Annotated in this window: 56 protein-coding genes and 1 other annotated feature (2 of these 57 only partly in view); of the genes, 35 read left to right on the top strand and 21 right to left on the bottom strand. The window is 58.1% G+C overall.

What is annotated here, in order from left to right:
* The 8 genes from glmS to ABLU95_RS13160 all read left to right on the top strand — a co-directional run.
* On the top strand, nt 1-1,436 hold the 3' portion of the coding sequence (gene glmS / locus ABLU95_RS13195) for a glutamine--fructose-6-phosphate transaminase (isomerizing) (protein ID WP_023291472.1). Its footprint begins 394 nt before the window's first position; 1,436 of the gene's 1,830 nt are visible here — the last part of the coding sequence; the start codon falls outside the window, past its left edge; its stop codon occupies nt 1,434-1,436.
* Nucleotides 1,437-1,775: 339 nt separating this feature from the next.
* Nucleotides 1,776-2,816, top strand: coding sequence for a phosphate ABC transporter substrate-binding protein PstS (gene pstS, locus ABLU95_RS13190; protein WP_023291471.1), 1,041 nt, complete (start codon nt 1,776-1,778; stop codon nt 2,814-2,816).
* Nucleotides 2,817-2,943: 127 nt separating this feature from the next.
* Nucleotides 2,944-3,903 carry a phosphate ABC transporter permease PstC gene (pstC, locus tag ABLU95_RS13185; protein WP_004145004.1) on the top strand — a complete coding sequence of 320 codons (960 nt, stop codon included), beginning with the start codon at nt 2,944-2,946 and terminating at the stop codon, nt 3,901-3,903.
* A complete protein-coding gene (gene pstA / locus ABLU95_RS13180) occupies nt 3,903-4,793 on the top strand; it encodes a phosphate ABC transporter permease PstA (protein WP_243806741.1) in 891 nt (296 codons plus the stop codon). Before pstC ends, pstA begins: the two co-directional genes overlap by 1 nt.
* Before the next feature lie 46 nt (nt 4,794-4,839).
* Nucleotides 4,840-5,613, top strand: coding sequence for a phosphate ABC transporter ATP-binding protein PstB (gene pstB / locus ABLU95_RS13175; protein ID WP_004145006.1), 774 nt, complete (start codon nt 4,840-4,842; stop codon nt 5,611-5,613).
* Between the two features lie 50 nt (nt 5,614-5,663).
* Nucleotides 5,664-6,389: a phosphate signaling complex protein PhoU gene (gene phoU, locus ABLU95_RS13170; protein ID WP_004145007.1), complete on the top strand. Its 726-nt coding sequence runs from the start codon at nt 5,664-5,666 to the stop codon at nt 6,387-6,389.
* Nucleotides 6,390-6,865: 476 nt separating this feature from the next.
* Nucleotides 6,866-8,497, top strand: a complete 1,632-nt coding sequence (locus ABLU95_RS13165; RefSeq protein WP_032429026.1) for a carbohydrate porin — start codon at nt 6,866-6,868, stop codon at nt 8,495-8,497.
* A 38-nt stretch (nt 8,498-8,535) separates the two neighbouring features.
* A complete protein-coding gene (locus tag ABLU95_RS13160; protein ID WP_348879716.1) occupies nt 8,536-9,702 on the top strand; it encodes an alpha/beta hydrolase-fold protein in 1,167 nt (388 codons plus the stop codon).
* 163 nt (nt 9,703-9,865) lie between these two features.
* Here ABLU95_RS13160 and yieH read toward each other — a convergent pair whose 3' ends face one another.
* Nucleotides 9,866-10,531 (bottom strand): 6-phosphogluconate phosphatase, encoded by a 666-nt coding sequence (gene yieH, locus ABLU95_RS13155; protein ID WP_023291467.1) that lies wholly within the window; start codon nt 10,529-10,531, stop codon nt 9,866-9,868.
* Between the two features lie 169 nt (nt 10,532-10,700).
* Between yieH and ABLU95_RS13150 the strand changes: the two genes are divergently transcribed.
* Entirely contained in the window at nt 10,701-12,038 is a 1,338-nt protein-coding gene (locus ABLU95_RS13150) for an NCS2 family permease (RefSeq protein WP_023291466.1), read from the top strand.
* Between the two features lie 45 nt (nt 12,039-12,083).
* Here ABLU95_RS13150 and ABLU95_RS13145 read toward each other — a convergent pair whose 3' ends face one another.
* From ABLU95_RS13145 to rpmH, 10 genes are all read right to left on the bottom strand, one after another.
* Nucleotides 12,084-12,650 (bottom strand): NADPH-dependent FMN reductase, encoded by a 567-nt coding sequence (locus ABLU95_RS13145; RefSeq protein WP_023291465.1) that lies wholly within the window; start codon nt 12,648-12,650, stop codon nt 12,084-12,086.
* 36 nt (nt 12,651-12,686) lie between these two features.
* Nucleotides 12,687-13,262 carry a phosphopantetheinyl transferase gene (locus tag ABLU95_RS13140; protein WP_192870697.1) on the bottom strand — a complete coding sequence of 192 codons (576 nt, stop codon included), beginning with the start codon at nt 13,260-13,262 and terminating at the stop codon, nt 12,687-12,689.
* A 310-nt stretch (nt 13,263-13,572) separates the two neighbouring features.
* The gene (yidZ, locus tag ABLU95_RS13135; protein WP_004202291.1) at nt 13,573-14,532 is read right to left on the bottom strand and encodes an HTH-type transcriptional regulator YidZ; all 960 of its coding nucleotides are present in this window, start codon (nt 14,530-14,532) and stop codon (nt 13,573-13,575) included.
* Nucleotides 14,501-15,685, bottom strand: a complete 1,185-nt coding sequence (locus tag ABLU95_RS13130; RefSeq protein ID WP_044525103.1) for an MFS transporter — start codon at nt 15,683-15,685, stop codon at nt 14,501-14,503. The genes yidZ and ABLU95_RS13130 overlap by 32 nt, the downstream gene beginning before the upstream one ends.
* 99 nt (nt 15,686-15,784) lie before the next feature.
* Nucleotides 15,785-16,204 (bottom strand): GNAT family N-acetyltransferase, encoded by a 420-nt coding sequence (locus ABLU95_RS13125; RefSeq protein ID WP_086075993.1) that lies wholly within the window; start codon nt 16,202-16,204, stop codon nt 15,785-15,787.
* A gap of 118 nt (nt 16,205-16,322) precedes the next feature.
* Nucleotides 16,323-17,687: a tRNA uridine-5-carboxymethylaminomethyl(34) synthesis GTPase MnmE gene (mnmE, locus tag ABLU95_RS13120; RefSeq protein ID WP_112201145.1), complete on the bottom strand. Its 1,365-nt coding sequence runs from the start codon at nt 17,685-17,687 to the stop codon at nt 16,323-16,325.
* A 122-nt stretch (nt 17,688-17,809) separates the two neighbouring features.
* Complete coding sequence (gene yidC / locus ABLU95_RS13115) at nt 17,810-19,456, bottom strand: membrane protein insertase YidC (RefSeq protein WP_023291460.1); 1,647 nt, start codon at nt 19,454-19,456, stop codon at nt 17,810-17,812.
* Nucleotides 19,457-19,458: 2 nt separating this feature from the next.
* The gene (gene yidD / locus ABLU95_RS13110) at nt 19,459-19,716 is read right to left on the bottom strand and encodes a membrane protein insertion efficiency factor YidD (RefSeq protein WP_004151536.1); all 258 of its coding nucleotides are present in this window, start codon (nt 19,714-19,716) and stop codon (nt 19,459-19,461) included.
* Nucleotides 19,680-20,039, bottom strand: coding sequence for a ribonuclease P protein component (gene rnpA / locus ABLU95_RS13105; protein ID WP_004151535.1), 360 nt, complete (start codon nt 20,037-20,039; stop codon nt 19,680-19,682). The genes yidD and rnpA overlap by 37 nt, the downstream gene beginning before the upstream one ends.
* Nucleotides 20,040-20,054: 15 nt before the next feature.
* Nucleotides 20,055-20,195: a 50S ribosomal protein L34 gene (gene rpmH, locus ABLU95_RS13100; protein ID WP_000831330.1), complete on the bottom strand. Its 141-nt coding sequence runs from the start codon at nt 20,193-20,195 to the stop codon at nt 20,055-20,057.
* A gap of 621 nt (nt 20,196-20,816) precedes the next feature.
* Between rpmH and dnaA the strand changes: the two genes are divergently transcribed.
* The 8 genes from dnaA to ABLU95_RS13060 all read left to right on the top strand — a co-directional run bounded on the left by dnaA (nt 20,817) and on the right by ABLU95_RS13060 (nt 31,672).
* Nucleotides 20,817-22,220, top strand: coding sequence for a chromosomal replication initiator protein DnaA (gene dnaA / locus ABLU95_RS13095; protein ID WP_086075994.1), 1,404 nt, complete (start codon nt 20,817-20,819; stop codon nt 22,218-22,220).
* 4 nt (nt 22,221-22,224) lie between these two features.
* Nucleotides 22,225-23,325, top strand: a complete 1,101-nt coding sequence (gene dnaN / locus ABLU95_RS13090; RefSeq protein ID WP_004145090.1) for a DNA polymerase III subunit beta — start codon at nt 22,225-22,227, stop codon at nt 23,323-23,325.
* A gap of 144 nt (nt 23,326-23,469) precedes the next feature.
* A complete protein-coding gene (recF, locus tag ABLU95_RS13085) occupies nt 23,470-24,543 on the top strand; it encodes a DNA replication/repair protein RecF (protein WP_023291459.1) in 1,074 nt (357 codons plus the stop codon).
* A 28-nt stretch (nt 24,544-24,571) separates the two neighbouring features.
* Nucleotides 24,572-26,986, top strand: coding sequence for a DNA topoisomerase (ATP-hydrolyzing) subunit B (gene gyrB, locus ABLU95_RS13080; protein ID WP_004202281.1), 2,415 nt, complete (start codon nt 24,572-24,574; stop codon nt 26,984-26,986).
* A 200-nt stretch (nt 26,987-27,186) separates the two neighbouring features.
* On the top strand, nt 27,187-27,999 hold the full coding sequence (gene yidA / locus ABLU95_RS13075) for a sugar-phosphatase (RefSeq protein ID WP_023291455.1): 813 nt from the start codon (nt 27,187-27,189) through the stop codon (nt 27,997-27,999).
* 150 nt (nt 28,000-28,149) lie between these two features.
* Nucleotides 28,150-29,232: a hypothetical protein gene (locus ABLU95_RS13070; RefSeq protein ID WP_348879713.1), complete on the top strand. Its 1,083-nt coding sequence runs from the start codon at nt 28,150-28,152 to the stop codon at nt 29,230-29,232.
* Between the two features lie 20 nt (nt 29,233-29,252).
* Nucleotides 29,253-30,368, top strand: a complete 1,116-nt coding sequence (locus ABLU95_RS13065; RefSeq protein ID WP_172740310.1) for a BamA/TamA family outer membrane protein — start codon at nt 29,253-29,255, stop codon at nt 30,366-30,368.
* 77 nt (nt 30,369-30,445) lie between these two features.
* Nucleotides 30,446-31,672 (top strand): DUF3748 domain-containing protein, encoded by a 1,227-nt coding sequence (locus tag ABLU95_RS13060; protein ID WP_348879711.1) that lies wholly within the window; start codon nt 30,446-30,448, stop codon nt 31,670-31,672.
* A 1-nt stretch (nt 31,673) separates the two neighbouring features.
* On the opposite strand, the gene ABLU95_RS13055 is transcribed toward ABLU95_RS13060, so the two are convergent.
* Entirely contained in the window at nt 31,674-32,006 is a 333-nt protein-coding gene (locus ABLU95_RS13055) for a YceK/YidQ family lipoprotein (RefSeq protein WP_023291451.1), read from the bottom strand.
* Between the two features lie 246 nt (nt 32,007-32,252).
* Nucleotides 32,253-32,329, top strand: a sequence feature (ROSE (Repression Of Heat Shock gene Expression) occurs in the 5'-region of heat shock genes and acts as an RNA thermometer to modulate expression.).
* Between ABLU95_RS13055 and ibpA the strand changes: the two genes are divergently transcribed.
* From ibpA to ABLU95_RS13040, 3 genes are all read left to right on the top strand, one after another.
* Nucleotides 32,323-32,736, top strand: coding sequence for a small heat shock chaperone IbpA (gene ibpA, locus ABLU95_RS13050; RefSeq protein WP_004151523.1), 414 nt, complete (start codon nt 32,323-32,325; stop codon nt 32,734-32,736). (Overlaps the previous feature by 7 nt.)
* A 115-nt stretch (nt 32,737-32,851) precedes the next feature.
* Nucleotides 32,852-33,280: a small heat shock chaperone IbpB gene (gene ibpB / locus ABLU95_RS13045; protein ID WP_023291450.1), complete on the top strand. Its 429-nt coding sequence runs from the start codon at nt 32,852-32,854 to the stop codon at nt 33,278-33,280.
* A gap of 145 nt (nt 33,281-33,425) precedes the next feature.
* A complete protein-coding gene (locus tag ABLU95_RS13040; RefSeq protein WP_032454425.1) occupies nt 33,426-35,087 on the top strand; it encodes a putative transporter in 1,662 nt (553 codons plus the stop codon).
* On the opposite strand, the gene ABLU95_RS13035 is transcribed toward ABLU95_RS13040, so the two are convergent.
* The gene (locus ABLU95_RS13035; RefSeq protein ID WP_032454424.1) at nt 35,055-35,801 is read right to left on the bottom strand and encodes a GntR family transcriptional regulator; all 747 of its coding nucleotides are present in this window, start codon (nt 35,799-35,801) and stop codon (nt 35,055-35,057) included. The genes ABLU95_RS13040 and ABLU95_RS13035 overlap by 33 nt on opposite strands.
* Before the next feature lie 298 nt (nt 35,802-36,099).
* Here ABLU95_RS13035 and ABLU95_RS13030 point away from each other — a divergent pair, with 298 nt between their 5' ends.
* The 5 genes from ABLU95_RS13030 (at nt 36,100) to ABLU95_RS13010 (ending at nt 40,338) form a co-directional block, all read left to right on the top strand.
* A complete protein-coding gene (locus ABLU95_RS13030) occupies nt 36,100-37,722 on the top strand; it encodes an alpha-glucoside-specific PTS transporter subunit IIBC (RefSeq protein ID WP_087849151.1) in 1,623 nt (540 codons plus the stop codon).
* Nucleotides 37,719-39,041: a 6-phospho-alpha-glucosidase gene (locus ABLU95_RS13025; RefSeq protein WP_218810491.1), complete on the top strand. Its 1,323-nt coding sequence runs from the start codon at nt 37,719-37,721 to the stop codon at nt 39,039-39,041. Before ABLU95_RS13030 ends, ABLU95_RS13025 begins: the two co-directional genes overlap by 4 nt.
* A 100-nt stretch (nt 39,042-39,141) precedes the next feature.
* A complete protein-coding gene (locus ABLU95_RS13020) occupies nt 39,142-39,489 on the top strand; it encodes a DUF202 domain-containing protein (protein ID WP_004202264.1) in 348 nt (115 codons plus the stop codon).
* Nucleotides 39,479-39,841 (top strand): DUF202 domain-containing protein, encoded by a 363-nt coding sequence (locus tag ABLU95_RS13015; RefSeq protein WP_023291446.1) that lies wholly within the window; start codon nt 39,479-39,481, stop codon nt 39,839-39,841. The genes ABLU95_RS13020 and ABLU95_RS13015 overlap by 11 nt, the downstream gene beginning before the upstream one ends.
* The gene (locus ABLU95_RS13010) at nt 39,838-40,338 is read left to right on the top strand and encodes a hypothetical protein (protein WP_023291445.1); all 501 of its coding nucleotides are present in this window, start codon (nt 39,838-39,840) and stop codon (nt 40,336-40,338) included. The genes ABLU95_RS13015 and ABLU95_RS13010 overlap by 4 nt, the downstream gene beginning before the upstream one ends.
* A 3-nt stretch (nt 40,339-40,341) precedes the next feature.
* Here ABLU95_RS13010 and dsdA read toward each other — a convergent pair whose 3' ends face one another.
* Both dsdA and dsdX read right to left on the bottom strand, forming a co-directional pair.
* A complete protein-coding gene (dsdA, locus tag ABLU95_RS13005; protein ID WP_218810974.1) occupies nt 40,342-41,670 on the bottom strand; it encodes a D-serine ammonia-lyase in 1,329 nt (442 codons plus the stop codon).
* Between the two features lie 17 nt (nt 41,671-41,687).
* Nucleotides 41,688-43,025, bottom strand: coding sequence for a D-serine transporter DsdX (dsdX, locus tag ABLU95_RS13000; RefSeq protein WP_048335644.1), 1,338 nt, complete (start codon nt 43,023-43,025; stop codon nt 41,688-41,690).
* A gap of 101 nt (nt 43,026-43,126) precedes the next feature.
* Here dsdX and ABLU95_RS12995 point away from each other — a divergent pair, with 101 nt between their 5' ends.
* The gene (locus ABLU95_RS12995; protein ID WP_227524078.1) at nt 43,127-43,252 is read left to right on the top strand and encodes a hypothetical protein; all 126 of its coding nucleotides are present in this window, start codon (nt 43,127-43,129) and stop codon (nt 43,250-43,252) included.
* A complete protein-coding gene (dsdC, locus tag ABLU95_RS12990) occupies nt 43,252-44,175 on the top strand; it encodes a DNA-binding transcriptional regulator DsdC (protein WP_101978317.1) in 924 nt (307 codons plus the stop codon). Before ABLU95_RS12995 ends, dsdC begins: the two co-directional genes overlap by 1 nt.
* A gap of 184 nt (nt 44,176-44,359) precedes the next feature.
* Here dsdC and emrD read toward each other — a convergent pair whose 3' ends face one another.
* From emrD to ABLU95_RS12965, 5 genes are all read right to left on the bottom strand, one after another.
* The gene (gene emrD, locus ABLU95_RS12985) at nt 44,360-45,544 is read right to left on the bottom strand and encodes a multidrug efflux MFS transporter EmrD (protein ID WP_065883516.1); all 1,185 of its coding nucleotides are present in this window, start codon (nt 45,542-45,544) and stop codon (nt 44,360-44,362) included.
* A 175-nt stretch (nt 45,545-45,719) separates the two neighbouring features.
* Nucleotides 45,720-46,553 (bottom strand): DMT family transporter, encoded by an 834-nt coding sequence (locus ABLU95_RS12980; RefSeq protein ID WP_048298594.1) that lies wholly within the window; start codon nt 46,551-46,553, stop codon nt 45,720-45,722.
* Nucleotides 46,554-46,619: 66 nt separating this feature from the next.
* Nucleotides 46,620-47,066: a GNAT family N-acetyltransferase gene (locus tag ABLU95_RS12975; protein ID WP_086076003.1), complete on the bottom strand. Its 447-nt coding sequence runs from the start codon at nt 47,064-47,066 to the stop codon at nt 46,620-46,622.
* Between the two features lie 90 nt (nt 47,067-47,156).
* Nucleotides 47,157-47,276: a type I toxin-antitoxin system toxin TisB gene (tisB, locus tag ABLU95_RS12970; RefSeq protein ID WP_004145059.1), complete on the bottom strand. Its 120-nt coding sequence runs from the start codon at nt 47,274-47,276 to the stop codon at nt 47,157-47,159.
* Between the two features lie 450 nt (nt 47,277-47,726).
* Complete coding sequence (locus tag ABLU95_RS12965; RefSeq protein WP_014343455.1) at nt 47,727-47,894, bottom strand: hypothetical protein; 168 nt, start codon at nt 47,892-47,894, stop codon at nt 47,727-47,729.
* A gap of 12 nt (nt 47,895-47,906) precedes the next feature.
* On the opposite strand from ABLU95_RS12965, the gene ivbL reads away from it, so the two are divergent.
* The 8 genes from ivbL to ABLU95_RS12925 all read left to right on the top strand — a co-directional run bounded on the left by ivbL (nt 47,907) and on the right by ABLU95_RS12925 (nt 55,795).
* Nucleotides 47,907-48,002, top strand: coding sequence for an ilvB operon leader peptide IvbL (gene ivbL, locus ABLU95_RS12960; RefSeq protein WP_002923286.1), 96 nt, complete (start codon nt 47,907-47,909; stop codon nt 48,000-48,002).
* Nucleotides 48,003-48,106: 104 nt separating this feature from the next.
* Nucleotides 48,107-49,795, top strand: a complete 1,689-nt coding sequence (ilvB, locus tag ABLU95_RS12955; RefSeq protein ID WP_065883511.1) for an acetolactate synthase large subunit — start codon at nt 48,107-48,109, stop codon at nt 49,793-49,795.
* Nucleotides 49,796-49,798: 3 nt separating this feature from the next.
* A complete protein-coding gene (gene ilvN / locus ABLU95_RS12950; protein WP_017899675.1) occupies nt 49,799-50,086 on the top strand; it encodes an acetolactate synthase small subunit in 288 nt (95 codons plus the stop codon).
* 150 nt (nt 50,087-50,236) lie between these two features.
* Complete coding sequence (uhpA, locus tag ABLU95_RS12945; RefSeq protein WP_023291438.1) at nt 50,237-50,830, top strand: transcriptional regulator UhpA; 594 nt, start codon at nt 50,237-50,239, stop codon at nt 50,828-50,830.
* Between the two features lie 17 nt (nt 50,831-50,847).
* A complete protein-coding gene (gene uhpB / locus ABLU95_RS12940; protein WP_072199062.1) occupies nt 50,848-52,329 on the top strand; it encodes a signal transduction histidine-protein kinase/phosphatase UhpB in 1,482 nt (493 codons plus the stop codon).
* A gap of 11 nt (nt 52,330-52,340) precedes the next feature.
* Nucleotides 52,341-53,669, top strand: a complete 1,329-nt coding sequence (locus tag ABLU95_RS12935; RefSeq protein WP_023291436.1) for an MFS transporter — start codon at nt 52,341-52,343, stop codon at nt 53,667-53,669.
* A 145-nt stretch (nt 53,670-53,814) separates the two neighbouring features.
* Nucleotides 53,815-55,206, top strand: coding sequence for a hexose-6-phosphate:phosphate antiporter (uhpT, locus tag ABLU95_RS12930; protein ID WP_004202242.1), 1,392 nt, complete (start codon nt 53,815-53,817; stop codon nt 55,204-55,206).
* Nucleotides 55,207-55,342: 136 nt separating this feature from the next.
* The gene (locus ABLU95_RS12925) at nt 55,343-55,795 is read left to right on the top strand and encodes a DUF1198 family protein (protein ID WP_002923278.1); all 453 of its coding nucleotides are present in this window, start codon (nt 55,343-55,345) and stop codon (nt 55,793-55,795) included.
* A 90-nt stretch (nt 55,796-55,885) separates the two neighbouring features.
* Here ABLU95_RS12925 and ABLU95_RS12920 read toward each other — a convergent pair whose 3' ends face one another.
* A protein-coding gene (locus ABLU95_RS12920) for a DNA-binding transcriptional regulator (RefSeq protein WP_004173862.1) crosses the window boundary here: on the bottom strand, nt 55,886-56,112 show its 3' portion. The gene runs 97 nt beyond the window's last position; 227 of the gene's 324 nt are visible here — the last part of the coding sequence; its start codon lies off the right edge, out of view — the gene reads right to left on this strand; the stop codon is at nt 55,886-55,888.

Here is a 56,112-nt window from a genome sequence, read left to right as displayed (position 1 = left end):
TGCACTGGGAGCTGGAACAAGGTGGTACCTTGCGTGAAGCCGTGCTGCGCGCCATCCCGCAGCTGCGCGGCGCCTACGGCACCGTCATCATGGATACCCGCGACCCGGGAACTCTGCTGGCGGCCCGCTCCGGTAGCCCACTGGTTATTGGTCTGGGCATGGGTGAAAACTTTATCGCCTCCGACCAGCTGGCGCTGCTGCCGGTTACCCGCCGCTTCATCTTCCTCGAAGAGGGCGATATTGCGGAAGTGACTCGTCGCTCGGTGGTGATTTTCGATAAATCCGCTGCGCAAGTGAAGCGCCAGGAGATCGAATCCAATCTGCAGTATGACGCCGGCGATAAAGGTATCTATCGCCACTATATGCAGAAAGAGATTTTCGAACAGCCGAACGCGATTAAGAACACCCTGACCGGGCGTATCAGCCACGGCGAAGTCGATCTCAGCGAGCTGGGGCCGAACGCCAATGAAATGCTGGCTCAGGTCGAACATATTCAGATTGTTGCCTGCGGGACCTCCTATAACTCCGGGATGGTCTCCCGCTACTGGTTTGAAGCGTTAGCCGGCGTGCCGTGCGATGTGGAAATCGCCTCCGAATTCCGCTATCGCAAGTCCGCGGTGCGTCGTAACAGCCTGATGATCACCCTTTCCCAGTCCGGTGAAACTGCCGATACGCTGGCGGCGCTGCGATTGTCGAAAGAGCTGGGCTATCTCGGCTCGCTGGCCATCTGCAACGTGCCGGGCTCGTCGCTGGTGCGCGAATCCGATCTGGCGCTGATGACCAAAGCCGGAACGGAAATTGGCGTGGCCTCGACCAAGGCCTTTACCACTCAGCTGACGGTGCTGCTGATGCTGGTGGCGAAACTGGCGCGATTGAAAGGTCAGGATGCGTCCATTGAGCATGATATCGTCCACGGCCTGCAGGCGCTGCCGAGTCGTATTGAGCAGATGCTCTCTCAGGACAAGCGTATTGAGCAGCTGGCAGAGCGTTTCTCTGATAAGCACCATGCGCTGTTCCTCGGCCGCGGCGATCAGTATCCGATCGCCATGGAAGGGGCGCTGAAGCTGAAAGAGATCTCCTACATTCACGCGGAAGCCTACGCGGCGGGCGAGCTGAAGCACGGCCCGCTGGCGCTGATTGATGCGGAAATGCCGGTGATCGTGGTGGCGCCGAACAACGAGCTGCTGGAAAAACTGAAATCCAACATCGAAGAAGTTCGCGCCCGCGGCGGTGAGCTGTACGTCTTCGCCGACGGTGACGCCGGCTTCAACGGCAGCGACAACATGCACATCATTGAGATGCCGCATGTCGAAGAGACCATCGCCCCCATCTTCTACACCGTGCCGCTGCAGCTGCTGGCTTATCACGTTGCGCTGATCAAAGGCACAGACGTTGATCAGCCGCGTAACCTGGCGAAATCGGTCACGGTTGAGTAACGTATTACCTCTTTTGCAAAGGGCTGCCGGCGGTGGCCCTTTTTTATTTTCACCTGCTGTTTTTAGCCGATCTTGTGCGCAATATGTGGGATGGCGATAGACGACAACCGATCGTTTTGCACTGCGATTTGGCTGTCATAAAAAGAAAATTATTCCGTCATTGTATGGTCATGCTTGCAGATAACCATTTGATTTATAAGTGTATTATTTGACGCAAAATCCCTTCTCCCGGCCTGTCATAAAACTGTCATAATTCGTACATTTTACTGTCACCTCTTTGACCTATTTTGCTCACCATAGCCTCGAAACAATGATTTACGAATCCCAGCAGGAGACATTATGAACGTTATGCGTACCACCGTCGCAACAGTTGTCGCCGCGACCTTATCGATGAGCGCTTTCTCTGCTTTCGCAGCAGCAAGCCTGACTGGCGCAGGTGCAACTTTTCCTGCGCCGGTGTATGCCAAATGGGCTGACACCTATCAGAAAGAAACCGGCAATAAAGTGAACTACCAGGGTATTGGTTCCTCTGGTGGCGTTAAGCAGATTATTGCCAACACCGTTGATTTCGGTGCTTCTGATGCTCCGCTGGCTGATGACAAACTGACCCAGGAAGGTCTGTTCCAGTTCCCGACCGTGATTGGCGGCGTGGTGCTGGCGGTTAACCTGCCTGGCGTGAAATCCGGCGAGCTGGTGCTGGATGGCAAAACCCTCGGCGATATCTACCTGGGTAAAATTAAAAAATGGGATGACGAAGCGATCGCTAAACTCAACCCGGGTCTGAAGCTGCCGTCGCAGAATATCGCCGTGGTTCGCCGCGCCGATGGATCCGGTACCTCCTTCGTCTTCACCAGCTACCTGTCCAAAGTGAATGAAGAGTGGAAATCGAAAATCGGCGCAGGCTCTACCGTTAACTGGCCAACCGGTCTTGGCGGTAAAGGCAACGACGGTATCGCCGCCTTTGTTCAGCGTCTGCCGGGCTCGATTGGTTACGTCGAATACGCTTACGCCAAACAAAACAATCTGGCGTACACCAAACTGGTCTCTGCCGATGGCAAACCGGTTAGCCCGACTGAAGACAACTTCGCTAACGCCGCAAAAGGCGTTGACTGGAGCAAGTCTTTCGCTCAGGACCTGACTAACCAGAAGGGTGAAAATGCATGGCCGATCACCTCAACCACCTTCATTCTGGTGCATAAGGCGACTAACAAGCCTGAGCAGACCGCTGAAGTGCTGAAGTTCTTCGACTGGGCGTATAAAAATGGCGGGAAAGAAGCGAATGCGCTGGATTACGCATCGCTGCCGGAAAGCGTGGTTGAGCAGGTTCGTGCGGCATGGAAAACCAACGTCAAAGACAGCAGCGGTAAAGCGCTGTACTAACAGTAGATTTTTGACGAAGATGGCGGGGGCGTTCAGCGCTGCCCGCCCTACGGTTCCGACTGTAGGCCCGGAAGCGAACGCCACCGGGCATTTATTCGAACAAGCTTTAATACGTAAAGAGTAATCTATGGCTGCAACCAAGCCTGCATTTACCCCTCCGGGGAAAAAGGGTGACATGATTTTCAGTGCGCTGGTAAAACTGGCTGCGCTGATTGTGCTATTGATGCTGGGCGGCATCATCGTTTCCCTGATCATCTCTTCCTGGCCGAGCATTCAAAAGTTTGGCTTTGCCTTTTTGTGGACCAAAGAGTGGGATGCGCCCAACGAAATCTTCGGCGCGCTGGTGCCGATTTACGGGACCCTGGTGACCTCCTTTATCGCGCTGCTGATCGCCGTACCGGTGAGCTTCGGCATCGCGCTGTTTCTGACGGAACTGTCCCCCGCCTGGCTCAAGCGTCCGCTGGGCATTGCGATTGAGCTGCTGGCCGCGATCCCGAGTATCGTGTACGGCATGTGGGGCCTGTTTATTTTCGCCCCGCTGTTTGCGACTTACTTCCAGGAGCCTGTTGGTAACGTCCTGTCGACTATTCCGTTCGTCGGCGCGCTGTTTGCTGGCCCGGCGTTTGGTATCGGTATTCTCGCCGCTGGCGTTATTCTGGCCATCATGATCATCCCTTATATCGCCGCGGTAATGCGTGATGTTTTCGAACAGACGCCGGTGATGATGAAAGAGTCGGCCTATGGCATCGGCTGCACCACCTGGGAAGTGATCTGGCGCATCGTTTTACCGTTCACCAAGAACGGAGTGATCGGCGGCGTGATGCTCGGTCTGGGCCGTGCGCTGGGTGAAACCATGGCGGTCACCTTTATCATCGGTAACACCTACCAGCTCGACAGCATATCGCTGTATATGCCGGGGAACAGCATTACCTCCGCGCTGGCCAACGAATTCGCCGAAGCCGAAACCGGTCTGCACGTGGCGGCGCTGATGGAACTGGGTCTGATCCTGTTCGTTATCACCTTTATCGTTCTGGCGGCGTCGAAGTTTATGATTATGCGCCTCGCGAAGAATGAGGGGGCACGCTAATGGCGACCATTGAAATGCAAAGCACCGCCGAGCTGGCGGAATCCCGCCGTAAGATGCAAGCCAGGCGCCGCATGAAGAACCGCATCGCCCTGACGCTGTCGATGGCCACCATGGCGTTTGGTTTGTTCTGGCTTATCTGGATCCTGATGTCGACCGTAACCCGCGGTATCGATGGCATGAGCCTGGCGCTGTTTACCGAAATGACGCCGCCGCCGAATACCGCGGGCGGCGGTCTGGCCAACGCCCTTGCCGGCAGCGGCCTGCTGATCCTGTGGGCAACCATCTTTGGTACGCCGCTGGGCATCATGGCCGGGATTTATCTGGCGGAGTATGGCCGCAAGTCGGTGCTGGCGGAAATTATCCGTTTTATTAACGATATTCTGCTTTCCGCGCCGTCTATCGTGGTTGGTCTGTTCGTCTACACCATCGTGGTGGCGCAGATGCAGCATTTCTCCGGCTGGGCGGGGGTGATCGCCCTGGCGCTGCTGCAGGTGCCTATCGTTATTCGTACCACCGAAAACATGCTGAAACTGGTGCCGGATAGCCTGCGTGAAGCGGCCTATGCGCTGGGTACGCCGAAGTGGAAGATGATCTCGGCGATCACCCTGAAAGCGTCCGTCTCGGGGATTATGACCGGGATCCTGCTGGCTATCGCCCGTATCGCCGGGGAAACGGCGCCCCTGCTGTTTACCGCGCTGTCCAACCAGTTCTGGAGCACCGACATGATGCAGCCGATTGCCAACCTGCCGGTGACCATTTTCAAATTTGCCATGAGTCCGTTTGCGGAGTGGCAGCAACTGGCATGGGCCGGGGTATTGATTATCACCCTGTGCGTCTTGCTGCTGAACATCCTGGCGCGCGTTATCTTCGCCAAGAAGAAACACGGTTAATTTTTGCGGCGCAGCGACAGCTGCGCTGAATGAGGAAGAGATTGAGATGAGTATGGTGAATACAGCCCCGGGTAAGATTTCAGTTCGCAACCTGAACTTCTACTACGGTAAATTCCATGCCCTGAAGAACATCAACCTGGATATCACCAAAAACCAGGTGACGGCGTTTATCGGTCCGTCAGGCTGTGGTAAATCCACTCTGCTGCGTACGTTCAATAAAATGTTTGAACTGTATCCGGAGCAGCGCGCGGAAGGCGAGATCCTGCTGGATGGCGACAACATTCTGACCAACACCCAGGATATCGCCCTGCTGCGTGCCAAGGTTGGCATGGTATTCCAGAAGCCAACGCCGTTCCCGATGTCCATTTACGACAACATCGCTTTCGGCGTGCGCCTGTTTGAAAAGCTGTCCCGTGCCGATATGGATGAGCGCGTGCAGTGGGCGTTGACCAAAGCCGCATTATGGAATGAAACCAAAGATAAACTGCACCAGAGCGGGTATTCTCTCTCCGGCGGTCAGCAGCAGCGCCTGTGCATCGCCCGCGGTATCGCGATCCGCCCGGAAGTCCTGCTGCTTGATGAACCTTGCTCAGCGCTGGACCCGATCTCTACCGGGCGTATCGAGGAGCTGATCACCGAGCTGAAGCAGGATTACACCGTCGTTATCGTGACTCACAACATGCAGCAGGCTGCGCGTTGCTCCGACCATACGGCATTTATGTATCTTGGCGAGCTGATTGAGTTCAGCAACACGGATGACCTGTTCACCAAGCCCGCGAAGAAACAAACTGAAGATTATATTACTGGCCGCTACGGTTGATTTGCCCTTGTGCTTTCAGGCTCTCACCAGTTGGGCAATCAGGAGACACCATGGACAACCTAAATCTTAATAAACATATTTCCGGCCAGTTCAACGCTGAACTGGAGTATATCCGCACCCAGGTGATGACCATGGGTGGGCTGGTGGAGCAACAGCTTTCTGATGCGATCACCGCCATGCATAACCAGGACAGCGATCTGGCGAAACGCGTGATTGACGGCGACAAGCAGGTCAACATGATGGAAGTGGCGATCGATGAAGCCTGCGTGCGCATCATCGCCAAGCGCCAGCCGACCGCCAGCGACCTGCGCCTGGTGATGGCGATCATCAAGACCATCGCTGAGCTGGAACGCATTGGCGACGTGGCGGATAAAATCTGCCGTACCGCGCTGGAGAAGTTTTCCCAGCAGCACCAGCCGCTGCTGGTGAGCCTCGAATCGCTGGGCCGCCATACGGTGCAGATGCTGCATGACGTGCTGGATGCCTTCGCGCGTATGGATCTCGACGAGGCGGTACGTATCTATCGCGAAGACAAGAAAGTCGACCAGGAGTATGAAGGCATCGTGCGTCAGCTGATGACCTACATGATGGAAGACTCGCGCACTATCCCCAGCGTTCTGACGGCGCTGTTCTGCGCGCGTTCCATCGAACGTATCGGCGACCGCTGCCAGAATATTTGCGAATATATTTTCTACTTCGTCAAAGGCCAGGATTTCCGTCATGTGGGCGGCGATGAACTGGATAAACTGCTCGCCGGAAAAGATCCGAAAGAGTAATAATCATTTTGTCTAATTCTGATAAATGGATTTATCAGAATTAGATATGATTCCTCCAGCGGCAGCGATATTGCTGCGATTATCGTCACAATTAACAGGCTGCCCGTTTGAGTTCTTCATTTTATCGCGTAACAATCAGCATTCACTGACTGAGCGCGCAAGCTCAGAATGTTTTAAACGGATTGTTACTGCGACAGCAGGAAAAACCTGATATTGCCCCCCCCACGGCGGCGATATCAGGTTTTTTTATGCGCGTTAAGAATGACTTAATAAGGGTTGCTACCGCGATGCGCGGGCAAAACCTGAAGAGGATTATCTGTTTAGGCAGATCGTCTTCTTCGGGTTTTTTTGCTTTTTTCTCTCCGCAAAAATAACAGCCCTCGCGCCCTTAAGCGGTATGGATACAGCTATTAGAACCCGCGCGATGCTTGTCGCTGTCGTATTTATTTATGCCAACACTTATATAAGGGAATATTATGTTTAGAAAAACCAGGATCGCTTCGGCGATGGTATTGCTGGCGCCGCTTTGTTATTCAACCACGCTGTTCGCGAGCCAGTTGACGGTAGAGCAACGGCTTGAGTTGCTGGAAAAAGCGCTTAGCGATACGCAAAAAGAGCTCAAAAAATATCAGGACCAGGAGAGAAAAAGAGACCAGATTTGGGCCACATGGTCTTCGCCTGCAGAGAGCCAGAAGCGCACCGTCGCGGCGGCGGCAGGACCGAAAGCAGCAGTGAAACCGGATGCGGTACTGGTCAAAAATCAACAACCTGCCACAGACGGCGCGCCAGCCTACAGCGCGATGACGCTGAAAGACTTTAGCAAGTTCGTCAAAGATGAAATTGGCTTTAGCTATAACGGCTACTTCCGCTCGGGCTGGGGAACCGCCTCGCATGGCTCGCCAAAGTCGTGGGCCATTGGTTCGCTTGGCCGTCTGGGCAATGAATATTCCGGCTGGTTCGATCTGCAGCTGAAGCAGCGGGTGTTTCAGGAAGGCGATAAACGCGTCGACGCCATCGTGATGCTCGACGGGAACGTTGGCCAGCAGTATTCCACTGGCTGGTTTGGTGACAATGCCGGCGGCGAAAACTACATCCAGTTCTCGGATATGTACGTTAACACCAAAGGATTCCTGCCGTTTGCCCCGGAAGCCGATTTCTGGGTCGGCAAACACGGTGCGCCAAAAATCGAGATCCAGATGCTGGACTGGAAAACGCAGAGAACCGATGCGGCGGCTGGCGTGGGGCTGGAAAACTGGCAGGTAGGCGCCGGGAAATTCGATATCGCGCTGGTCCGGGAGGATGTTGATGACTACGATCGTTCTTTAAGCAATAAGCAGCAAATTAACACCAATACCCTCGATATCCGTTACAAAGAGATCCCGTTGTGGGATAAAGCCAGTCTGATGGTCAGCGGACGCTATGTCGCCGCCAACCAAAGTTCTTCTGAGAAATATAAAGAGGGCAATGAAGGCTATTATCCATGGAAAGATACCTGGATGGCCGGCACCTCGTTAACGCAAAAATTTGCTCACGGCGGCTTTAACGAATTTTCTTTGTTGCTGGCGAATAACTCCATTGCCAGCAGCTTCTCGCGCTATGCCGGATCCAGCCCCTATACTACCTTTAACGGCCGCTATTATGGCGACCATACCAATGGCACCGCCGTGCGCTTAACCTCGCAAGGAGAAACCTATTTACGCGATGACATTATTATGGCGAATGCCATCGTTTACTCCTTTGGCAACGACGTTTACAGCTACGAGACCGGGGCCCACTCCGATTTTGAATCCATCCGTACGGTCCTGCGGCCGGCCTATATCTGGAATAAATATAACCAGACCGGCGTCGAACTGGGGTACTTCAGGCAGCAAAACAAAGATGTGACCGGCAAGAAATATAACGAGTCCGGCTATAAGACCACGCTGTTCCATACCTTCAAAGTTAATACCAGTATGCTGACCTCGCGCCCGGAAATTCGCTTCTATGCCACCTATATTAAAGCGAAGGATATCGACCTGGATAAGGCCGCGAATAACACCACCCGCATTTTTGAAGACGGTAAAAACGATCAGTTTGCCGTAGGGGCGCAGGCGGAAATCTGGTGGTGAGACGATAACAGAACGGACACAACGTAAGAGGAATAACGATGAAACAACATGCCATTTATTTCGCCCTCGCGCTGGCGGGCGCGGCGTTCACCATTCAGGCGGCACCGTTGCCAGCGGTGCCCGAGCCCTCCCTGCCGGTGAGCCACTTTATCACCCAGGTTAACGCGGATAAGAGTATCACTTACCGCCTGTTTGCCCCTGATGCCCGGCGGGTTTCGGTGGTGACAGGCGCCACGCCGGACACCTTTGTCTCGCACGACATGACCAAAGCGGACCACGGGGTCTGGACATGGAAAAGCGAGCCAATGAAACCCAATCTCTATGAATACTATTTTGATGTGGACGGCTTCCGCTCGGTGGATACCGGCAGCCGCTATCAGAAGCCGCAGCGTCAGGTGAACACCAGCCTGATTCTGGTTCCCGGCAGTATTCTGGACGATCGCCCGGTCGCGCACGGCGATCTGCGCACCCTTACCTATCACTCGAAGGCGCTGAATGCGGAACGGCGGCTCTATGTCTGGACGCCGCCGAACTATAGCGGCAGCGGCGAGCCGCTGCCGGTGCTCTATTTCTATCATGGCTTTGGCGACAGCGGGCTGTCGGCCATCGATCAGGGGCGTATTCCGCAAATCATGGATAACCTGCTGGCGGAGGGCAAGATCAAGCCTATGCTGGTGGTGGTCCCGGATACCGAAACCGACACCCCGGAAGCGATCGCGGAAAACTTCCCGCCGCAGGAGCGACGCAAAACCTTCTATCCGCTGAATGCGCAGGCGGCGGATAAGGAGCTGATGCAGGACATTATTCCGCTGATCGATGCCCGGTTTAACGTGCGTAAAGATGCCGACGGTCGGGCGCTGGCTGGCCTCTCTCAGGGCGGGTATCAGGCGCTGGTTTCCGGGATGAATCATCTGGAGAGCTTTGGCTGGCTCGCCACGTTTAGCGGCGTCACGACCACCACGGTGCCGAATGCCGGTGTGGAAGCGCAACTGAAACATCCTGAGGCGATCAATCAACAGCTGCGTAACTTTACCGTGGTCGTCGGGGAAAAAGATTCCGTGACCGGCAAAGACATCGCGGGTCTGAAAAGCGAGCTGGAAAAACAGAAGATCAACTTTGACTATCACGCCTATCCCGGCCTGAACCATGAAATGGACGTCTGGCGCCCGGCCTACGAGGAGTTTGTGCAAAAACTGTTTAAATAGCCGGTGGGGGCGTTTAGCCCCCGCTTTCCGCGAGTGAAGAAAGGCAAGATGAAAGTGATTGTGTCCCAAGATGATGAAGAGATAGCCGGTCGCCAGCCGTCCTGTTCTGGGCTAGAACATAGCGCTACCTGCCAACCGTCGCCCGGTTGGGCGACGCCGGGGGCTAGCGAGTGATATCCCAACCGCGCGCTTTCCACAATGCCGGCAGCGCAGCCAGATCGGTAAAGGTCGTCACGTTGGGATGATCGATGGGCGGGTTGTGTGGATCGGCGCAGAAGTAGAACACCTCCATGCCGGCGGCTATTCCCGATTGTGCACCTGCCCTGGAATCATCAACCAGAATACAGTTCTCAACGTTAACGCTCATCGCTTTTGCGGCATGGAACATCAGCGCCGGATCGGGTTTCCAGCGCTGAATATCGTAGCCGCTGTACAACCGGTCAGCGAAATGGTGCAGCAGGCCGGTGCGGCCGAGAGAGTGTTGCATCTTACTGACCGGGCCATTGGAAACCACGCACATCGGGACGCTTACCGCATCCAGCAGCGCCTGGGCTCCGGCAATCACCTCCAGTTCGCTATCAAACAGGCGGGCGACTTCCGCACGGTAAATCGGCTCCAGAGTGGCCTTTTGCAGGTTAACGCCATGCTCGGCGTTGATGGTGTCGATTATTTCGTACAGTTTTACGCCTTTGAAGCGCTTAAAAATCTCTGCCAGCTCCAGCGTAATGCCAAATTCCTGGAACATGTGCACGTAGGCGCGGGAGCAAATCACCTCGCTGTCGACCAGCGTGCCGTCACAGTCAAAAAATACTGCTTCTGGTTGAGTCATAGCCATTCCATATTAACAAGTTTAACGTTTTCGTCATGTCCAATGCCGCGACGCAATCGTTGCCGTATAAGCAAAATAAATGAAAAAAATTACCATACAACCGCGCCTGGTGCTGTAATTTGGTATAGGATAGCGTCGAATTTTCCCTCCTTACGTTCGGAAACCGATAATGAGTCAACAACAAACCAGCCAGTCTTCTGGCCAGGGTCTGCTGGAGCGCGTATTTAAACTGCGCGAGCACGGCACCACGGTGCGCACGGAAGCCATCGCCGGTTTCACCACGTTCCTGACGATGGTGTATATCGTTTTTGTTAACCCACAAATTCTTGGCGTAGCGGGCATGGATACCAGCGCCGTGTTTGTGACCACCTGTCTGATTGCCGCTTTCGGCAGTATCCTGATGGGGCTGTTCGCGAACCTGCCGGTCGCCCTGGCGCCGGCGATGGGCCTGAACGCCTTTTTCGCCTTTGTGGTGGTGCAGGCGATGGGCCTGCCGTGGCAGGTCGGGATGGGCGCGATTTTCTGGGGCGCCGTCGGCCTGCTGCTGCTGACGATCTTCCGCGTACGCTACTGGATGATCGCCAATATTCCGCTGAGCCTGCGCGTGGGCATCACCAGCGGTATCGGTCTGTTTATCGGTATGATGGGCCTGAAGAACGCCGGGGTTATCGTCGCAAATCCGGAAACGCTGGTCAGTATTGGTCATCTGACCTCCCACAGCGTGCTGCTGGGCGTGCTGGGCTTCTTTATCATCGCGATTCTGGCGTCGCGCAACATTCATGCCGCGGTTCTGGTCTCTATCGTGGTGACCACCCTGCTGGGCTGGATGCTGGGTGATGTACACTACACCGGTATCGTCTCGGCGCCGCCGAGCGTGACTTCGGTGATCGGTCATGTCGATCTGGCGGGCTCCCTGAATCTGGGCCTGGCCGGGGTGATCTTCTCCTTTATGCTGGTCAACCTGTTTGACTCCTCCGGGACGCTGATCGGCGTGACGGATAAAGCGGGTCTGGCGGACGCCAACGGTAAATTCCCGCGCATGAAGCAGGCGCTGTTTGTCGATAGCGTCTCGTCGGTGGCAGGCTCCTTCATCGGCACCTCGTCGGTAACAGCGTATATCGAATCCTCCTCCGGTGTTTCCGTGGGCGGGCGCACCGGCCTGACCGCCGTGGTCGTCGGTATCCTGTTCCTGCTGGTTATCTTCCTCTCTCCGCTGGCGGGGATGGTTCCGGCCTATGCGGCCGCTGGCGCGCTGATTTACGTCGGCGTGCTGATGACCTCAAGCCTGGCGCGCGTGAAGTGGGATGACCTGACGGAAGCGGTACCGGCGTTTATCACCGCGGTGATGATGCCGTTTAGCTTCTCGATCACCGAAGGCATTGCCCTGGGCTTTATCTCCTACTGCGTGATGAAAATTGGCACCGGCCGTCTGCGCGACCTCAGCCCTTGCGTCATTATCGTCTCGCTGCTGTTCGTGCTGAAGATTGTCTTTATCGATGCACATTAATCCGCACGTATGATGAAAAAGCCCGGCATCGCTGCCGGGCTTTTTTTATGCTTTAACCCGCTGAATATAGTCGCCAAAGGCAGTCAGCTGGCCGCGCAGATGGTCGAGGGTGCTCTGATCGACCACTTCACCCGACTGCGGATCCACTTTGTTCTGGATCACGCCGCCCATAAATTCCGGTTTATTCATCACCATCGCATCGAGGAACACCAGAATCTGCCGCAGATGATACTGGCAGCGCGCGCCGCCGATGGCGCCCATAGAGCTGGTTTGAATCAGCACCGGCTTGCCGGACAGCGGCTGCTCGGGCAGACGTGAAAGCCAGTCGATGGCGTTTTTCAGGCCGCCAGGCACGGAATAGTTATACTCGGGGGTGACAATCACCACGCCATCCGCCTCGCGGATCTGCTGCGCAATCTCCTGCACGCTCTGCGGGAATCCCTCTTCCTCCTGAATATCAGCATCGTACAGCGGAATATCGCCGATCGACGGCAGCGCGGAAATGTGCATGCCCGCCGGCGCGATGCCGGGCAGGGTACGCGCGACCATTCCATTAAACGACCCTTTACGCAGGCTGCCGAGTAACGTAACCACTTTCAAGGTATCTGACATGATTGCTCCTTTGGATCATGATGCCGGCAAGACCGGTCAATTGAGGGATAAGGTTTTTTCCGTGGGCAGACTGGTAAAGCGCATCAGGCGGGCTGAGGGTTCGCGTGCGCGGCGCTGAGCGTCCGCCAGGCTGTGCCAGTCGCCTCCCTTAGCATCATACTCCCAGACCTTCAGCGGGCCGATATTCGGGGTAGCGGCAAGCGACCACACCAGCAGCGATTCGGCGTCACAGACGGCTTCGATCGGCAGGCTGCCGGCGGTACGCAGGCGGCCGGAGCCAGGCAGCAGCTGCAGCTGCGTTGATGTCTCACCGGTCAGCTTCAGCACGCTGCGGCGCAGCGCCACCAGCTGGCTGCGCGCTTCGTCCGGGTCATGCTGAATGTTAATCCACAGATTCTCATTGTTACTGAAATTTTGCCGGTCGGCGTCGTGGCTGCGAACGGCGCGCTGCAGCTCCATGTCGAGGCCGCAATCCCCCTCGGTGGTCAGCGCCACGCCAACGATATTGCCAGTATAAGAGATAGAGAAGCGGGGAAGGTGACGATCGCTAAAAACCGGTCTGCCATTGGCTTCGTTAACGATTTCAGGCAGCTCGCTGATGCCGTAAAGCATAAACAGCAGTTCGGCGAGCAGCGACCGCGAAGCGCGAAAGCGGGCTTGCCGGTATTCAGGGAGCCGACGTGCGGATTGATGACAGGCCGCTGACAAACGTGTCGATAGCGGCTCCCCGGTACTGAGTATCCCTCGTGCAAAATGCGTTGCCATACGTCGCTCCGTGAGTAATGGTCTGAATTAAAACGGCGGGCGCTATTATCGCCTGGTATTAACAGGTTTTAATGCCGAAATCCCCCCTTGAAAAGGGAATTTGTTTGAATTTTACAAATTCTTGCGCAAATAAGGTGCTATGGGCACGAAACAAGGCTTACAGCGTACCGGAATAGAGCGCTTTCAGCGTATCTCTAAGCCAGACAAGCTTCGGGTTGTAGCTGTTGCGTTTATGCCATAGCAAGGTGAAGGGGACGCGAAGCTTTTCCAGATGCTGCGGCTCCAGCGGCAGCGGTCGGGAGACCAGCGGTAGCTGGTGCTGCTGATTATAGTGCTGGCAGTAGCGCGGCGCGGTGGCCAGCATGGTGTGCTGCGGCTGGGCCGCCATAAAGAGGGATTGCTCAAACCCCGGCACGGTCAGCGCCACGTTACGTTTATGCCCCAGCTCCTGCAGCACGTCGTCCAGCGCCCAGGTATCGCGTTGTTCCCAGCAGATGGTGATATGCGGATAGCGTAAGAATGCCGCCAGATCCCACTCCTCCCTGAGTGCCGGATGGTCGGCGCGCAGCCAGACCTGCGGCAGGTCGGTGAACAGCACATCAAAATCGATATACCACGGCAGCAGGCTTAGCAACTCCCGCGACTGCGGATGGCTTTCGCGCCCGCAGAAGCCGATATCCACCTCGCCGCGAATGATGGCGTCCAGGGAGTCGTAGTCCCAGTTGCGCAAACGAATCAATGCCTGCGGATAGCGCTGATAGATGCGCTGGGAGAGGGTGTTAAACAGGATCATCAGCAGCGGCGTTTCCGCCGCCAGCTCGAATTTGAGGCCGCTCGGCATGGTGTGGTGCGGTTTATCGAGGATCTGGTTGCCCATCTGCATCCAGTCCGCCAGATCCTGCTCCATGCTGCTGACCAGCGGCGTGGGCGCCAGGCCCAGCGGCGTTTTGACAAACAGCGGATCGTCAAACCAGGCGCGCAGTTTGGCCAGCGACTTGCTCACCGCCGAGGGCGAAACGTTCATCCGCTTCGCCGTACGGGTAACGCTGAGCTCCTGGGTCAGGAGCTGCAGGCAGAGGAGTAAATTAAGATCGAGACTCGAAAGCGGCTTCTTCATCGTGTTGCGCAACCCGCGGCGGGGTGGCGACCAGTAGCAGAACAAGACTCACTATGCTACAGGCAATGAGTATCCCGATCAGCATATTCATTGCGCTGAGTCCGATGATAGCGGCGAGCCATATCCACAGCGACGAACCGCACACCTGCGCGATGCCGAGGACCGAGCTGGCGACACCGGCGCGCAGCGTGAATGGCCCCAGGGCCTGGCTCATCGCGACGCCGAAGCCGACGGAGAAGCCGGCGCAAATCATGCCCAGCCCGACCAGGGTGACGGCCTGGTGGGTGGCGAGGCTCAGCGCCACGCCAGCCGCCAGGAACAGCAGCTGCGAGGTTATCATCAGGGTGCGCGGTTTAAACAGCGACAGGGCGAACGGCGTCGAGAAGGAGACCGCCATGCTGACCATCGCCATCAGCGCCATCGTCATGGAATAGGTGCCGCGATCGAACCCCATCTCCTCCATCATCAGTACCGGCGAGACGTTCACGTAGGTGAGGATCGCCGTTACGCTGAGGGTGGTGATGAGAATGCGGCTGAGGAAAAAGCGATTCAACAGCGATTCGTCCGCGCCATGCTGCGGCATAGCCGTCTGCGGAGGCGCCGTCGGACGCGTCTCGCGCAGGATAAATACCGCCAGTAAACCCACCGTTACCCCCATGCCGATCATGGTGTAGAACAGACTCTGCCACGGGTATTTCAGCATGATCAGGTGGCCGAGCACCGGCGCCAGAACGGGGATGATGCAGGTAATGCCGTTGAGCAACGACAGCACTTTGGCCCGCCGACGGTCGTCCAGCGTATCGCGCAGAATAGCGAAAGCCACCACGTAGCAGCAGCCGGCGCCAATCCCCTGGATAAAGCGTCCGGTAAGGAAGTGGCTGCTGGTGTGCGCCTGCGCGCAGAGCAGGGAGGCGATAACAAAGATCGCCGCGCCCACAATGGCGACAGGCTTGCGCCCCGAGCGGTCGGCGATACGGCCAGCAAACAGCATCGCGGAGGCCATTCCGGCCAGATAGACCGAGAAGGCGATATGTAATTGCGCCTCGCTGGCTCCCAGATCCTGAGCAATACGCGGCAGGCCGACGAGATACATATCGATGCCGGAGGGATAGAGCAGAACCAGGGCAAAGCTGCAGAGAAGAAAGCGTGTCATGAGATCCTCGCGATGTGAATGGCGTTCAGCATAGTGAGATACGCTCCGCAAGACGAGTTGCCATTTGGACAACGCTATTTTCCTGGCAGGAAACGCGAACTAGTGGCCCCGGCGTCGCCAGACGCGGGCCATCCCTTCGCTTTCCGGCCGAACGCTTTCGAAGCCAAACTTCGCGTACAGCTCCGGAACATCCGCCACCAGCGTAACGTAGGCGCCGTCAAAGGCGTTCGCATCCAGCCAGGCGACCAGCTTCTCCATCACCAGCCGGCCAAGGCCCTTTCCCTGGTGAGCCGGATCGACGGCGACGTCGACAATGTCGAAATTAATCGCGCCGTCGCCGACGATGCGCCCCATGGCGATCGGCGTCTCCTGCCAGAGGATATGTACGCCATAACAGCTTTGCGGCAGCCCGGCTCTGGCGCCTTCTACGGGGCGCGGCGACATGCCCGCTACCACCCGCAGGTGGCAAAACGCTTCGGCGGAGGGCACCTTCTCGATCACGGTATATTCAACGGTCATGCTTTAGTCTCGTGGTTAGGGGGAGATAAAAGTAGAGAACGTTGCGCCGCAAAGGGCAAGAAAAAACCCGCATTAACGCGGCGCTAATGCGGGTGAGTGAACGTTTACGGACTAAACGTTATTTGCCGATACAGAAGCTGGAGAAGATGCGGCCCAGCAGGTCGTCGGAGGTGAACTCCCCGGTGATCTCGCTCAGCGCCTGCTGCGCGAGACGCAGCTCTTCCGCCAGCAGCTCGCCGGCCCAGGCGCCCAGCAGCTGGGCTTTGCCCTGCCGCAGATGGTTCGCCGCCTCTTCCAGCGCCTGCAGATGGCGACGGCGGGCGAGGAAGCCGCCTTCCATATTGGTATCGAAGCCCATGCTCTGCTTGAGGTGATTACGCAGCACCTCGACGCCTTCGCCGGTGCGTGCCGACAGGCGGATCAGTGAGTGGCCATTTACTTCGCTGATACCCAGCGCTTCGCCGGTAACATCGGCTTTATTGCGCACCACGGTAATCGGCAGTTTAGCGGGCAGGCGCTCGATAAAATCTGGCCAGATCTCCGCCGGGTCAACGGCGCTGGTGGTGGTGCCATCGACCATAAAAAGCACCCGGTCAGCCTGCGCAATCTCCTGCCAGGCGCGCTCGATGCCGATACGCTCCACTTCGTCATTGGCGTCGCGCAGGCCCGCGGTATCAATGATATGCAGGGGCATGCCGTCGATATGGATATGCTCGCGCAGCACATCGCGGGTGGTGCCCGCAATGTCGGTGACGATCGCCGCTTCGCGGCCCGCCAGGGCGTTCAGCAGGCTTGATTTACCGGCATTTGGCCGCCCGGCGATCACCACTTTCATCCCTTCGCGCAGCAGACTGCCCTGACGGGCTTCGGCGCGGACGGCGTCGAGGTCGACCATCACCTCGTTCAGCTGGGCTTCAATTTTGCCGTCGGAGAGGAAATCAATTTCTTCATCCGGAAAATCAATCGCCGCTTCCACGTAGATGCGCAGGTGAGTGAGCGCTTCCACAAGGTGGTTCACCCGCGCGGAGAACGCCCCCTGCAGCGAGTTCAGCGCCGAGCGCGCTGCCTGTTCTGAGCTGGCGTCGATAAGATCGGCGATGGCCTCTGCCTGCGCCAGGTCGAGCTTGTCGTTAAGGAACGCGCGCTCGGAGAATTCGCCCGGTCTGGCGATGCGCAGGCCCGGCAGGGTCAGAATACGTTTGAGCAGCAGGTCGAGAATGACCGGGCCGCCGTGGCCCTGCAGCTCAAGCACATCTTCCCCGGTAAAGGAGTTCGGCCCGGGGAACCACAGCGCAATCCCCTGATCCAGCGGCGTACCGTCAACGTCGTTGAACGGCAGGTAGTCGGCATAGCGCGGCTTCGGCAGCTTGCCGAGTACCGCCTGCGCGACGTCGCGCGCTTTGAGGCCGGAGATACGCAGGATGCCCACACCCCCGCGTCCCGGTGGGGTTGCCTGGGCGACGATAGTGTCGTTATGGCTCATGGTGACTCTCTATGTAGATGTAAAAAAGGCGGTCCATTGACCGCCTTCTCTGGCATTAACGTTACCGTAACTACTCTAAATTATCCAAGTCGCAGATGCGTTGGCTTGAAGAATGAAGAGTATCAGGATTTCTTCTTCTCGCGGCTATGCAGGCCACGCTTCTCCAGACCACGGTAAATCAGCTGCTGCTGGATAATGGTCACCAGGTTGCTGACGATGTAGTACACCACCAGGCCAGACGGGAACCACAGGAAGAACACCGTGAAGATGACCGGCATAAAGGTCATGATCTTCTGCTGCATCGGGTCGGTCACGGTGGTCGGCGACATCTTCTGGATGAAGAACATCGTCGCGCCCATGATGATCGGCAGGATGTAGTACGGGTCTTGCGCAGACAGATCGTGGATCCACAGGATAAACGGCGCATGACGCAGTTCTACCGAGGCGCTCAGCATGTAGTACAGCGCAAGGAAGATCGGCATCTGGATAATCAGCGGGAAGCAGCCGCCCAGCGGGTTCACTTTTTCCGCTTTATACAGCGCCATCATCTCCTGGCTTTGACGTTGTTTATCGTCGCCCAGACGCTCGCGCATGGCCTGAATTTTCGGCTGCAGCATACGCATCTTCGCCATGGAGGTGTACTGCGCTTTGGTCAGCGGGTACATGATGCCACGAACGATAAAGGTGATGACGATAATCGAGAAGCCCCAGTTGCCGAGGAAGCCGTGAATGAATTTCAGCAGCTTGAACAGCGGTTGGGAGATGAACCACAGCCAGCCGTAGTCGACGGTCAGATCCAGGTGCGGCGCGACGGCAGCCATTTTGTCCTGAATCGCCGGGCCGACCCACAGCGTGCTCTGCAGTTTGTCGGTTTGACCAGGCTGCACCAGTACCGGCTGAGATTTATAGCCGATAGCGACAATGCCGTTGCCGAGGTTGGCGGTGTAGAAGTTATTCGTCCCGTTATTCTGCGGCACCCACGCGGTGGTGAAGTACTGCTGCAGCATGGCAACCCAACCGTTTTTGGTGCTGACGTTCAGGTTTTCATTGTCCAGGATGGTATCGAATTTGTATTTTTCGTATTTCGAATCCGCGGTGGAGAACGCTGCGCCACGGAAAGTATGCATCGTGGACAGGCCGCCGGTCTGCGTATCGCGACTGGACGGCAGCGCGGCGGTCTGCTTCAGCTGACCGAAGGTCGAGACTTCCAGCGGTTTCTCGCTGGCGTTCTGCACGCTATAACCCACGTTCACCGCATAATCACCGCGTTTCAGGGTGAAGGTCTTGGTGAAGACGTTGCCGGCTTTGTCGGTATAGGTCAGCGGAATAACGATTTCGTTCTGGCCATCAGCCAGTACATACGCATCTTTATCAGCGTTATACAGCGGACGCGGGCCGTTAGCCGGGTTATCCGGGCCGTCACGACCGGTTAAGCCGCTCTGCGCCTGGTAGATAAACTGTGGCGTAGTTTCCAGTAACTGGAACGGTTCAGTCGATTTCAGCGCTTTCGGGTAAGCCGGAAGCAGCGCTTGCTCAACATCACCACCGCGGGTGTTGATGGTCAGATCAAGCACATCAGTTTTAACCGTAATCAGTTTCCCCTGGCCACTGGCCGGTACGCCCTGGTCGGCGGCGCTACCCGCTGCTGTGGTCGTAGTCTGCGTGGTCTGCTGCTGGGGTTGCGGATTTTTGTCCTGCTCCCAGGCTTGCCAGATCATGAAAGACACGAACAACAAAGCGATGATAAGAAGATTGCGTTGCGAATCCATCGTTAGTGTTCTCTGGTATCAAATGGTCCAGGCGGGACGGGATCGTCACCACCAGGGTGTAAAGGGTGGCATTTTAATACGCGTTTCATCGTCAACCAACTGCCTTTTATCACTCCAAACCTGCGTAAGGCCTCAATTCCGTATTGAGAACAGGTTGGGGTGAAACGGCAATGCGGCCCGAGTAGCGGACTAATCAGGCGCTGATAAACTCGAATCAGGCCGATCAGGACCCGCGAGCCAGGCGACAATGGCGGCGCCATAATTTTTCCAACGCTTCCGAGAGAGCACGGTTATCGAGGTCGGCAACCCCTCTTTTCGCCACCACCACGAAATCCATTGGCGGGAGTTCATGTTGACGCAAACGAAAACTTTCACGCGTCAGACGTTTAATCCGATTGCGTTCATGTGCGCGTTTCACGTTTTTCTTGGCGACGGTGAGACCGATGCGGGGATGCCCCAGCGAATTCAGGCGGCCGAGGATGGTGATTTGCGGCGTGCCAGCCCGTTGTGGCTGCTGGAAGACGAAAGTGAAATGACTGGGAGTTAACAAGCGTAACTCCCTGGGAAATGCGAGCTTAACCACGCAGGGTTAGCTTTATTACTTGGAAACGGTCAGACGAGCGCGGCCTTTAGCACGACGACGTGCCAGAACCTGACGACCATTTTTAGTAGCCATACGAGCACGGAAGCCGTGAGAACGGTTGCGCTTCAGTACAGACGGTTGAAAAGTGCGTTTCATGGCGATTTCTACCTAAACTTGAATAAATTCACTGACTTTTGCGTAGACCCGAACGAACTTCGAACGACTTACGCCTCAGCGTGGGTGATTAAAGAGGCCGGATTGTAATAATTGTACACTCCGGAGTCAATTCTCTTTCCTTATTTCTCGCACCTCGTCGCACAAAAAATAAGCTGAGACGCGTGACGAAAACGGGCATTACGCGCCGGGTGGGGGATTATACGGCCTGGCCAGTAAAGCGCAAGGATCCTGAAGGATCTTTGTTAGATCGTTTCCGCCCAAAAGCGGCATAGCTCATTAATTTTTCCAATATGCGGCGGAAATCGTGCTTCACTCCTCCCAGGATCGATTACACTTACCCGGTTTCGATCCTTCCTGTGGATAAATCGGGAAGAATCTGTTGAGAAACACAAGATCTCTTTCTCAGTTTAGGCTATGATCCCCGGTCCCGATCGCGATCCCCGGATCCGCAGCGGGAAATAACCGCAGATAGCGGTTCGCACGTCACCCCTTTTGTGCAGGGGCTTTTCGGCTAATGCAGGGTCTTGTCGACGTGTGCCAACAATCACGATTGTTTCAGTTTTTCTTTGATATCGATTTTATGTTCGAGTGGAGTCCGCCGTGTCACTTTCGCTTTGGCAGCAGTGTCTTGCCCGATTGCAGGATGAGTTACCAGCCACAGAATTCAGCATGTGGATCCGCCCATTGCAGGCGGAACTGAGCGATAACACGCTGGCACTGTATGCGCCAAACCGTTTTGTGCTCGACTGGGTAAGGGACAAATACCTCAATAATATCAATGGACTCCTCAATGATTTTTGCGGTGCGGACGCCCCGCAGCTGCGTTTTGAGGTGGGAGCTAAGCCCGCCAGCTCGCTGCAGAAAGGGGCGGTAAGCCCGGCCGCAACGACTATCCCGGCGGCGCAGGTGCAGACCGCGCGCGTGGCGCCGACGATCGTGCGCCCTGGCTGGGATAATGTCCCGGCGCCGGCGGAGCCGACCTACCGTTCTAACGTTAACGTGAAACACACGTTTGATAACTTCGTCGAAGGTAAATCTAACCAGCTGGCCCGCGCGGCGGCGCGTCAGGTGGCGGATAACCCGGGCGGCGCCTATAACCCCCTGTTCCTCTACGGCGGAACGGGTCTGGGTAAAACCCACCTGCTGCACGCGGTGGGGAACGGTATCGTGGCGCGTAAACCGAACGCCAAAGTGGTCTATATGCACTCGGAGCGTTTCGTTCAGGACATGGTTAAAGCGCTGCAGAACAACGCCATCGAAGAGTTTAAGCGCTACTACCGATCCGTTGACGCCCTGCTGATCGATGACATTCAGTTCTTCGCTAATAAAGAGCGATCCCAGGAAGAGTTTTTCCACACCTTCAATGCCTTGCTGGAAGGTAATCAGCAGATCATTTTGACCTCGGATCGTTATCCCAAAGAGATCAACGGCGTCGAAGATCGTCTGAAATCCCGCTTCGGCTGGGGGCTGACGGTGGCGATCGAGCCGCCGGAGCTGGAAACCCGCGTCGCGATCCTGATGAAAAAAGCCGATGAGAACGACATCCGCCTGCCGGGCGAAGTGGCGTTCTTTATTGCCAAGCGCCTGCGCTCAAACGTGCGTGAACTGGAGGGGGCGCTGAACCGCGTTATCGCCAACGCCAACTTCACCGGCCGGGCGATCACTATCGATTTCGTGCGCGAAGCGCTGCGCGATCTGCTGGCGCTGCAGGAAAAACTGGTCACCATCGACAATATTCAAAAGACGGTGGCGGAGTACTACAAGATTAAGGTAGCGGACCTGCTGTCCAAACGCCGCTCCCGTTCGGTGGCGCGTCCTCGCCAGATGGCGATGGCGCTGGCCAAAGAGCTGACCAACCACAGCCTGCCGGAAATCGGCGATGCGTTTGGCGGCCGCGACCATACCACCGTGCTGCACGCCTGCCGCAAGATTGAGCAGCTGCGTGAAGAAAGCCACGACATTAAAGAAGATTTTTCCAATTTAATCAGAACATTATCCTCGTGACGCTATGAAATTTACCGTAGAACGTGAACATTTATTAAAACCGCTGCAACAGGTGAGCGGTCCGTTAGGTGGTCGTCCGACGCTGCCCATTCTCGGTAACCTGCTGCTTCAGGTCGCGGACGGCGCGCTGTCGCTGACCGGTACCGATCTTGAAATGGAGATGGTGGCGCGCGTGGCGCTGGTTCAGCCGCACGAAGCGGGCGCCACCACCGTTCCGGCGCGTAAATTCTTTGATATCTGCCGCGGCCTGCCGGAAGGCGCGGAGATCGCGGTGCAGCTGGAAGGCGATCGCATGTTGGTGCGTTCCGGCCGCAGCCGCTTCTCGCTGTCGACCCTGCCCGCTGCCGACTTCCCGAATCTTGACGACTGGCAGAGTGAGGTGGAATTTACCCTGCCGCAGGCGACCATGAAGCGTCTGATCGAAGCGACGCAGTTCTCGATGGCGCACCAGGATGTTCGTTACTACTTAAACGGTATGCTGTTCGAAACCGAAGGCAGCGAACTGCGCACCGTCGCTACCGACGGTCACCGTCTGGCGGTCTGTTCGATGCCGCTGGAAGCGTCGCTGCCGAACCATTCGGTGATCGTGCCGCGTAAAGGGGTGATTGAGCTGATGCGGATGCTCGACGGCGGTGATACGCCGCTGCGCGTGCAGATCGGCAGCAATAATATCCGCGCCCATGTCGGCGATTTTATCTTCACTTCGAAGCTGGTTGATGGCCGTTTCCCGGATTATCGCCGCGTATTGCCGAAAAATCCGGATAAACACCTCGAAGCGGGCTGCGATATTCTGAAGCAGGCCTTTGCCCGCGCGGCGATTCTCTCCAATGAGAAATTCCGCGGCGTGCGGCTGTACGTTAGCGAAAATCAGCTGAAAATCACCGCCAATAACCCGGAGCAGGAAGAAGCGGAAGAGATTCTGGACGTGACCTACGCCGGCACGGAGATGGAGATTGGCTTCAACGTTAGCTACGTGCTGGATGTGCTGAACGCGCTGAAGTGCGAGAATGTGCGCATTCTGCTGACGGATTCGGTGTCGAGCGTGCAGATTGAGGATGCGGCTTCACAAAGCGCAGCCTATGTTGTCATGCCTATGCGCTTATAGAAAATATCGGGCTATCTTACTTGCCATTTTCAACCTGGGCTGTGCTCGTCCCTGTCACGTACTTCGTGTACGCTCCAGGGTCTGCGCGCAGTCCGCGTTGAAACTGGCTGCGCCGATTACGCCCTGGCCCGAAGAAACCCAGATATGTCACTGACGCGCTTACTTATCAAAGATTTCCGCAATATTGAACATGCGGATCTCGCTTTATCTCCCGGCTTTAACTTCCTGGTTGGCGCGAACGGCAGCGGCAAAACCAGCGTGCTGGAAGCCATCTACACGCTCGGCCATGGCCGGGCGTTTCGCAGTTTGCAAATTGGCCGGGTGATCCGCCACGAGCAGGAGGCCTTTGTTCTGCATGGCCGTCTGCAGGGCGAAGAGCGGGAAACCGCCATCGGCCTGACCAAAGACAAACAGGGCGACAGCAAGGTGCGTATCGACGGCACCGACGGCCACAAAGTGGCGGAGCTGGCGCACCTGATGCCGATGCAGCTGATTACGCCGGAGGGGTTTACTTTACTCAACGGCGGCCCCAAATACAGAAGAGCATTCCTTGACTGGGGATGCTTTCATAACGAAGCCGGATTCTTCACCGCCTGGAGCAACCTGAAGCGCCTGGTCAAGCAGCGCAACGCCGCGCTGCGTCAGGTCAGCCGTTATGCCCAGCTGCGGCCATGGGATCTGGAATTAATCCCGCTGGCGGAGCAGATCAGCCGCTGGCGTGCCGAATACAGCGCCGCTATCGTCGAAGACATGGCGGATACCTGTCAGCAATTTTTACCGGAATTCTCGCTCTCTTTCTCCTTCCAGCGCGGCTGGGAAAAAGAGACCGACTACGCTGAAGTGCTGGAGCGGAATTTCGAGCGTGACAGAATGTTAACCTATACCGCCCACGGCCCGCATAAAGCGGATTTCCGTATTCGCGCCGACGGGGCGCCGGTGGAAGATACCTTGTCGCGCGGGCAGCTTAAGCTGCTGATGTGCGCCCTGCGTCTGGCGCAGGGCGAGTTCCTCACCCGCGTCAGCGGGCGGCGCTGCCTGTACCTGATAGATGATTTTGCCTCGGAACTCGATGATGCCCGCCGCGGTCTGTTATCCAGTCGCCTGAAAGCGACGCAGTCGCAGGTTTTCGTCAGCGCCATCAGCGCTGAGCACGTTATGGACATGTCGGACAAAAATTCGAAGATGTTCCGCGTGGAAAAAGGTAAAATAACGGATTAACCCAAGATTAAATGAGCGAGAAACGTTGATGTCGAATTCTTATGACTCCTCCAGTATCAAAGTCCTGAAAGGGCTGGATGCGGTGCGTAAGCGCCCGGGTATGTATATCGGCGACACGGATGACGGCACCGGTCTGCACCACATGGTATTCGAGGTTGTGGATAACGCTATCGACGAAGCGCTCGCGGGTTACTGCAAAGATATCGTGGTGACCATCCACAGCGATAACTCCGTCTCCGTCCAGGATGACGGCCGCGGCATCCCGACCGGCATTCACCCGGAAGAGGGCGTCTCCGCAGCGGAAGTTATCATGACCGTCCTGCACGCTGGCGGTAAATTCGATGATAACTCCTATAAAGTCTCCGGCGGTCTGCACGGCGTGGGCGTCTCGGTGGTTAACGCCCTGTCGCAGAAGCTGGAGCTGGTTATCCAGCGCGATAACAAAGTGCACAAGCAGATGTATGAGCACGGTGTGCCGCAGGCGCCGCTGGCCGTAACCGGCGAGACCGACAAAACCGGCACCATGGTGCGTTTCTGGCCGAGCCTGGAAACCTTCACCAACGTCACCGAGTTTGAATACGATATCCTGGCGAAACGCCTGCGCGAACTGTCGTTCCTGAACTCCGGAGTCTCTATCCGCCTGCGCGATAAGCGCGACGGCAAAGAAGATCATTTCCACTACGAAGGCGGCATCAAGGCGTTCGTTGAGTATCTCAACAAGAACAAAACGCCGATCCACCCGAATATCTTCTATTTCTCTACTGAAAAAGACGGTATCGGCGTGGAAGTGGCGCTGCAGTGGAACGACGGCTTCCAGGAAAACATTTACTGCTTTACCAATAACATTCCGCAGCGTGACGGGGGGACTCACCTTGCCGGCTTCCGCGCGGCGATGACCCGTACCCTCAACGCCTACATGGACAAAGAGGGCTACAGCAAAAAAGCGAAAGTCAGCGCCACCGGCGACGACGCCCGTGAAGGCCTGATTGCCGTGGTATCGGTGAAAGTGCCGGATCCGAAGTTCTCCTCGCAGACCAAAGACAAGCTGGTCTCCTCCGAGGTGAAATCGGCGGTTGAGCAGCAGATGAACGAACTGCTGAGCGAATACCTGCTGGAAAATCCGTCCGATGCGAAAATCGTGGTCGGCAAAATTATTGACGCCGCGCGCGCGCGCGAAGCCGCGCGTCGTGCCCGTGAGATGACCCGCCGTAAAGGCGCGCTGGATCTGGCTGGCCTGCCGGGCAAACTGGCGGACTGCCAGGAACGCGACCCGGCGCTCTCCGAACTGTACCTGGTGGAAGGGGACTCCGCGGGCGGCTCTGCGAAGCAGGGGCGTAACCGCAAGAATCAGGCGATCCTGCCGCTGAAGGGCAAAATCCTCAACGTTGAGAAAGCCCGCTTCGACAAGATGCTCTCTTCCCAGGAAGTGGCCACGCTGATCACCGCTCTGGGCTGCGGCATCGGCCGCGATGAGTACAACCCGGACAAACTGCGCTATCACAGCATCATCATCATGACCGATGCGGACGTCGACGGCTCGCACATTCGTACCCTGCTGTTGACCTTCTTCTATCGTCAGATGCCGGAGATCGTCGAGCGCGGCCATGTCTATATTGCTCAGCCGCCGCTGTACAAAGTGAAGAAAGGCAAGCAGGAACAGTATATTAAAGACGACGAAGCGATGGATCAGTATCAGATTGCCATCGCCCTCGACGGCGCCACCCTGCATACCAACGCCAATGCGCCAGCGCTGGCGGGCGAACCGCTGGAAAAACTGGTTGCTGAGTTTAACGCCACCCAGAAAATGATTGGCCGCATGGAGCGCCGCTTCCCGAAAGCGCTGCTGAAAGAGCTTATCTATCAGCCGACCCTGACCGAGGCCGATCTGGCGGACGAACAGAAGGTGACCCGCTGGGTGAACACTCTGGTCTCCGAGCTGAATGAGAAAGAGCAGCACGGCAGCCAGTGGAAATTTGATCTCCATGAGAACAAAGAGCTGCAGCATTTTGAACCGGTTATTCGCGTTCGTACCCACGGCGTGGATACCGACTATCCGCTGGATAATGAGTTCATTATGGGGCCGGAATATCGCCGTATCTGTACCCTGGGCGAGAAACTGCGCGGCCTGATGGAAGAAGATGCTTACATCGAGCGCGGCGAACGCCGTCAGCCGGTAGCCAGCTTTGAGCAGGCTCTGGACTGGCTGGTTAAAGAGTCCCGTCGCGGCCTCTCTATCCAGCGCTATAAAGGTCTGGGCGAGATGAACCCGGATCAGCTGTGGGAAACCACCATGGATCCGGACAGCCGCCGTATGCTGCGCGTGACCGTCAAGGACGCGATTGCCGCCGACCAGCTGTTCACTACCCTGATGGGTGATGCCGTTGAACCGCGTCGCGCGTTTATCGAAGAGAACGCCCTGAAAGCGGCGAATATCGATATCTAAGCCGTGTGTTCCCCCGGCGCGAGTTTGACCGGGGTAACGGAATGTCTGAGCCCGGTCGCATAGCGCGACCGGGCTTTTCTTTGCCAGTAAAAGGGGAATCCTCTGCTGCGGTTCCATCCCCCTTTCTGGCCGACACTTTTACTGTTTTTTGAGCGGAATCGCGTTAGCATGAGGGAAGACTCATCTTACCCGGGGATCCTATGGCTATTAAACTGATTGCAATTGATATGGATGGCACGCTGCTGCTGCCCGATCACACTATCTCTCCCGCCGTTAAAAACGCCATTGCCGCCGCCCGTGAAAAAGGGGTGAACGTGGTGCTGACCACCGGCCGCCCTTACGCGGGTGTCCACAGCTATCTGAAAGAGCTGCATATGGAGCAGCCAGGTGATTACTGCATCACCTACAATGGCGCGCTGGTGCAGAAAGCCGGGGACGGCAGCACTGTCGCACAAACCGCGCTGAGCTATGACGACTATCGCTTCCTCGAACAGCTCTCCCGCGAAGTCGGCTCCCACTTCCACGCGCTCGATCGCAATACGCTGTATACCGCGAATCGCGATATCAGCTACTACACCGTGCATGAATCCTATGTGGCGACCATCCCGCTGGTGTTCTGCGAAGCGGAAAAGATGGACCCTGAGATCCAGCTGCTGAAGGTAATGATGATCGATGAGCCGGCGATCCTCGACAAGGCCATCGCCCGTATCCCGGCGGAAGTGAAAGAAAAGTACACCGTGCTGAAAAGCGCGCCTTACTTTCTCGAAATACTGGATAAACGCGTCAATAAAGGCACCGGCGTGAAGTCGCTGGCCGATGCGCTGGGTATCAAACCGGAAGAGATTATGGCGATAGGCGATCAGGAAAATGATATCGCGATGATTGAATTTGCCGGCGTCGGCGTGGCGATGGATAACGCCATTCCGGCGGTCAAAGAAGCGGCGAACTTCATTACCAAATCGAACCTCGATGATGGCGTCGCCTTCGCTATTGAAAAATACGTTTTAGCGTAAGCTTCCTTCAGGTCCGGCGTTCGTCGGGCCTGTCTTCTCTTTTTTCATGAACAGATGTTAATCCGCATTTAAATCCCTTATTCCGCACAGGGGATTCTATAAGCTACCCGCCCTCTTTTTTTGCAATTCAGAACTAACATCAGATTTTTCATGAATAAACGCCATTATTTGATGTTGGTTACGCTGCCATTCGCCTCTGTTCAGATTTGCGCGGCCGCGGAACCAACGACGCCGCTCGAACCAGCGTATGCCTATCACGGCGCCGAGCCCGCGGATCTGCCGGCGCCAGAAAGTCGCCAGCCTGCGGCGACAGCATCGTCCTCGCTACTCCCTTTGCTAGGCGACGAGGCCAGAAAGCGTGGCTACGTCCTGCCGCTGCCGTTTGGCGTCAGCATTAACTATATGGATATGCGGCAGAATATTAATGTCGACAGCATTAGCTTCACCGGCCTGTCGCTGGACGGCCGCAATATCGATTGCGGTAAGGATCCTGTTTGTAAACGCGCCGTGAAGCACATTTTCGGAAATGGGCCGGTCTCGCTGGACAACGCCTTCCAGATTGGCGTCGGTAATACGCGGGAAAGCAGCAAAACCGAGACGCTCAAGCTGGATGCCTGGCTGCTGCCGTTTATGAATGTTTATGGTCTCGTCGGACACACCGAGGGGCACTCCATTTCGCAGATTGCCGTCGGGCTGAAGGGGCCGAACGGCAAAGTGGTGCCGATGCCGGGGATGCAGGACCTCGACTTTCGCCTCGATTTTAAAGGCACCACCTATGGGATGGGCACCACGCTGGTGGGCGGCATCGGCAACTGGTTTACCGTACTGGACGCTAACTACACCCAGACGCGCTTTGATATCCTCGACGGCAGCATCGATGCGTTTACCTTTTCGCCTCGCGTAGGCTATCGTTTCAATACGCTATCGGTCGATGCGCTACATCTCCCGGCCGGAAAGCTGAATCTATGGGTCGGCAGCATGTATCAGGACGTGCAGCAAGAGTTTAAGGGTAGCCTTAACGATCTCTCGATGCCGTCGCCGATGCTGCAAAACATGGTCAACCTGGCCAACCAGGACAATCATGGCCGCTTTGATGTGAAACAGCATCTGCAGTCGCCGTGGAACGTGCTGGTGGGAGCGCAGTATGAGCTGACGCAGAATTTTAATATCACCACGGAGTTTGGTTTTGCCGAGCGTAACAGCTTCTTTATCTCCGGCGAGTATCGCTTTTGAGCCGACCGCTTAACCCTGCTCTGTTGCTTCTGACATGGGCGCTATGCGCGCCGGTCCAGGCGCAGGCCATCAGCCGCGAGCAAATCGACGGCTGGCTGCAGCATCTCGGCGCCAGCGATAGATTCGACGCCAGCAAAGGCATTGACTGGGGCGTGATGCCCGGTCCGTTCTATACGCCGGAGCTGGGGCTGGGCATCGGCACTGCCGTCGTCGGTCTCTACCGTCCCGATCCGCAGGATACCACCAGCCAGAATTCCACGCTGACGCTCAGCGGCTACGCCAGCTCCACCGGCGCCTTCGGCCTTAGCGTGAAAAACTACGCTTTTTTTGACCACGACCGATGGAGAATTTTTGTTGATGGATCGATGGCCAACACCCCGACGTATTTCTGGGGACAAGGCTTTCATGCCGGCGATAAAGACAACGAAAAAGAGAAATATACCGCCCAGGTGCTGACCCTGCGCCCGACGGTCTACCGGCAGCTTATCGACAATGTTTATCTCGGCGCCGGATGGTCGCTGGCGGCGCAGAATGCCGATGAGATGGACCATAACGATTTGCCGAAAATTGAAAATACCCCGCAGGGGCCGTCGGTATTCAGCTCGGGCGCCAGCGTCGCGCTCAACTGGGACGATCGCGACTTCGTCCCCAATCCGCGCCGGGGTCAGTATGCCAACTTCCGTTACACCCACTATGCGCCCGGCTTAGGCAGCGATACCCGCTTTGACGAATTTCAGCTGCACTATAGCCATTATCATGCCCTCAGCGAGAAGAGCGTCCTCGCCTGGGAGGCCGATGGCGCTTTCACCCAGGGCGAAGTGCCGTGGAGCATGATGCCCCTGCTGGGCAGCGATGAGCGGATGCGCGGCTACTATCAGGGGCGTTATCGCGACAAAAACGTCGTTAGCAGCCAACTGGAATACCGCCGGCAGCTCACCTGGCGACACGGGATTGTGGCCTGGGCCGGGGCGGGAACCATGGGGCCATCCATGGATTCCCTGAATGACGGACGCTGGCTGCCTTCGGCGGGCGTCGGCTACCGCTTTGAATTCAAACCTCGCGTTAACGTTCGCCTCGACTACGGTATCGGCAAAGGCAGCAGCGGCTTTTACTTCCAGGTCGGCGAAGCGTTTTAAGCTTGTCGCCGGGCATTAAACCCGCTGCGGATTGCGGTATGCTAAGGCCACTCTAATATCGGCCCGGTCAGCACACCATGAAACAAGTTACCTTTGCCCCTCGTAACCACCAGCTCACCAATACCCGTACCTGGACCCCCGACAGTCAGTGGCTGGTGTTCGACGTCCGCCCGTCCGGTGCGTCGTTCACCGGCGAGACCATTGAGCGAGTGAACGTAACCAGCGGCGCGGTGGAGACCATTTATCGTGCCACGCAAGGCGCGCACGTGGGCGTGGTGACCGTGCATCCAACCCAGGAGCGCTACGTGTTCATTCACGGCCCCGAGCGGCCGGATGCGCAATGGCAGTATGACTTTCATCACCGCCGCGGAGTGGTGGCCTTTCAGGATACCGTCGAGAATCTGGACGCCATGGACATTACTGCCCCTTACACCCCCGGGGCGCTGCGCGGCGGCAGCCACGTCCATGTCTATAGCCCCAACGGCCAGCTGGTCAGTTTTACCTACAACGATCATGTGCTGCACGAGCGCGACCCGGCGCTGGATCTGCGCAACGTCGGCGTGGCCGCGCCGTATGGACCCGTGACGCCGCCGGGCCACCATCCGCGCGAATATGGCGGCAGCCACTGGTGCGTGCTGGTGAGCCGCACGACGCCGACTCCCGCGCCGGGCAGCGATGAGATTAATCGCGCCTATGAAGAGGGCTGGGTCGGGAACCATGCGCTGGCGTTTATTGGCGATACGCTGGCGGAAAACGGCGACAAAGTCCCGGAGCTGTTTATTGTCGAGCTGCCGCAGGATGAAGCCAGCTGGAAGCAGCCCGGCGGGGAGCCGCTGGCCGGTACCGCAACCACGATGCCCGCGCCGCCGGCGGGCGTCAGTCAGCGTCGTTTGACCTTCACCCACCATCGCCGTTATCCGGGGCTGGTGAATATTCCACGTCACTGGGTGCGCGCCAATCCACAGGCTACGACCATCGCCTTCCTGATGCGCGACGACGCCGGTGTGGTGCAGCTGTGGCTGATTTCCCCACAGGGGGGCGAGCCGCGGCAGTTGACGCATCACACGTCGGGTATCCAGTCAGCGTTTAACTGGCACCCGTCGGGAGAGTGGCTGGGCTTTGTACTGGAGGGGCGGATTGCCTGCTGTCATGCCGGCACAGGCGATATCACCTTTTTAACCGAGGCGCATGCTCATGCGCCCTCGGCGGACGCGATCGTCTTTTCGCCAGACGGTAAACAGATTGCCTGGATGGAGGAGGTGGACGGTTATCGCCAGCTGTGGGTCACGCAGACCGGGCGATAACTTACTGGGCAGGCATCGGCGCTGGCGGGATCACCGAGTTGGTCGCCAGCGTGGCCTTCTCGCTCTTTTCGACCCGAGATTTGATTGAGCTGTCGGTGCGGAACATATCCCACGGCAGCAGCAGGGTATCCATGACGGCGGTGAACGGCATGTCCAGCGCCACCAGCGATTTCACACCCCAGTTGGTATTGTTGTCCCCCAGCGTTTGCGCACTGGATCGCGTGCCCGGATAGGTTCCCTCTTTGCCACCGGTATGTGACATTACGCTGGAGCAACCGCTCAGGCTTATTATCCCGCTGAACAGGACCAGCTTTAACAGTCGTCTGCTTTTCATTGTTCTTCCATCGTCGTTTCGGGCGTTGAGATAACCTTTTAGCGGTTATATCGGGCCATCCCGTGAATGCATAGCGTTATTGCGCCGCACTGTGGCGGGCATCGCACTTTGCTTTTTGTGCTCCTCCCCCCCAGTCTAAGCAATCATCGGCAAACTGCAAAAAAAAACGCCCTCAATCCCTTGAAAAGCACGGGGAGAAACCCATTTTATAGGTGTAACCCACTGAGAATACGCCTGAGGGGTATTCCGGATTACCGCGGCCTGTCCACGATGGAAGGTCATTTTGATTCTCGCTGATTTTCAGGAGCTATTTATTATGCGTAACTTCGATCTCTCCCCGCTTTATCGTTCAGCCATTGGTTTCGACCGCCTGTTTAACCTGCTGGAAAACAATCAAAGCCAGAGCAATGGCGGCTACCCTCCGTATAACGTCGAGCTGGTAGACGAAAACCACTATCGCATCGCTATCGCGGTGGCTGGCTTTGCTGAAAGCGAGCTGGAGATCACCGCCCAGGACAATCTGCTGATCGTCAAAGGCGCCCACGCTGCCGAGCAGAAAGAGCGGACCTACCTGTATCAGGGGATCGCCGAGCGTAACTTCGAGCGTAAATTCCAGCTGGCGGAAAACATTCATGTCCGCGGCGCCAACCTGGTAAACGGTCTGCTGTATATCGATCTGGAACGGGTGATCCCGGAAGCGAACAAGCCGCGCCGTATCGAAATCAACTAATTGTCCCCTCAGGCCGCGTGGCGGCCTGAGGGGACAACCTGCTCGCCGTCAGGGAGCATATGCGAATTCGCGCAATTCGCAGATATTCACTCGCTTCACAGAAGGAGAAAACAGTATGCGTAACTACGATTTATCCCCCCTGCTGCGTCAATGGATCGGTTTTGACAAACTGGCCAGCGCCCTGCAAACCGCCGGTGAAAGCCAGAGCTTCCCGCCCTATAACATCGAAAAAAGCGACGATAACCACTACCGCATCACCCTTGCGCTGGCCGGTTTCCGTCAGGAAGATCTGGATATTCAGCTGGAAGGCACCCGCCTGGTGGTAAAAGGCACGCCGCAGCAGCCGGAAAAAGAGACCACCTGGCTGCACCAGGGGCTGGTGAGCCAGGCCTTCAGCCTGAGCTTCACCCTCGCCGACAACATGGAGGTCTCTGGCGCGACCTTCACCAACGGTCTGCTGCATATCGATCTGACCCGCCATGAGCCTGAGCAGATCGCCCCGCAGCGCATCGCCATCAGCGAACGACCGGCGTTAAATAGCTAATAAAGCAAACTATTGATAAAGCCCCGATTTTCGGGGCTTTTTTGTGCCGGTCTGTTTGCTGGTATTGTGCGCCAGGCTGCATACAACCCGTCTGGCAGCGGTCATAATCCCTGTTAATAGTAATGTTATTCACAGGGACGATACCATGAGTGAGATAGCATTGACGGTCAGCGTACTGGCGCTGGTGGCGGTGATTGGGCTGTGGATCGGCAATGTCAAAATCCGCGGCGTCGGCTTTGGTATTGGCGGCGTGTTGTTTGGCGGCATTATCGTCGGCCACTTTGTCGATCAGGCGGGAGTCGCCCTCAGCAGCCCGATGCTGCATTTTATTCAGGAATTCGGCTTGATCCTGTTTGTCTACACCATCGGTATCCAGGTGGGGCCGGGCTTTTTCGCCTCGCTGCGGGTCTCAGGCCTGCGGCTCAATCTTTTCGCTATCCTGATCGTGATTCTTGGCGGCCTGGTCACGGCGGTGCTGCATAAACTGTTCAATATTCCTCTCCCGGTGGTGCTTGGCATCTTCTCCGGCGCGGTGACCAACACGCCGGCGCTGGGGGCCGGGCAGCAAATCCTGCGCGATCTCGGGGTGCCGTTCGAGGTGGTCGATCAGATGGGGATGAGCTATGCGATGGCGTATCCGTTCGGCATCTGCGGCATTCTGCTGACCATGTGGCTGGTGCGCCTGTTCTTTCGCATCAATGTCGAGAAAGAGGCCCAGCAATTTGAGGAGAGCAGCGGCAACGGCCATGCCCATTTGCACACCATCAACGTGCGGGTGGAGAACCCCAACCTCAATCAGATGGCGATTCAGGATGTGCCGATGCTCAACAGCGACAATATCGTCTGTTCGCGACTGAAGCGCGGTGAGCTGCTAATGGTGCCTGCGCCGGGCACCCTTATCCAGGCCGGCGATCTGCTGCACCTGGTGGGGCGGCCGGAGGATCTGCACAATGCGCAACTGGTTATCGGCCAGGAGGTGGCCACCTCGCTGTCGACGCGCGGCACCGACCTGAAGGTTGAGCGGGTGGTGGTGACTAACGAGAAAGTGCTGGGGAAGAAAATACGCGATCTGCACGTCAAACAGCGCTATGACGTAGTGATCTCCCGGCTTAATCGCGCTGGCGTCGAGCTGGTGGCCAGCAGCAGCGCCAGCCTGCAGTTTGGCGATATTCTCAACCTGGTCGGCCGTCCGGAGGCGATTGACGCCGTGGCCGCCGAGCTAGGTAACGCCCAGCAGAAGCTGCAGCAGGTTCAGATGCTGCCGGTATTTATCGGCATCGGTCTCGGGGTACTGCTGGGATCTATCCCGTTGTTTATTCCCGGCTTCCCCGCCGCCCTGAAGCTCGGGCTGGCCGGGGGGCCGCTGATTATGGCGCTGATTCTCGGGCGCATCGGGAGCATCGGCAAGCTGTACTGGTTTATGCCGCCGAGCGCCAACCTGGCACTGCGCGAGCTGGGGATCGTGCTGTTTCTGGCGGTGGTTGGGCTGAAATCGGGGGGCGACTTTGTGGCGACCCTGACCCAGGGCGATGGCCTGAGCTGGATCGCTTACGGCATTTTCATCACCGCCATCCCGCTGCTGACGGTAGGCATTCTCGCGCGCATGCTGGCGAAAATGAACTATCTGACGCTGTGCGGCATGCTGGCCGGCTCGATGACCGACCCGCCGGCGCTGGCCTTCGCCAACAATCTGCACGCCACCAGCGGCGCGGCGGCGCTCTCTTACGCTACCGTCTATCCGCTGGTGATGTTCCTGCGGATTATCACCCCGCAGCTACTCGCCGTGCTGTTCTGGGGGCTGAGCTAGCGGGCTGTGCGCCTGGACGCGGCGCAGATGGTAGTCCACCTGATACTCGCTGGCGTTGCGGAACATGACCGAATAGTTAAGAAACTCGCCGCTGTCGCTGTAGGAAAGGGAGGTAATCCGCAGCAGCGGCGTCTGCTCCGGAACGTTCATTGAGCGCGCCAGCTGCCTGTCCGCCAGCACCGGCGTCAGGGTCTCATAGTTCCCGCTGATGATGATCCCGCACTCCTTCTCAATATAATCAAATTTCGATCCCTCCAGATGGCTCAGCGACAGGTTACGGAACAGCTTCACCGGCATATAGCTATCCTCCAGCATCAGCGGCTTGCCGTCGACGAAGCGCACCCGCCGCGAGAAGTAGATCCGTTCATCAATTTTAATTCGCAGCAGGCTGGCGATGGCCGGCGGGGCAGGCATCACTTCGAAGGCCAGCACCTGGCTTACCACCTCTTTACCCTGCTTGCGCAGCACTTCCGCCAGGCCGGTGAGATTGCTGGTTTCATGATGGACGTCTTTACGCGCCACGTAGGTCCCCGAGCCGTGGCGACGGACCACCAACCCCCAGTCCACCAGCAGGTCGATGGCTTTGCGGATGGTCATGCGCGCCACCCCGAACTCCTCGGCCAGTTTTTTCTCTCCCGGCAGCGGGCTGCCGATGGAGAAGTCGGCAGAATTCAGCCGCAGCCGCAGGCGGTCAGCAATGGATTTGTAGATCACCAGTAGTCCTCTTGTACAGGAAAGAGCGAGGTTATTTTCTTCACCTGTTATTAAAAAATGAGTTTTAAGACAGCAGGTTATTATCCATTCATTAGATCGATTTCATCCTTTGGCTTATCGATGTCTAACTTTTGTTAACGAAGTAGACAACTTTGGCCAAATTAAAACCATGAAAGCGATCACGAATCGCAACGGCGCGGCATGTTGTTGGACGGGCAAATTCCTATTCTCGAGTGAGGCCGGTAATCAAGAAAAAGAAGGCCATTCACCCTACGAGTTGTTACATGAGGATTTCCCAATGCTCAGTCAAATACAACGCTTTGGCGGCGCCATGTTTACCCCGGTTTTATTGTTTCCTTTCGCCGGGATCGTGGTCGGTATCGCCATTATGTTGCGCAACCCGATGTTCGTCGGCGAAGCGCTGACCGCACCCGACAGCCTGTTTGCACAGATCGTTCACATCATCGAAGAGGGCGGCTGGACCGTCTTTCGTAATATGCCGCTGATTTTCGCCGTCGGCTTGCCGATTGGCCTGGCGAAGCAGGCCCAGGGCCGGGCCTGTCTGGCGGTACTGGTGAGCTTTCTCACCTGGAACTACTTTATTAACGCCATGGGGATGACCTGGGGCCACTTCTTCGGCGTCGACTTTTCCGTTGAACCCACGGCCGGCAGCGGCCTGACGATGATTGCCGGGATTAAAACCCTCGACACCAGCATTATCGGGGCGATCGTCATCTCCGGCCTGGTGACGGCCCTGCATAATCGCTATTTCGATAAACCCCTGCCGGTATTCCTCGGCATCTTCCAGGGCTCATCGTTTGTGGTCATTGTCGCCTTCCTCGCGATGATCCCCTGCGCCTGGCTGACGCTGCTCGGCTGGCCAAAAGTCCAGCTGGGTATTGAATCGCTACAGGCCTTCCTGCGCTCTGCCGGCGCGCTCGGGGTGTGGGTCTACATCTTCCTTGAGCGCATTCTGATCCCCACCGGTCTGCATCACTTCGTCTATGGCCCGTTCATCTTTGGCCCGGCGGTAGTGGAGGGCGGACTGCAGGTCTACTGGGCAGAGCATCTGCAGGCGTTCAGCCAGAGTACGGAACCGCTGAAGACGCTGTTCCCGGAGGGCGGCTTTGCCCTGCACGGTAACTCGAAAGTGTTTGGTTCGGTGGGCATTGCGCTGGCGCTTTACTTCACCGCCGCGCCGGAAAATCGCGTCAAGGTCGCCGGCCTGCTGATCCCCGCCACGTTGACCGCGATGCTGGTCGGGATCACCGAGCCGCTGGAGTTCACCTTCCTGTTCATCTCGCCGCTGCTGTTCGCCGTCCACGCGGTGCTGGCGGCGTCCATGGCGACGGTGATGTACATCTGCGGGGTGGTGGGCAATTTCGGTGGCGGCCTGCTCGACCAGTTCTTGCCGCAAAACTGGATCCCGATGTTCCATCACCACGCCTCGATGATGTTCATTCAGATAGGTATTGGTCTCTGTTTCACCGCCCTCTACTTCGTGGTCTTCCGCACCCTGATCCTGCGTCTGAACCTGAAGACGCCGGGCCGGGAAGAGAGCGAAATCAAGCTCTACAGCAAGGCTGATTATCAGGCGTCGCGCGGTAAAACCACGGCGGCAGCCGCGCCAGAGACCCGGCTGGGCCAGGCCGCTGGCTTCCTGCAGGCCCTCGGCGGCGCCAGCAACATTGAAAGTATCAATAACTGCGCCACCCGACTGCGCATCGCGCTGGTCGATATGGCGAAAACGCAAAGTGACGACGTCTTTAAAGCGCTGGGCGCCCATGGGGTAGTACGCCGCGGCAACGGGATTCAGGTCATCGTCGGCCTGCACGTTCCCCAGGTGCGCGACCAGCTGGAAAACCTGATGAAAGATTCTCTTTCGACCGAACATACCACCATGACGGAGGCAGTATCATGAAAAAATTCTCAGTTGTTATCGCAGGCGGCGGCAGCACCTTCACCCCGGGCATTGTCCTGATGCTGCTGGCAAACCAGGATCGTTTTCCGCTGCGGTCGCTGAAATTTTACGACAACGACGGGGCGCGGCAGGAAACCATCGCCGAAGCGTGCAAAGTGATCCTCAAAGAGCAGGCGCCGGAGATTGAATTCAGCTATACCACCGATCCGCAGGCGGCGTTTACCGATGTTGATTTCGTCATGGCGCATATCCGCGTCGGGAAATATCCGATGCGTGAACAGGATGAGAAAATCCCGCTGCGCCATGGCGTGCTGGGCCAGGAGACCTGCGGACCGGGCGGGATCGCCTACGGTATGCGCTCTATCGGCGGCGTGCTGGAGCTGGTGGATTATATGGAAAAATATTCACCGAACGCCTGGATGCTTAACTACTCCAACCCGGCGGCGATTGTGGCGGAAGCCACCCGTCGTCTGCGGCCGAACGCCAAAATCCTCAACATCTGCGATATGCCGATCGGCATTGAAGGGCGGATGGCGCAGATTGTCGGCCTCAAAGACCGTAAACAGATGCGTGTGCGCTACTACGGCCTCAACCACTTCGGCTGGTGGACTTCGATTGAGGATCTCGACGGCAACGATTTGATGCCGAAACTGCGCGAATATGTGGCGAAATACGGCTATGTGCCGCCATCTAACGACCCGCACACCGAGGCAAGCTGGAACGACACCTTTGCCAAAGCGAAAGATGTGCAGGCGCTGGATCCGCAGACCATGCCGAATACCTACCTGAAATATTACCTGTTCCCGGACTACGTGGTGGCCCACTCCAACCCGGAACGCACCCGCGCCAATGAGGTGATGGATCATCGTGAGAAAAACGTCTTCAGCGCCTGCCAGGCGATTATTGCCGCCGGGAAATCCTCCGCAGGCGATCTGGAGATTGACGAGCACGCGTCGTATATCGTCGATCTGGCGACGGCCATCGCCTTTAACACGCAGGAAAGGATGCTGCTGATTGTGCCGAACAATGGCGCGATCCATAACTTTGACGCCGACGCGATGGTGGAAATTCCTTGCCTGGTGGGCCACAACGGGCCGGAGCCGCTGACGGTCGGCGACATCCCGCACTTCCAGAAAGGGATGATGAGCCAGCAGGTGGCGGTGGAAAAACTGGTGGTCGATGCCTGGGAACAACGCTCTTACCACAAGCTGTGGCAGGCGATTACCCTGTCGAAAACCGTGCCGAGCGCCTCGGTGGCGAAAGCGATCCTCGACGACCTGATTGCCGCCAATAAGGATTACTGGCCGGAGCTGCATTAATCCCCGCCGTTGACCGGCGCCCTGCGGGGCGCCGATGCTTCTCCCCGGTTCCTGATTTACGCTATGCTGAAGCCTGCTGCGCGATGAACAAGGAACCGTCATGAAAATCTCCCGCCTCGGCGAAGCGCCTGATTACCGCTTTTCGCTGGCTAACGAACGCACCTTTCTGGCGTGGATCCGCACGGCGCTCGGTTTTCTTGCCGCTGGCGTCGGTCTTGACCAGCTGGCGCCAGACTTTGCCACGCCGCTGATCCGTGAAATTCTCGCCCTGCTGCTATGCCTGTTTGCCGGCGGCATGGCCATCTATGGCTATCTGCGCTGGCTGAACAACGAGAAGGCGATGCGCCTGAAGCAGGATCTCCCCTATACCCGGACGCTGCTGGTGATTAGCATCCTGCTGCTGGCGGTGGTGGTCGCGGTGATGTTGCTGGTGCTGTATGGCGGATAAACGCCGGGCGCGGCGGGAAAGCGACCCGGGGCTACAGCCAGAGCGCACCTCCCTGGCCTGGTTTCGCACCCTGCTGGGCTATGGCGCGCTGATGGCGCTGGCGATTAAGCACAGCTGGCACCGCGCCGGACTGCCGTTCTGGCTGTCGATCGGCGTGCTGGCGATAGTGGCGGGGATCCTTTGGGGCTATACCCGCCGTCGTCATCTGATGGACGTCGACGACAGCGATTTTTTACAGCCGCGGGCGGTTCGTGACAAATTTTTGATCGCACTCGCAGTACTTTCTCTGGCATTCCTGTTTGCTGTTACTCACCTTCAACAGATCGTTTCATTCATTAGGGATATGTCATGACAGGATGTCCGGCGAATTTGCCTCTCACTCATGCCCCCGGCCAGCAACATGACACTCCCTTTCAGGCGGTAGTGGTCGAGGCGGAGCATTGCCGCCAGCCGCAGGCGTTCTATGCGCAGCTGCGTCAACAGGGGCTTACGGCTATCCATTTTATTCCGCAGCTGGCGGCTGGCGACGCCGCGCTGTGGGGAGAGTTTCTCTGCGCGGTCTTTCACCGCTGGGTGCGGGAAGATATTGGCCGTATCAATATTTTGCTGTTCAGCGAGACGCTGAGCGCCTGGTGCGGCGAGTTGATAACGCAGGCGGGCGCGCCGGCGGCCAACAGCGCCTGCTACGGCTGTCCGTGGCTACGCCTGTGCCGCTGCGGCGAACAGGAAGACCCACTGTGCGCGGGTTACCGGCAGTTCTACGATCTCAGCGGGCCCTATATGCGAGTGATGCGGGACCTGCGCCGACAGCAGCGGCCGCCAGAGGCGTTGATGCCGCTGCTGCGCTGAAGATTAGCGCCCCTTCGCCAGATACTGCGCCATCTCCTCTTCCGGCACCATTCCGCCGCCGGTGGCCCACACCAGGTGGGTCGCCTGCTGCAGCTGTTGCTCACTCAGCCCCTGCAGCTGATGGTACGCTTTGCTGGCGCAGACGCGCTGCGGTCCGGCCATCCCGGCCAGCGCGGAGGGCTCAAGGCGGATATTTTCCGCTGTCGCCAGCCAGCCCAACATGTCATACATCGTCTGGTCGTCAAGGGTATAGAACCCGTCGAGCAGGCGCTCCATTGCCCGGCCAACGAAGCCGGACGCCCGGCCGACCGCCAGACCGTCGGCGGCGGTCAGGTTATCAATGCCTAAATCCTGCACCGCTATCTGATCATGAAGCCCGGTGTAGACGCCGAGCAGCATGCAGGGAGAGTGGGTCGGTTCGGCGAACAGGCAGTGAACGTGGTCGCCAAAGGCCAGCTTGAGGCCAAACGCCACGCCGCCGGGGCCGCCGCCGACGCCGCACGGCAGGTAGACGAACAGCGGATGGTCGGCATCGACCACCCGTCCGGCTTTGGCGAACTGCGCCTTCAGGCGCTCGCCGGCCACGGCATAGCCGAGGAACAGCGTGCGCGAATTTTCATCGTCGATGAAAAAGCAGTTCGGGTCGGATTCCGCCGCCTTGCGTCCCTGTTCGACCGCCACGCCGTAGTCCTCTTCATACTCCACCACCGTCACGCCGTGGCTGCGCAGTTTGGCCTTTTTCCACGCCCGGGCGTCCGCGGACATATGCACGGTAACCTTAAAGCCGATGCGGGCGCTCATGATGCCTATCGACATCCCGAGGTTGCCGGTTGAGCCGACGGCGATGCTGTACTGGCGGAAGAACTGTTTAAACTCCGGCGTCAGCAATTTGCGATAATCATCTGCGGTAGTTAGCAGCCCGGCCTCGAGCGCCAGCTTTTCCGCATGGGTCAGCACTTCATAAATGCCGCCGCGCGCTTTGATCGAGCCGGAGATCGGCAGATGGCTGTCTTTTTTCAGCAGCAGTTCGCCGCCAATCGGCTGGCCGAATTTTTGCTCGAGGCGGTGCTTCATTGCCGGAATGGCGACCACTTCCGATTCGATGATCCCGCCGCTGACGGCCGTTTCCGGGAAGGCTTCCGCCAGATAGGGCGCGAAGCGCTGAAGGCGGGCATGGGCGTCCTGCACGTCGTTGGCGGTCAGGCCGACGTAAGGCAATCCCTCCGCCAGAGGGGTGGTGGCGGGGTTAAACCAGGTGGTTTCTTTCAGGGCGATCAGATCCTGCACAAGCGGGAAGGTCGCGGTCAAGGTAGTCAATTCAGTGTGTTTCATCATACGTCTCTTTGCGCTCAGATAATGAAAGAAAGCAGGAAGGTGGCGGCCAGTGCAAGTAGCGACGCGATAAAAGTCGCCGTCGTGTAGTACTTGAACGTTTCACTGAGGCTTGCGCCGCAGTACTGTTTGACCAGCCAGAAGAGGGAATCGGTGACGATCGTGCAGCCAATGGCGCCGGAACCGATAGCAATAGCGATGATCTCCGGGCTGACGCCGGGATAGAGCGGCAGCATCGGCGCGACGATGGCGGTGGCGCCCATCATCGCCACGGTGGCGGAGCCGACGGCGGCGTGCAGGATAAGCGCCACCAGCCAGGCCAGCAGAATCGGGTGCATATCGAGGTTCGACAGGATCACCGCCAGGCTATCGGCCAGGCCGCTGGATTTTAAGATCGCGTTGAACGCGCCGCCTGCGCCGATAATCAGTAGGATGTTGGCGATCGACCCAAAGCCATTTTCAGTATGGGTTAGCAGGACGCCCATCCCCATTTGCCGACGAATGCCGAGCATGTAATACGCGACAAAGACGGCGATAAACATCGCGGTGATGGGGTTGCCGATAAATTCCAGCACCGTATACAGCGTGCCGCCTTTCGCCATGTTCAGTTCGGCGACGGTTTTCACCAGCATCAGGCCAATCGGCAGCAGTACGGTAAACAGCGTGGCGCCGAGCGACGGCAGCGTCGACGCCTCGCGGACCTCAAGATTGGCAAATTCGGCCGGGACCGGTTTGTACGGCAGGCGGTTGCCTAACGCTCGGAGAAACAGCGGGCCGCCAACCAGCGAGGCGATCAGACCGACCAGCAGGCCATAGACAATCACTGTGCCAATATCGGCGCCCAGTTTGTTAGCGACAAACAGGGCCGCCGGATGCGGAGGGACCACGCAGTGCACCGCCATCAGCGCGGTACACAGCGGAATAGCCAGCTTCAGCAGCGAGGTGTTGGTTTTTTTGGCGATGGAGAAGGCCAGCGGGATCAGCAGGACCACGCCGACTTCGACAAACAGCGTGATGCCGCAGATCAGGCCGACCAGCACCATAATCACGTCCGCCGACAGCCAGCGGCAGCGCTGCAGCGTCAGGCCGATGCGCTCCGCCGCGCCGGAGACCTCCATCATCTTGCCGAGAATGGTGCCGAGGCCGATCACCGCTGCCAGGAAGCCCAGCGTGCCGCCGATCCCGCTCTCAATGGCGTTGACCATCTCCAGCGGGCCCATTCCCATCATCGCGCCAACGAAAAAGCTCGCCAGCAGCAGCGCCAGAAAAGGATGAAACTTCAGTTTGACGATCGTTAAGACGATTAACACGATGCTGATCAGCAGCGTGCTCACAACCCAGACTTGCGAACCCATATTCCACCTCGCCTGTGAATAATCTGGCCTTATTGAAGCGAGAAACCTCATGGGCTGACAAACGATATAAATGGGCTTTAAGGTGAGGAGAATTGAATCAAATGGGTGATTTGGCTCAAAAACAGGCCATTAAACATGCTGTGGGTCAAAATAATTCACCCTTTAGCGGCAAAACCGGCGTGATTTTTTTATCATCAACAGCCACTGTATTTGCCAGGAGCGCGTGATGGATGTGCTAAAAAACATAGGTACCCGGCTGCTGAACGGCTGGCAACTTTCCAGGCTGTCGACCTTTGAAGTAGCGGCGCGGCACGAGTCGTTTGCCCTGGCCGCCGACGAGCTGGCGCTCACGCCTGGCGCCGTCAGCCACCGGATTAATCAGCTGGAAGCGGAGCTGGGGATCCTGCTCTTTGTCCGCTCGCATCGCAAAGTTGAGCTGACGCGTGAAGGTAAGCGGGTCTACTGGGCGCTGAAGTCGTCGCTGGAAGGCCTCAATCAGGAGATCCTCGACATCAAAAACCAGGAGCTCTCTGGCAGTCTGACGGTCTACTCGCGGCCCTCTATCGCCCAGTGCTGGCTGGTGCCGGCTCTGGGAGACTTTACCCGCCGTTACCCGGCCATCTCCCTCACCGTGCTGACCGGCAACGAGAACGTTAACCTGCAGCGAACGGGCATCGATCTGGCGATCTATTTTGATGATGCGCCCTCGTCGCAGCTGAGCCACCATTTTCTGATGGATGAGGCGATCGTGCCGGTATGTACGCCGAATTACGCGCACCAGCGGCAGTTAATGTCAAATCCGGGCAATCTGCGCCACTGTACCTTGCTCCACGACCGCCAGGCATGGAGCAACGATTCCGGCACCGACGAGTGGTATAGCTGGGCGCAGCAGTTTGCGGTGGACCTGCCGCCATCGTCGGGCATTGGCTTCGATCGTTCCGATTTAGCGGCAATCGCGGCGATGAACCACCTCGGGGTGGCAATGGGGCGTAAGCGGCTGGTACAGAAGCGGCTGGAGAGCGGGGAGTTGATCGCCCCGTTTGGCGATATGACGTTGAAATGCCACCAGCACTACTATGTGACCACCCTGCCGGGTCGCCAGTGGCCGAAAATCGACGCCTTTATCGAGTGGCTGCATAGTCTGACCTGAAAATGAGCCGGGCTACCCCTCTGTTATGTTGGACAGGCCGGGTTAGGCGTCAGCCGCCACCCGGCAACATAACGGTACGGCGCCTGATAACCGCCCGGCGGCGCTGCGCTTGCGTGGGCCTACAGACGACAGAACGGTAGGCCGGGTAAGGCGTGAGACGCTACCCGGGAAGCGGCCGCCGCGCTTATACCGGCTGCTGATGATGGGTAAAGCGCGAGGCCAGCGGCAGCCAGCACAGCAGAATCAACAGGCCCATCAGCATCATCAGCAGCCCGAGACTGCTCTGACCGGTTTGCGGCATCATTGCTGACAGCCAGGCCAGCACGCCGGAACCGATATTCTGCAAGCCGCCAACCAGCGCCCCGGCGGTACCGGCGAGGAACGGGAATGGCTCCATCGCGCCGCTGGTGGCCAGCGGGAACAGCATGCCGGCGCCAAAGAAGAACAGCGCCGCCGGCACCAGCAGGGTCCAGACGGTCATAACGCCCAGCAGCCCCGGGATCCACATCATCAGACCCGCCAGCAGGCAGCAGATAACCGATTGCCACATCAGGGTCGGGAAACGCTTGTTCGGCCGGCCGGCAAACCAGGCGCCGAAGAAGGCGGCCGGGATCGGCAGAATAAACAGAATACTCACCGCCATGCTGCTCAGGCCGAGCACCGCGCCCATCAGTACGCCGGAACAGGCTTCGAATACCGCAATCCCCGCCAGGCCGCCGATCAGCATGAGCAGGTAACAGTTAAAGGCGCCGGTGCCGAACAGCGTTTTGTAGCTGGCCAGAAGTTTGGTGCGCGGCGCGCCCTCCGGGCGCGTTTCCGGCATCCATTTCGCCATGCTAAAGGTCACCCCCGCGCACAGCACCAGCAGGAAGGCGTAACAGGCGCGCCAGTTCCACAGGGTGTCGAGGATGCCGCCGAGCAGCGGGGCAATCAGCGGGCTGACCAGAATTCCCATATTTAACAGGCTATTGGCATGACGCAGTTGGGCGCCTTCGTACAGATCGCGGGGCAGGGTGCGCGCCATCACGCCGCCGACGCCGGTGCCCATCCCCTGCATGGCGCTGGCGGCGATCAGCACCGGCAGGCTATGGGTGGTAATGGCTACCAGCGTCGCCAGCATAAAAATCGACATCCCGACGAGGATCACCGGGCGGCGACCCACGCGGTCGGAGAGCGGGCCGTAAAACAGCTGTGAAATACCGTAGGTCAGCAGGTAGGCCGCCATTACGCTTTGTACCGCCCCTTCGCGGACGTTCAGCGTGACCGCCATGTCGGCGATGGCCGGAATATAGATGGTCTGCGCCATCTGGCCGACGGCCACCAGCAGTACCAGCATCAACAACAAATTGAAGTTTTTATGCCGTTTCATGTCGATGAATACTTTGTGAGTAAATAAAAATGAAGAATATGTGACTGGCACACACCGTAAACGATGGAGGAATCTACCATATAAAAATGACATAACAACTGCAAAGTGCCGATTGTTGAGGGAATTCCAGGCAGATTATGTAAACAGGAACGGCAACTAATGTTGCCATTTCAGGCTACGCGAGGCGCAGGAGGATCGCCCCGGCGGCAATCCCGCAGGCGGCGACGATGCGCAGCGGCATCAGTTGCTCTTTCAGGACGATAAACGCGATCAGCGCGCCGAACAAAATGGAGGTTTCACGCAGCGCGGCGACCACCGCCAGCGGCGCCTGAGTCATCGCCCACAGCGCCAGGCCGTAGGAGCCCATGGTGCCGATCCCGCCGAGGATACCTATTCGCCAGTGCAGGCGTAGATAGCGGCTGGCTTCAGCGCGGCGGGTCATCATTGCCCAGCTTAGCAGGCAGAAGCCGTTCATAAAAAAGGTCCACAGGGTGTAGCCCAGCGCGGAGCCCGCCAGCCGGACGCCGGTGCCATCCACCAGCGTATAGCCGGCGATAAAGCAGGCGTTGATCAGCGCCAGCACGATGCCTTTGCGGGAGCTGGCGCGGCCGTTAAAGGCCATCGCCAGAATGGCCAGGCAGATGACGCCGATGCCCAGCCAGGCCAGCGGCGACAAACGATCGCCGAGAAACAGCACGCTTATCGCCGCCACCAGCAACGGGGCAGTCCCCCGCATCAGCGGATAGGTCTGGCTCATATCCGACACCTGATAGGTCTTCGCCACCAGCACCGTATACACCACCTGTAACGCGCACGACGCCAGCAGATAGGGGGCGCTGGCCAGCGTGGGCTGCGGGGCAAAGGGCAGCATCACCAGGGCGAGCAGCGCGGCCGAGCCGCTGACGCCGATCGCCGCGTACATTTTATCGCCGCTGGCTTTGACAATAGCGTTCCAGCTGGCGTGCAGCAGGGCGGCGAACAGCAAAATGCAGAATACGGTGAGGGTCATCGCAGACAGGTTCAACAGTGAAGGTCACCGGACTGTAACACGCGCCCGCGCTGCCAGCCAGCGGGGCTACAGCGAACAAAACAGGCGATGCGTCACCCGCGGTTCATCGAACACCGGGCGAAAGCCAAGTCTTTCATAAAAGGGCCAGGCCTGCGCCGGAGCGTGGGTGTTGAGAAAATCGAACCAGGCGCTGGAGTGGGTGATAACCGAGACCAGCAGCTGCTGGCCGATCCCCCGGCGGCGGTAGCGCTCGCTGATGTAGAGGTGGCGAATACGCCCGGCCCGCGGCTGGGGGCTGAAGGGATCGCTATTGATGCCGCATACCCCAACCAGCTGGTGATTCACGAAGGCGCCCAGCAGCGTTTCGCCCGGCGCGGTAAAGCGGTTTTTGCCGCTCTGCCAGTTTTCCGCCAGGCGGCGCAGCATATTGAAATGCTGTTCAAGGCTTTCGGTGCGCAGCGCCGCGAACCCCGGGGCATCCGGCGTCGTGGCGGCAATTAACAGGGGTGGCATAGCTTCCTCCATCAAGTCATCCCGGGACGCCCGGCGGGCGCCTGCAGGGGGGCGGTTTCCCGCCCCCCTCAGGTGCGACTTGAACCTGAATCAGCGGAACTGTTTCAGGACTGCATCAAGTAGTTGCAACACAGCAACCATGAGTTTCAGGATTAAAATAATAATATCCATTCCGCCCATACGCGCGTCTCCTGTGGTTAAGGAGCACAATAAGCTGACGTACCTTTCCGCTGCCCGTTGTCAGCTTATCCCTGCCTGTCGCCGGCGGCGTCGCCCTGGCCTGTGGTGGCTCCTTCCGTGGACGGCTTCCCGGCCCGCCGCCTGCAACGACAGGGGTGCGCAGCGCTGAACCACGCGTTGCCGCGCGGGCCAGTAACTGCACGTTGTTGACGTAACACAGTGTGCTCTCTCGGGGTTAAGGCACTGACGGCACCACCCGTTTCAGCCAGGACTTCGTTGCGCCGGTCAAACTTGCGGCCCCCGAATGGCACACCGTGAACACACCCAGTATAGATAAATACTGTATGGATGAACAGTGTTTTTTGGACAAATCCGCCGCGCTATCCCATACTCTATGACAGAGAAAAACCGACCTTAAATTGCGCGAACTGCAGCGATCGCGTATACTTTTGGCGTTGACGTAATACAGTGTGCTTGCGGCTACCACCTGTAACCATGCTGATAAAAACCTCGCTCCGGCGGGGTTTTTTGTTTTCTGCCCTTTTGCGCCGAACTGTGATCTTTCGCGCAAATTTTCGTGGATGAAAATAAATCCATTGTGAAAACGTAAAACCTGTGTTTGTATAAATTCAGCTTATTTTTCGACACAACAGGTCCCTAATGAACGCAACCCTGATCGCTTCGACCCTACTAAAAACCGCGCCTGCCGCGGTGGTCGTCGTGTCTGTGGTGGTCGTCGTCGGCAATGCGCCGTAGGGTCCGGAACAACACGAATTCCAAACCCCGCCGGCGCAAACCGAGCGGGGTTTTTTGTTGGCGAGCCCCCCGGTAAAGTCGGCCCAGAAGAAAAGGACTGGAGCATGGCAAGTTCGGGCACCACATCAAACACAATGCGCTTTACCGGCGCGCAGCTGGTTGTTCATTTACTGGAACGCCAGGGTATCACTATGGTTAGCGGCATTCCGGGCGGCTCCATCCTGCCTATCTACGATGCCTTAAGCCAGAGCACGAAGATCCGCCACATCCTGGCGCGCCACGAGCAGGGCGCGGGCTTTATCGCCCAGGGGATGGCGCGTACCGAAGGCAAACCGGCGGTCTGTATGGCCTGCAGCGGCCCGGGGGCGACGAACCTGGTGACGGCGATCGCCGATGCCCGCCTGGATTCGATTCCGCTGGTCTGCATCACCGGCCAGGTGCCGGCATCGATGATCGGCACCGACGCCTTCCAGGAAGTGGACACCTACGGCATCTCTATCCCCATCACCAAACATAACTATCTGGTGCGCGACATCGCCGAGCTGCCGCAGGTGATCAGCGACGCCTTCCGTATTGCTCAGTCCGGGCGTCCCGGACCGGTGTGGATAGACATTCCTAAGGACGTACAGTCGGCGACCATTGAGCTGGAAACGCTGCCGGAGCCGGGCGAGCGCGCCGCAGCGCCGGCATTCGCCCCCGAAAGCGTGCGCGAAGCGGCGGCGATGATCAACGCGGCGAAGCGTCCGGTGCTCTATCTGGGCGGCGGGGTGATTAACGCGCCGCAGGAGATCCGTGAGCTGGCGGAAAAAGCCAACCTGCCGACCACCATGACCCTGATGGCGCTGGGCATGCTGCCGAAGGCGCACCCGCTGTCGCTGGGGATGCTGGGCATGCATGGCGCGCGCAGCACCAACTTCATTCTGCAGGAAGCGGATTTACTGATTGTTTTAGGCGCGCGTTTTGATGACCGGGCGATTGGCAAGACCGAGCAGTTCTGCCCGAACGCGAAGATTATCCACGTCGATATCGACCGCGCCGAGCTGGGCAAAATTAAGCAACCGCACGTGGCGATTCAGGGCGATGTGGCGGAAGTCTTAGCCCAGCTGAACCCGCAGGTTGAGGCACAGCCGCGCGAGGAGTGGCGCCAGCTGGTGGCCGACTTGCAGCGCGAATTCCCCTGCGCCATCCCGCAGGAAAGCGACCCGCTCTCCCATTATGGCCTGATTAACGCCGTGGCCGCCTGCGTGGATGATGAAGCGATCATCACCACCGACGTAGGCCAGCACCAGATGTGGACGGCGCAGGCCTACCCGCTCAACCGTCCGCGGCAGTGGCTGACCTCCGGCGGTCTTGGCACCATGGGCTTCGGCCTGCCGGCGGCGATCGGCGCGGCGCTGGCGAATCCGCAGCGCAAGGTTATCTGCTTCTCCGGCGACGGCAGCCTGATGATGAATATTCAGGAGATGGCCACCGCCGCTGAAAATCAGCTGGATGTAAAAATTATCCTGCTGAACAACGAAGCACTGGGGCTGGTGCATCAGCAGCAGAGCCTGTTCTATCAGCAGGGGGTTTTTGCCGCCACCTATCCGGGGATGATTAACTTTATGCAGATTGCCGCCGGTTTTGGCCTGCAAACCTGTGATTTAAATAACGAAGCCGATCCGCAGGCAGCGCTGCAGGCGATCATCGACCGTCCGGGGCCGGCGCTGATCCACGTGCGCATCGACGCGCAGCAGAAAGTGTATCCGATGGTACCGCCGGGTGCGGCTAATACTGAAATGGTGGGGGAATAAGCCATGCAAAAACACTGTGATAACGTCATCCTGGAGCTCACCGTCCGCAACCACCCCGGCGTCATGACCCACGTATGCGGGCTTTTTGCCCGCCGCGCGTTTAACGTCGAAGGTATTCTCTGTCTACCGATTCAGGGCAGCGAACACAGCCGCATCTGGCTGCTGGTGAACGACGATCAGCGTCTCGGGCAGATGATTAGCCAGATTGAAAAGCTGGAAGATGTCACCAAAGTGGCGCGTAACCAGTCCGATCCCACCATGTTTAACAAAATTGCGGTGTTCTTCGAGTAACGCTCAAGGCTTGAACAGCTAGGCGCTTACCGCTAAGGTAAGCGCCTTTGCCGGATGGCGCTGCGCTAATCCGGCCTACAGGGAGTGAATCCGTAGGCCGGATAAGGCGTTTACGCCGCCATCCGGCGCTTTCAGGCACCAGGAAACACCATGACCACCATCGCCCTTATTGACGATCATTTGATTGTCCGCTCCGGCTTTGCTCAGCTGCTGGGGCTGGAAACTGATTTTCAGGTTGTCGCCGAATTTGGCAGCGGCCGCGAGGCGCTGGCGGGGTTGCCGGGGCGCGGCGTTCAGGTCTGTATCTGCGATATCTCGATGCCGGATATTTCCGGGCTGGAGCTGCTCAGCCAGCTGCCGAAGGGGATGGCGACCATCATGCTGTCGGTGCACGACAGCCCGGCGCTGGTCGAGCAGGCGCTCAACGCCGGCGCGCGTGGCTTTCTGTCGAAACGCTGCAGCCCGGACGAACTTATCGCCGCGGTGCGCACGGTGGCGGCGGGCGGCTGCTATCTCACGCCGGATATCGCCATGAAGCTGGCCGCCGGGCGTCAGGATCCGCTCACCAAACGCGAACGTCAGGTGGCGGAAAAGCTGGCGCAGGGCATGGCGGTAAAAGAGATCGCCGCTGAGCTCGGGCTGTCGCCGAAAACCGTCCACGTTCACCGCGCCAACCTGCTGGAAAAGCTGGGCGTCAGCAATGACGTCGAGCTGGCGCGCCGCATGTTTGACAGCTGGCAATGAAGACCTTACTCCCGCGCCTGCTGTCGGTGATCGGCTGCGCCTTTATCTTCGCCGCCGCCTGGTTTTGTCTGTGGAGCATCAGCCTGCATCTGGTGGAGCGCGCCGATCTGGCGGTGCTGCTGTTCCCCTTCGGCCTGCGGCTGGGGCTGATGCTCCAGTGCCCGCGCGGCTACTGGCCGGTGCTGCTGGGAAGCGAGTGGCTGCTGATCTTCTGGCTGACGCAGGAAGTGGCGCTGGCGCATCCGATAATATTGATGACCGGAAGCCTGCTGACCCTCCTGCCGGTGGCGCTGATCTCGCGATATCGCCAGCAGCGCGACTGGCTGACGCTTCTGCGTCAGGGCGGGGCGTTAATGGCCGCCGCGCTGCTGCAATCGCTGCCCTGGCTGGCGGAGGGGGACGAGGGGCTTAACGCCCTGCTGTTGACGCTCACCGGCGGCCTGACCCTGGCGCCGACCTGTCTGGTGTTCTGGCACTACCTCACCAGCACCGTCTGGCGGCCGCTGGGGCCGTCGCTGGTGGCGCAGCCGGTAAACTGGCGCGGGCGGCATCTGATCTGGTATCTGCTGTTATTCACCATAAGCCTGTGGCTGCAGCTTGGGCTGCCCGCCGAGCTCTCCCGCTTTACCCCGTTTTGCCTCGCGCTGCCGATTATCGCTCTGGCCTGGCACTACGGCTGGCAGGGAGCGCTGATCGCTACGCTGATGAACGCGATCGCCCTGATTGCCAGCCAGACCTGGCACGATCACCCCGTCGATCTCCTGCTTTCGCTGCTGGCGCAGAGCCTCACCGGGCTGCTGCTGGGGGCGGGGATCCAGCGATTGCGCGAGCTGAACCAGTCGCTACAGAGTGAGCTGGCGCGCAATCGGCGGCTGGCGGATCGTCTGCTGGAGACTGAAGAGAGCGTGCGCCGCGACGTTGCCCGCGAGCTCCACGATGATATCGGGCAGACCATCACGGCAATACGCACCCAGGCGGGGATCGTCCAGCGGCTGGCGCCGGACAACGCCAGCGTTCGCCAGAGCGGCCAACTGATTGAACACCTGTCGCTGGGGGTGTATGACTCGGTGCGTCGCCTGCTGGGCCGTCTTCGTCCGCGCCAGCTTGACGACCTGCCGCTGGAGCAGGCGGTACGTTCTCTGATGCGCGAAATGGAGCTGGAGGACCGCGGCATCGTCAGCCATCTCGACTGGCGGATTAACGAGGCGGGGCTGAGCGAAAACCAGCGCGTGACCCTGTTCCGCGTCTGCCAGGAGGGACTGAACAATATCGTCAAGCATGCCAGCGCCAGCGCCGTGACCCTGCAGGGCTGGCAGCAGGAGGAGCGACTGATGCTGGTGCTGGAGGATGACGGCTGCGGCCTGCCGCCGGGCTCCAGCGCGCAGGGGTTCGGTCTGACCGGCATGCGCGAGCGCGTGACCGCCCTGGGGGGCACGCTGACGATCTCCTGCACCCACGGTACCCGGGTGTGCGTCAATCTACCGCTGCGTTACGCCTGAGAGGATCGCCGATGTTCGCCTTTTTAAAAGCCCCGCCGGACGCCGCGCCGATTAGCGATAAACGCGAGCTTGATGCGCGTTATCGCTACTGGCGTCGCCATATCCTGTTGACCATCTGGCTGGGCTACGCGCTGTTCTATTTCACCCGCAAAAGCTTTAACGCCGCGGTTCCTGATATTCTCGCCAGCAACGTGCTGACCCGCAGCGATATCGGTCTGCTGGCCACGCTGTTCTACATCACCTACGGACTGTCGAAATTTTTCTCCGGTATCGTCAGCGACCGCTCCGACGCCCGCTATTTTATGGGGCTGGGGCTTATCGCCACCGGGGTGGTGAATATTCTGTTCGGTTTTTCTTCCTCACTGTGGGCCTTCGCCCTGCTGTGGGCGCTGAACGCCTTCTTCCAGGGGTGGGGCTCGCCGGTCTGCGCCCGGCTGCTGACGGCCTGGTATTCACGCACCGAGCGCGGCGGCTGGTGGGCGCTGTGGAATACGGCGCATAACGTTGGCGGCGCGCTGATCCCGATGGTGGTGGGGGCGGCGGCGCTACATTACGGCTGGCGCGCGGGGATGATCATCGCCGGGGGCCTGGCGATCCTCGCCGGATTATACCTGTGCTGGCGACTGCGGGATCGTCCGCAGGCGGTGGGGCTACCCGCCGTCGGCGACTGGCGTCACGATGCGCTGGAGATTGCCCAGCAACAGGAGGGCGCCGGACTGACGCGTAAAGAGATCCTCACCCGCTACGTGCTGGCCAACCCCTATATCTGGCTGCTGTCGCTGTGCTATGTACTGGTGTACGTGGTGCGGGCGGCGATTAACGACTGGGGCAATCTGTATATGTCGGAGACGCTTGGCGTCGATCTGGTGACCGCTAACTCAGCGGTAACCATGTTCGAGCTGGGCGGATTTATCGGCGCGCTGGTGGCGGGGTGGGGCTCGGATAAGCTGTTTAACGGCAATCGCGGGCCGATGAACCTGATCTTCGCCGCCGGAATTTTGCTGTCGGTTGGCGGCCTGTGGCTGATGCCGTTCGCCAGCTACGTGATGCAGGCGGCCTGCTTCTTCACCACCGGTTTCTTCGTCTTCGGCCCGCAGATGCTGATCGGCATGGCGGCGGCGGAGTGTTCGCATAAAGAGGCCGCCGGGGCGGCCACCGGGTTTGTCGGCCTGTTCGCGTATCTTGGCGCGTCGCTTTCCGGCTGGCCGCTGGCGCAGGTAATGGATATCTGGCACTGGACCGGATTCTTCGTGGCGATCGCGATTGCCGCCGGCATTTCCGCGCTGCTGCTGCTGCCTTTCTTAAACGCCCAGGCGCCGCGCGCGGCCAGTGAAGCGTGATGCATCTCACTCTTTCGCCGAGAATGGGGCAAAACTAGGAAATATTCCCGGTTTCACCTGGACGCCGTCTCAGGCCAGACGGCGCGCTGATTTTTACAATGCCTGGCTATGACGCAGGCATAAAAAATCAGCTCAGGAGATACCCATGCTGGCCTTTCTGAATCAGGTTCGTAAGCCGACCCTGGATCTGCCGCTCGACGTGCGGCGCAAAATGTGGTTCAAACCTTTCATGCAGTCCTATCTGGTGGTCTTCATCGGCTACCTGACCATGTACCTGATCCGCAAGAACTTTAATATTGCGCAGAACGACATGATCTCCACCTACGGGTTGAGCATGACGCAGCTGGGGATGATTGGCCTGGGCTTCTCCATTACCTACGGCGTAGGGAAAACCCTGGTTTCCTACTATGCCGATGGCAAAAACACCAAGCAGTTCCTGCCGTTTATGCTGATCCTCTCCGCCATCTGCATGCTGGGCTTTAGCGCCAGCATGGGCGCGGGTTCCACCAGCCTGTTCCTGATGATCGCCTTCTATGCGCTGAGCGGTTTTTTCCAGAGCACCGGCGGCTCGTGCAGTTATTCCACCATCACCAAGTGGACGCCTCGCCGTAAGCGCGGCACCTTCCTCGGCTTCTGGAATATCTCTCACAACCTCGGCGGCGCCGGCGCGGCGGGCGTGGCGCTGTTTGGCGCCAACTATCTGTTCGACGGCCACGTGATCGGCATGTTTATCTTCCCGTCGATTATTGCGTTAATCGTCGGCTTTATTGGCCTGCGCTATGGTAGCGACTCCCCGGAATCCTATGGCCTCGGCACGGCGGAAGAGCTGTTTGGCGAAGCGATCAGCGAAGAGGATAAAGAGACCGAAGAAAACGCGATGACCAAGTGGCAGATCTTTGTTGAGTACGTGCTGAAAAACAAAGTGATTTGGCTGCTGTGCTTCTCCAACATCTTCCTCTACGTGGTGCGTATTGGTATCGATCAGTGGTCCACCGTGTATGCCTTCCAGGAGCTGAAGCTGTCTAAAGAGGTGGCGATTCAGGGCTTTACCCTGTTTGAAGTCGGCGCCCTGGTTGGCACGCTGCTGTGGGGCTGGCTGTCGGACCTGGCCAACGGCCGCCGCGCGCTGGTGGCCTGCATCGCGCTGGCGCTGATTATCGCCACCCTCGGCGTTTATCAACATGCCAGCAACCAGTACGTCTATCTGGCCTCGCTGTTTGCGTTGGGCTTCCTGGTGTTTGGTCCGCAGCTGCTGATCGGCGTCGCCGCCGTCGGTTTCGTACCGAAAAAAGCGATCGGCGCCGCCGATGGGATCAAGGGTACTTTCGCCTATCTGATCGGCGATAGCTTCGCCAAGCTTGGCCTCGGGATGATCGCCGACGGCACGCCGGTCTTCGGTCTCACCGGCTGGGCCGGCACCTTTGCGGCGCTGGACGCCGCCGCCATCGGCTGTATCTGCCTGATGGCCATCGTGGCTATCTTCGAAGAGCGTAAAATTCGCCGCGAGAAAAAGAACCGTATTTTGCAGACCGCCTGATTCACCAGGTATTGGGTAACCTTGCCCGGCCTTCGCGCCGGGCTTTTTTATTTCTTGCGCATTATGCCAGGTCCGGCAGTCGACAGCAGGCAAATTCCCATTATGATAGTCAGGCCGCGATTGGATGAGAGGATGCATGATCTGGATAGGACTGGCCACCCTGGTAGTGGTGTTTGTTGTGGGATTTCGGGTGCTTACCTCTGATTCACGCCGCGCGATCCGCCGCCTGAGCGAACGCCTTGGCATTACGCCCGTCCCGCTGGAATCGATGATCGATCAGCTGGGTAAAACCGCCGGCAATGAGTATTTGCGTTACCTGGAACGGCCGAATGAAGCGCATCTGCAGAACGCCGCGCAGGTGCTGCTGATCTGGCAGGTCGCGATTGTCGACGCCAGCGAAAAAAACCTGCATTACTGGTATCGCCTGATGCAAAAAGCGCGTTTAGCGGCGCCGATCACCGAGGCGCAAATCCGTCTGGCGCAAGGGTTTCTGCGCGAGCTGGATCCGGATGTGAGCGATTTGCATAACCTTCAGCAGCGCTATAACGACCTGTTTCTCCCGGAAGACGGCGTGCACTGGTTGCACTGATATCATTGTTATCCGGCCTGTGGTTCAAAACCATATATCCCTTACGTTCCTTGTAGGCCGGATAAGCGTAAGCGCCATCCGGCAGAATAACTACAGTAGGATTTTCAGGCCGTGTTTTTGTACGACGCTAAGCAATTTTAATGACATTCCGCTCGGTCGTTTAGCGCCAGTCTCCCATTTTTGCACGGTAGACACACTGGTATTCAGATAACGAGCGAACACGGGTTGGCTAACATTGAGTTGTTCACGTAGCGCTTTAATTTCAATGGGTTGAAGTGCGGCTACGCTACCGAGACATGATTCATCAAAATGGCGCA

The sequence above is a fragment of the Klebsiella sp. GG_Kp146 genome (genome assembly GCF_040061975.1).
Taxonomy (GTDB): domain Bacteria; phylum Pseudomonadota; class Gammaproteobacteria; order Enterobacterales; family Enterobacteriaceae; genus Klebsiella; species Klebsiella quasipneumoniae.
The sequence above is the reverse complement of the archived record's forward strand: the minus strand, read 5'-3'. Positions and strand labels throughout refer to the sequence as shown.

What these genes read in the sequence shown, in the direction of transcription:
- gyrB (WP_004202281.1), top strand. Translation starts at nt 24,572, where the DNA reads ATGTCGAATTCTTATGACTCCTCCAGTATCAAAGTCCTGAAAGGGCTG.
- ABLU95_RS13160 (WP_348879716.1), top strand. Translation starts at nt 8,536, where the DNA reads ATGAAACAACATGCCATTTATTTCGCCCTCGCGCTGGCGGGCGCGGCG.
- ilvB (WP_065883511.1), top strand. Translation starts at nt 48,107, where the DNA reads ATGGCAAGTTCGGGCACCACATCAAACACAATGCGCTTTACCGGCGCG.
- ABLU95_RS13020 (WP_004202264.1), top strand. Translation starts at nt 39,142, where the DNA reads ATGAAAATCTCCCGCCTCGGCGAAGCGCCTGATTACCGCTTTTCGCTG.
- ABLU95_RS13010 (WP_023291445.1), top strand. Translation starts at nt 39,838, where the DNA reads ATGACAGGATGTCCGGCGAATTTGCCTCTCACTCATGCCCCCGGCCAG.
- ABLU95_RS12975 (WP_086076003.1), bottom strand. Translation starts at nt 47,066, where the DNA reads ATGCCACCCCTGTTAATTGCCGCCACGACGCCGGATGCCCCGGGGTTC.
- pstS (WP_023291471.1), top strand. Translation starts at nt 1,776, where the DNA reads ATGAACGTTATGCGTACCACCGTCGCAACAGTTGTCGCCGCGACCTTA.
- dnaN (WP_004145090.1), top strand. Translation starts at nt 22,225, where the DNA reads ATGAAATTTACCGTAGAACGTGAACATTTATTAAAACCGCTGCAACAG.
- uhpA (WP_023291438.1), top strand. Translation starts at nt 50,237, where the DNA reads ATGACCACCATCGCCCTTATTGACGATCATTTGATTGTCCGCTCCGGC.
- ABLU95_RS12980 (WP_048298594.1), bottom strand. Translation starts at nt 46,553, where the DNA reads ATGACCCTCACCGTATTCTGCATTTTGCTGTTCGCCGCCCTGCTGCAC.
- ABLU95_RS13060 (WP_348879711.1), top strand. Translation starts at nt 30,446, where the DNA reads ATGAAACAAGTTACCTTTGCCCCTCGTAACCACCAGCTCACCAATACC.
- rpmH (WP_000831330.1), bottom strand. Translation starts at nt 20,195, where the DNA reads ATGAAACGCACTTTTCAACCGTCTGTACTGAAGCGCAACCGTTCTCAC.
- uhpT (WP_004202242.1), top strand. Translation starts at nt 53,815, where the DNA reads ATGCTGGCCTTTCTGAATCAGGTTCGTAAGCCGACCCTGGATCTGCCG.
- ilvN (WP_017899675.1), top strand. Translation starts at nt 49,799, where the DNA reads ATGCAAAAACACTGTGATAACGTCATCCTGGAGCTCACCGTCCGCAAC.
- mnmE (WP_112201145.1), bottom strand. Translation starts at nt 17,687, where the DNA reads ATGAGCCATAACGACACTATCGTCGCCCAGGCAACCCCACCGGGACGC.
- yidD (WP_004151536.1), bottom strand. Translation starts at nt 19,716, where the DNA reads ATGGCGCCGCCATTGTCGCCTGGCTCGCGGGTCCTGATCGGCCTGATT.
- pstC (WP_004145004.1), top strand. Translation starts at nt 2,944, where the DNA reads ATGGCTGCAACCAAGCCTGCATTTACCCCTCCGGGGAAAAAGGGTGAC.
- ABLU95_RS13025 (WP_218810491.1), top strand. Translation starts at nt 37,719, where the DNA reads ATGAAAAAATTCTCAGTTGTTATCGCAGGCGGCGGCAGCACCTTCACC.
- ibpB (WP_023291450.1), top strand. Translation starts at nt 32,852, where the DNA reads ATGCGTAACTACGATTTATCCCCCCTGCTGCGTCAATGGATCGGTTTT.
- recF (WP_023291459.1), top strand. Translation starts at nt 23,470, where the DNA reads ATGTCACTGACGCGCTTACTTATCAAAGATTTCCGCAATATTGAACAT.
- yidA (WP_023291455.1), top strand. Translation starts at nt 27,187, where the DNA reads ATGGCTATTAAACTGATTGCAATTGATATGGATGGCACGCTGCTGCTG.
- pstA (WP_243806741.1), top strand. Translation starts at nt 3,903, where the DNA reads ATGGCGACCATTGAAATGCAAAGCACCGCCGAGCTGGCGGAATCCCGC.
- ABLU95_RS13150 (WP_023291466.1), top strand. Translation starts at nt 10,701, where the DNA reads ATGAGTCAACAACAAACCAGCCAGTCTTCTGGCCAGGGTCTGCTGGAG.
- ABLU95_RS13165 (WP_032429026.1), top strand. Translation starts at nt 6,866, where the DNA reads ATGTTTAGAAAAACCAGGATCGCTTCGGCGATGGTATTGCTGGCGCCG.
- ABLU95_RS13070 (WP_348879713.1), top strand. Translation starts at nt 28,150, where the DNA reads ATGAATAAACGCCATTATTTGATGTTGGTTACGCTGCCATTCGCCTCT.
- ABLU95_RS13030 (WP_087849151.1), top strand. Translation starts at nt 36,100, where the DNA reads ATGCTCAGTCAAATACAACGCTTTGGCGGCGCCATGTTTACCCCGGTT.
- yieH (WP_023291467.1), bottom strand. Translation starts at nt 10,531, where the DNA reads ATGACTCAACCAGAAGCAGTATTTTTTGACTGTGACGGCACGCTGGTC.
- phoU (WP_004145007.1), top strand. Translation starts at nt 5,664, where the DNA reads ATGGACAACCTAAATCTTAATAAACATATTTCCGGCCAGTTCAACGCT.
- ABLU95_RS12935 (WP_023291436.1), top strand. Translation starts at nt 52,341, where the DNA reads ATGTTCGCCTTTTTAAAAGCCCCGCCGGACGCCGCGCCGATTAGCGAT.
- ABLU95_RS13130 (WP_044525103.1), bottom strand. Translation starts at nt 15,685, where the DNA reads ATGACACGCTTTCTTCTCTGCAGCTTTGCCCTGGTTCTGCTCTATCCC.
- ABLU95_RS13015 (WP_023291446.1), top strand. Translation starts at nt 39,479, where the DNA reads ATGGCGGATAAACGCCGGGCGCGGCGGGAAAGCGACCCGGGGCTACAG.
- ABLU95_RS12995 (WP_227524078.1), top strand. Translation starts at nt 43,127, where the DNA reads ATGGGTGATTTGGCTCAAAAACAGGCCATTAAACATGCTGTGGGTCAA.
- ABLU95_RS13140 (WP_192870697.1), bottom strand. Translation starts at nt 13,262, where the DNA reads ATGCTTTACGGCATCAGCGAGCTGCCTGAAATCGTTAACGAAGCCAAT.
- emrD (WP_065883516.1), bottom strand. Translation starts at nt 45,544, where the DNA reads ATGAAACGGCATAAAAACTTCAATTTGTTGTTGATGCTGGTACTGCTG.
- pstB (WP_004145006.1), top strand. Translation starts at nt 4,840, where the DNA reads ATGAGTATGGTGAATACAGCCCCGGGTAAGATTTCAGTTCGCAACCTG.
- ABLU95_RS13040 (WP_032454425.1), top strand. Translation starts at nt 33,426, where the DNA reads ATGAGTGAGATAGCATTGACGGTCAGCGTACTGGCGCTGGTGGCGGTG.
- ivbL (WP_002923286.1), top strand. Translation starts at nt 47,907, where the DNA reads ATGAACGCAACCCTGATCGCTTCGACCCTACTAAAAACCGCGCCTGCC.
- ibpA (WP_004151523.1), top strand. Translation starts at nt 32,323, where the DNA reads ATGCGTAACTTCGATCTCTCCCCGCTTTATCGTTCAGCCATTGGTTTC.
- ABLU95_RS12925 (WP_002923278.1), top strand. Translation starts at nt 55,343, where the DNA reads ATGATCTGGATAGGACTGGCCACCCTGGTAGTGGTGTTTGTTGTGGGA.
- dsdX (WP_048335644.1), bottom strand. Translation starts at nt 43,025, where the DNA reads ATGGGTTCGCAAGTCTGGGTTGTGAGCACGCTGCTGATCAGCATCGTG.
- yidZ (WP_004202291.1), bottom strand. Translation starts at nt 14,532, where the DNA reads ATGAAGAAGCCGCTTTCGAGTCTCGATCTTAATTTACTCCTCTGCCTG.
- dsdA (WP_218810974.1), bottom strand. Translation starts at nt 41,670, where the DNA reads ATGAAACACACTGAATTGACTACCTTGACCGCGACCTTCCCGCTTGTG.
- ABLU95_RS13055 (WP_023291451.1), bottom strand. Translation starts at nt 32,006, where the DNA reads ATGAAAAGCAGACGACTGTTAAAGCTGGTCCTGTTCAGCGGGATAATA.
- ABLU95_RS13125 (WP_086075993.1), bottom strand. Translation starts at nt 16,204, where the DNA reads ATGACCGTTGAATATACCGTGATCGAGAAGGTGCCCTCCGCCGAAGCG.
- dsdC (WP_101978317.1), top strand. Translation starts at nt 43,252, where the DNA reads ATGGATGTGCTAAAAAACATAGGTACCCGGCTGCTGAACGGCTGGCAA.
- ABLU95_RS13145 (WP_023291465.1), bottom strand. Translation starts at nt 12,650, where the DNA reads ATGTCAGATACCTTGAAAGTGGTTACGTTACTCGGCAGCCTGCGTAAA.
- yidC (WP_023291460.1), bottom strand. Translation starts at nt 19,456, where the DNA reads ATGGATTCGCAACGCAATCTTCTTATCATCGCTTTGTTGTTCGTGTCT.